We start from the raw sequence: 57,671 nt of genomic DNA on the forward strand, positions 1-57,671 counted from the left end.
GCAGCTGGCAAGAAAAAGCCATTGGCTTCTCCAGTTTGGTGGGGGGCTGAGGCAACCGGAGTGGCTTCTGGCAAAAAAGTATGCGCTGGTTTACCTCGGGGTTCTGAGAGAAAGGCTGTTTTTTGAAAAAGTCTATCTTGGCATAGGCGTCGACTACTTTTATGATTGGGCGACTAAGTATGAGGTGAGCACGGGCATCGTGAGTGGGAACGGCCTTCATCACAGAGTAGGCATCCTCGCTCAACAAGAGTGGCTATTTGGGCGAATGGGTTTGCAGGCAGGGCTTGGCTACCATGTGGTGAAGCAAACCGCCGACCCCGACTGGTACCAGAAGGCAGGCCTGAAATTCCATATCAACGGCAAGTTCTCAGTAGCCAGTCACCTGATTGTCAGGAACTTTCAGGGGTCTTACGCAGTAATTTGGGGAGGTGCCTATGCGTTTTAGTAGCAGACACATCTTGCATATATCATTGGCAATGCTCGGTGGGCTAACTGGGTCAGCCTGTCAGGATGGGTTTGTTGACCGGTGCTTTGAAAAATACGGCCGGGAGGTGGTAGAGGAAATAGAATTGAAGAAGTTCACCAGCCTGGAAATCATGGATGACATTGAAGTAGAGCTGGTGAGCGGGGCCTTTCAACAGGTAGTGCTTACTACCTATGAAGAGTTGCTACCCAATGTGACGTTTACAGAAATTGACCAGGGCTATCGGGTGGAAAATACCACCGCCTGCCTTTGGAACAGCCACTACAAGAGTCCAAAGCTGACAATCTCTTCGCCTGACCTGAACTTCATTGTTCACCGAAGCACCAGCCCGATGTATAGCAAAGACTCCATCCGCCTCGACCGGCTCTGGCTGGCCATTCATCTCAGCTATACAGAGATAGACCTCACCATAAAAACGGGTGGGTTTGTGCTGAGAAACTACGGCAAGTCCAACGTAAAAATTAGTGGCACCAGCGACTACGCCGACCTGTTTGTCAACCAGCAGGTGTCGTTGGTGGATTGCAGCCGACTTAGGGCAAAAGTGGTGGTGGTAGAGCACGAAGGCCTCAATGACATGAGAGTATTCCCTATCGATACATTAAGAGGCAACATCAGCGGCTATGGAAATCTTATCTATTTCAATGAGCCAAAAGCAATTAAGGTAAGCATCGACGGTAGCGGAAAGCTTCTCTCTTATGATTAAAGAGGTTGCTCTGTTCTTTCTACATGAAGCAACCTCTTTAATGACTACATTGGGGCACTTTTCCTGGTCATAAACTATTAGTAAACTATGGAAGCTTCAGCACATCGACCACAAACCCTCAAAGAGGAAATAGCCAATAGCCTCACCCACGGCATCGGCATCCTCTTCAGTGTGGTGGCCATCTCCTTGTTAGTCACTTTCTCGGTTTTAAATGGCTCAGCCATTCACGTGGTGAGCAGCAGCATTTTTGCAGGCTCGTTTCTCTTGCTTTATACCTTTTCAACGCTCTATCATGCCTTTCAGCACGAGCAGGTGAAAAGACTACTCCGCACATTCGACCACATCAGCATCTATATTCTCATTGCCGGCACCTACACACCCTTCTTGCTTTTGGGAGTAAGCGGAGCACTCGGATGGGTGTTTTTCGGAATCATCTGGCTGCTGGCCGTGCTGGGCATCATTTTCAAGGTGTACTACCAGTACCGTTTCCCCAAAGCCTCTCTCATATTCTATTTAGGCATGGGATGGATGGGCGTTTTCCTTATTAAGCCCCTTTTTGCCTCGCTCGACGCCACTGTTTTGTCACTGATTCTTGGCGGCGGCGTGAGTTATACGCTGGGCACCATCTTTTTTGTGCAAAAGAAAATGATGTATGCCCACGCCATCTGGCATTTGTTTGTGCTGGGAGGCACCATTACGCATTTTATTGCGATGATGTTTTTGCTGCAGGTTTAGTCACCCGTTGACTCCACCATCCTGCTCACCATCTTCTTCAACAATGGCTCTGCTTTTTGAGCAGCATCTACTATTTCCTGAAGGTTTACCTTTTTGATAAGGCCTGGCACACCCATGTCGGTGATGATGGAAAGGGCAAACACCGGAATTTCCATGTGTCGGGCCACAATCACCTCAGGCACGGTGGACATGCCCACTGCGTCGGCGCCTATGATCCTGAGATACTTATACTCTGCCGGCGTTTCCAGGTTAGGACCTTCAACCCCTGCGTACACCCCCTCTTTCAAATCGATGCCTTCCTCTTTCGCAATCTGTCTCGCCAGCTTCATCATGCCCCTGTCATAAGCCTCGCTCATATCGGGGAAGCGGTCGCCCAGGGTATCCAGGTTTTTACCTCGCAGGGGGTTTTCTGTGAACAGGTTAATATGGTCAGTCACCATCATCATGTCGCTGTTTTGGAAGTCGGGGTTCAACCCGCCAGAGGCATTCGACACAAAGAGGCGCTTAATGCCCAGCAGCTTCATCACCCTCACCGGCAGGGTCACCTGCTGCATGCTATAGCCCTCATAGAAATGGAACCGGCCCTGCATCACCACCACAGGTACCTGGCCAATATGCCCGAAAATGAGCTTGCCTTTGTGAAACTCAACCGTTGATACCGGAAAGTGGGGAATATCCTTGTAATCAATCACATCAGCTATCGTCACTTCATCCACAAGGCTGTGGAGACCAGTGCCGAGAATAATCCCCGTTTCGGGCCGGACAGCCGTTTTGCTTTGAAGAAATTGACTGATCTCCTGTATTTGAGTGATTGGGACGTGCATGTATAATGTTCTTAAAGAAAAATCTGACCAATCTACTCTTCAAGAATTGCTTTTGAAAATAAAACTTTGGTGATTTATCTGCTCTTAGCTCTATATTAGCTTCCGACCCCAACACCCCTCTTATTCTTATTCTAAGCTCATCACCTATGAAAAAGTATTTTCTGCTTTCCCTTCTTGTGACTTCTGGGCTCGCTTTACACAGCCAGTCGTTGAAAAATCCTTCATTTGAAGAAGTGCTCTCGCTGCAATCTGCAGGCAGCCCGCACATATCTCCTGACGGAAAAAACGTAGCCTTCACGGTTAATTCCACCGACTGGGAAGAAAACAGGTTTGATACGGAAATTTGGTTATCAAAAAACGGTGGCACGCCGTTTCAGCTTACCAATAACACGAAAAGCAGCAGTACGAGCCCCAAGTGGTCGCCCGATGGGCAATGGATTGCCTTTCTGTCAGACAAAACTGGCAAAACACAGATTCAGGTCATCCGGCTGGAGGGCGGCGAGTCGGTGCAACTGACTGACACAAAAGGAAGCATTTCGAATTTTGAATGGGCGCCCGATGGTAAACAAATTGCCTTCACACAAGCCGAAGACAAAGAGAAAGCTGAGAAGGCAAGAAAGGAAAAGTTTGGCGGCTTTGAAGTGGAAGATGCCGAATACAAACTAAACAGGCTGTGGCTGACGACGTTTGATCCTGAGAAATTGTTTAAGCAAGAGCTTCCAAAAGACAAAAAGGACACGACGAAAAAAGACGAGACTACCAAAATTTTACTGGACAGTGTGAACTACACGGTAACCAACTTTCTATGGTCGCCTGACGGAACGAAAATCGCTTTCAACCATCAGCCAGATCCTTTCATTACTTCGTTTATTAAGTCCGATATTTCGATACTGGATGTGGCCACAAAAAAGGTAACGCCGCTTGTTAAAAACAAAAGCTCCGATGGGCTTGAGGCCTGGTCGCCCGATGGGCAGTGGATTCTTTACAGCAGCTTCCTAAGTGACACCACTTCTAATTTCTACAAAAATGAACAGCTGTTTAGAATAAAACTGGATGGGTCCGCAAACACGCAGTTAGCAAAATCGTTCGATGAAAACCTGGGTTCCCTCGTGTGGAACCCGCAGGGGATATTTGGCATTGCCTACCAAAAAACGGTGCGCCGCATTTTCTTTGTTGACCCCGACAACGGAAAGTTCAAGCCCATCTTTACTTCTCCAGCGAGAATTTACGGCATGTCGTTCACTGGCGACGGCGAGGTAGTCGCTTTCTCGGGTGCTGAAGACAATTCCCTGACAGAGATCTACACAAGCCCCATCAAGGCTGTGGCGCAAAAGAAGCTCACCAACTTTACCGGGCAGCTTTCTGACTGGGCCACTGCCGACAGCGAAGTAGTCAGCTGGAAAAGCAAGGATGGTGCTACCATTGAAGGCATCCTCAGCAAGCCAAAGGATTACGACCCTAAAAAGAAATATCCGTTGCTGGTCATCATCCATGGCGGGCCAACGGGCATCTCCACTCCGTCACCAGTTGCCAGTTATGTTTATCCCCTCAACCAGTGGGTCAACAAAGGTGCTCTGATTTTACAGCCCAACTACCGGGGCTCCGCAGGTTACGGCGAGGCTTTCCGTTCGCTGAATGTAGAGAACCTGGGCGTGGGTGATGCCTGGGATGTGTTGTCAGGTGTGGAGTCGCTGGAGAAAAAGGGCATCGTCGACAGCAACAAGATAGGCTGCATGGGCTGGAGCCAGGGTGGCTACATCTCTGCCTTTCTCACCACCAACTCTGATAAATTCAAAGCCATTTCCGTGGGCGCCGGTATTTCCAACTGGGTGACTTATTATGTCAATACCGACATACACCCGTTCACCCGGCAGTACCTCAAAGCCACACCCTGGGCCGACATGGGCATTTACCTGAAGACATCGCCCATGACCCATATCAACAACGCCAAAACGCCTACGCTGATCCAGCATGGCGAGTTCGACAAGCGGGTGCCAATTCCCAACGCCTACGAATTGTATCAGGGTTTGCAAGACGTAGGCGTGACTACCAAACTCGTTGTTTACAAGGGCTTTGGCCATGGCATTACCAAGCCTAAGGAAAGGCTGGCAGCTGTCTGGCACAACTGGCAGTGGTTTGGTAAGTACATCTGGGGAGAAGAGATTGAGGTGCCGGAGGAGTAACCTGACGAAAAACCACGGTAGCCAATCAGCAGTAAAGTTTGTTTTACAGTCTATTGTAACATTAAATTCTTTCGACTAGATTTCCCTTAGTTTCCCGTACTGCCGCAAGCAGATTAGCCTTTATTTTTTTATAACAGCCAGCCCATTCGGCCTGGCAATTTATTTTGTTTTAGCAAGGCAATCCAATGCTGTCATTGACACAAAACGCTATGTAGGCAACACTACACAATAGCACCGACCACAACTCAACTGAACCGTTCCATTCATATGAAAAAATCATTTTATCTGCTTTTCCTTGGCCTTGCTGGCATGGGGATTACTGCCTGCAACAGTGGCCAAACGAGCGAAAAAACAAGCTATGCTATTGTTGACGAATTCATCTCACTCCGAAAAAGCAGCTTCTCTGCTCCTGATCACTCCATCTCCAAAACCGATTCAATCCTGACTGACGGGCTTACTTTCTATGACTTAAAGGAAAGCCTGCAAGACTCCGTCAGCTACTACACGGTTTTACTCGGCGCTGAGATAGTGGGAAAGTTTGTCATGCCTGATCAATTCCGCCAGGTGCAATCTCAGCTGGTGTCAACAGCCAATACCGTCAAACTAATTCCTGGTACAGTAAAAGAAATCGAAGATGTTTCCGGAGAAGGCAAAAACGATTTTCTATCCACCTATGAGTACAGCCGAAACGGTGAAAAGATGAAAGAGACGGCTTTCTGGGTAAGAACCGACTCGGTCACTTTGATTTGGGCAGCAGAACCTCAGCTGGTAACAAAATGCGTGGCCAGTTGCTCAGAAGAAGACGGTGGAGAGCGACAGTATCCAGGTGACTGTATTGGCACCGTCACAACTTATGCGGTGGAAGGCGGCGGCGATGGCACCGTGCCCCAGGTAGTCGTAACCACAACAAATATTTTAGCCGATGCCCGGTGCAATAACTGGGGAAACGTGGAGTCAACCAGGGTTTATCAGTGGTTAGGCGACACTGAGGGCGGCATCGACTTCATCTTTCTGGCTGACCGAATGACACCGGAAGAGGAATTGGAAGGCTCAGGGGAGGTAATGGAAATTGACCCGGGTGCGGAAAATCCACTTGATTTGTTAGCTGATCTCCAGGGCCTGGAAATCGCAATGCTTACCGAAAAAGATGGGCAGCTTGTAAGGTTTCTGATATGCGGCGGCGGTGTGCCCCGGCTGACCTTTGACAACGACGACAACGGCTGGGTAATGAGAACTGTCTGGTACCAGGATGCTTTTGACTATCGGATAAAAACGATTTCAGCTGTAGATAACACCTATACTATTTCAACAGACAATGAAGCTATTCCAAAGGTGGAATTCGTTTATTATCCTGACCATGAAACGATAGAGTTCGATGGCAACACTTACGCCATTCACCCCGACAATTACCCCATTGTAAAAGAAACGCCCTGCGACAATGGATAGCCTCACATCGCAAGTCGAATCTATCGCCGACAAAGTAGCGGCTAACCTGGCCTACCTGGAGGAGCAACGCCTGGAAATCATCCAGCGCTACAATTATCGAGTCTACAGAAGGGCGATGGCTGCGCTCGGTATTTTATGTGTGAGTACCATTGTCTTGCTAGTCTCTTTTCCGGCGCTGCCTAAAGTTTTCATCGCTGTCATACCTTTCACAGGTCTCTTTGCCATAAGCTACCCTATCTACATCAGCTATCGTCGCCATCATAAATTCAAAAAACTTCAACTACTGCTCAAAGCGGGTATTTACGAGGCATTTGGTAAAGCCCGTGGGTTCCATGCGAGGACTGAACCTATGTCGCCCGACTTTTTCGAAGAAACATATCTACTGAGAGACCGGCGGTACATGAAGGTGGAAACTGAGTTGCAGCTGGAGGGCACTGCCAACGAACGGCCAATAACAATCGCCGAAATCAAAGTCACCGGAGCGGGCACCACTTCCCGGTCGCAGTCAAACAGCAACAAGGGCGTTATTCAATTCCACGGGCCCGTGGGCACACTGGAGCTGAAGCAATCTTGCTTTCCCCAACCAGTAGTGATCGGGTCTAAAGAGAAGGTGGCAGGCAGCGTCTTGATAGACAGCGCTGTAGACGGCCTACTCGGTGCGACCCTCTCCAAAAAACTTGATGAGCTATTTTCGAGCGAGAAAGTGCTGAGCCAAAACGAAACACAAAAGAAGTTCCACGATCTGTTTTATGTGGTACCCAACGAGAACAAGTTGGTGGAACAGTTTCTTGACGATTCGATCATGAATGTGATGGTTGAGTCAAAATCGTTGATGACATCGCTCGACGTATCAGTTGTTGGGCCAAATATCCATGTAGCGGCCTTTCCGGCTATAGGGCTCGCCCTACAGCACAATAAGCCCATAATAAACAAAGAGGAAATCAAGCAGCATGTACTGAACTTGATGTTGGTTGAGAAAATACTGCTTTATGTGGGGGGAAAGCTGGTTTCTTCGGTGGCTTAAAGTGGTGGCGAAATAAATAGCCAAAAGGGCGGTGCCTAATCATTAGTGACTAGTCAAATTATATTCATTAAATTTGATACATGAAGCAATTCACCATCACTATTCCTGACGGAGTTACCCTCGACGAAAAGGAAACGAAAAGATTCCTTGCAGCGAAGATGTATGAATCAGGCAAATTATCGCTTGGGCAGGCAGCTGAGGTGGCTGGGCTATCGAAGGTGGCTTTTTCTGAGATACTGGCTGACTATGATGTTTCTCTGATTAATTACCCGCCTGAAGATATCCTCAAGGATGCCGCTCAGTTCTGATGTTATCATTTCGGATACCAGCTGCCTTATCCTTTTGCATAAAATTGGTGAAGTAGAGCTATTGAAAAGACTCGGATCCAAAATCTTCATCACACAAATAATAAAAGACGAGTTTGGTATGCCACTGCCAGACTGGATAGAAGTCAAAAACCCGAAAGACATCCACTATCAAGAAATTTTGGAGATGGAGCTTGATCCCGGCGAGGCTAGTGCAATTGCTTTGTCATTGGATCTTGAAAATACTGTTCTGGTCATCGATGATTTAAAAGGAAGGCAAGTTGCTCAAAGACTACAATTAAAATACGCTGGTACTTTTGGCCTCATTTTAAGGGCCAAGCAAGAAGGTATTATTGCTAGTGTTGTCCCCATTCTAGAAAAGGTTAGAAGAACAAACTTCAGGTTTAGTGAAAAGCTGCTTGACTCTATCATTAAGCAAGCGGGAGAATAAGGCCTTAAAGCAAAAATTGTATGACTCAAAACAAAGCCAACTTACTATTCACTTTTTTCCTGGGAATGATGCTTTCCTGCTCCTCCCCTTCTCCAACCACCCTCTTCGACGGCAGCACCCTCACCGGCTGGGAAGGTGATGCCAATACCTGGCGTGTAGAAAACGGGGCCATCGTAGGCGGATCCCTCACCGAAACAGTGCCTCACAACGAATTCCTCTGCACACTTCAGCCGTACGGCGACTTTAAACTCACCCTTAAATACAAACTCGAAACCGGAGGTGGCTTCACCAACGCCGGTGTGCAGTTCAGGAGCGTCCGTGCCACCGAACCCGCTTACGAAATGATCGGCTACCAGGCCGATATCGGCAATGGCTACTTTGGTTCGCTGTACGACGAGTCCAGAAGAGACAAAGTGCTGGCGGGCATCGATTCCCTGGCAGGGGTGCAGCTTTTCAAACCCAACGACTGGAACGACTACCAGATTATTGCCGAGGGGAAACGAATCCAAATCTTTCTGAATGGCGTTCAAACCGTAGATTATACAGAAGCGGACGACGCTATTCCACAAACCGGCCTTATCGGCTTGCAGGTGCACGGAGGCGGAAAGGTGAAAGTGAGCTATAAGGATATCGAATTGACGGAATTTTAGCAGGAATGGAAACAGACTCCTTTATCAGCACCATCGACCACTGGCAGGATGAGTTAGACCGGTATGATTTTGCCCAGATTCTCCGTCAGCCTCAGCCCGATAAGTGGTCGATGGGACAAGTGTATATGCACCTGATCAGCGCTACGGGCTTTTTTCTCTCGCAAGTTCAAACCTGTTTGCAAACAGACGACAACGCTCAGGAAGAAATGACACCGCAAGCAAAAGTGATGTTTGCCAACGACCAGTTTCCCGACAAAATGGTGGAAGGCCCTCCGTCGAACGCCGCTACACCGCAGCCGGCATCTAAAGAAGAGATTATCAGAGGATTCGAAAAGTTAAAAGAGAGAATTTTGGCACTTGGCCATTCAAACAGTACGAACAAAGGAAAGACGAAGCACCCGGGCCACCAGTACTTCAACGCAGATGAATGGCTGCAATATGCCCATATGCATTTCCGGCACCACGAAAGACAGAAAGGAAGGATTGAAGTGTTTTTGGAGGGGTGAAGTTGGCAGATACAGCAGATTACAAAAGTTTCAGAAAAGGCTTCGAGCCCTCTGCTCTCACTAACGCTAGAGGCGGCACCAACCAGAGCAGAACCTAGCAAACTTTTGTAATCTTTCAATCCAAACGTTCTATGCCCAGGCCTGTTTCTTCACGACCCCAGAGGAAGCTGGTAAAGACAAAAGCAGAGACACCACCGGGTACTAAATTTTTTTTGACTCCTCCCAAACCTTCTTTTAAAGTTTACGTCTGTAGATGAGGCTCAGGCGATCCAACTTCCCCAAACTTTTTAGACTGTTGAACGCCTGGCTCCTGCTATCAATTTCAGATGGCAGATTTTTTAACAATTAGTAAAGGTCAAATAACTATGAAAAAGGTGTTCACTGGATCCCTGTTGGCAGGGATGGTTCTATTTTTTTGCGCTTGCAGTTCTGACGACGCAGGCGACCCCGTTGGCAATGAAAAGATTGAGGTGACGATAGGCAGCGCCGATCCGGTTACCTTCACCGGGTCATCTATGAAACTGTCGGACAACACGTATCAGCTCTCTGGCAACGCTAACGACGATAGCGGTCTTTCCTTCACTATTTTATGGGAAGGCGAAGAGCCCAAAGGCACGTTCGCATGGAATGCCAATTTCGAAAGCAACGTGGCAGGTACCTGGCTCCTGATGGCCAATGGCGATATGACTAAGTCATACTACAGCTACAAGGCAGAAGACGGAGAAATCACGAACAACAGCACGGGAAGCCTGGTCATTGAAAAGTTTGGTGGCGTCGATGGGTTCGTTGAGGGCACATTCGAAGTCACTAATGCAAGGCTGCTCGAAGTGAGCAATGCAACGGCCAATGAAAGCAATGTAAAAATCACTGCTAAATTCAAGGTAAGCCGCTCAATTTAAGAGCGTAAGCAAACGATTTGAAGAACCACCGGGCTGGAGCGCTTCGGTGGTTTTTTTGTGTGCACCAAGCCACTATAGCAGTCGTCATTTCAGTTCGCCAGCTGGCGGAGAGAAGTCTCCACGGTGTTTGCAGTTTTCTTTTCTGAGCCACTGCTACTATCCGGGGGATGCCGTTCCACGTCGGCTCCCTCGTACCTCGCCATCGGCATGACGCTGGCCTGGATACGGTGGATGTGCTCATACCAAAAAACTGGGCAATACCAACAAGCGATACAATCGCCAGTCTCATACGCCCTCCCGGGCCGGTAGCCGTTTCCGCTATCGCTCATGCGAGGGCGATGGGGAGGATTGAGGATCATCGCAGTCAAGTGTTATTCATCCTCTTTTATATCAAATTTCAACTTTAAGTCACCAACAACCCTTTTGTTTAGGTGTAAAATCACGTCTTTTATATACTGGTTAATTTGTTCAGCGTCCTTTAGTAACAATTCATTTGCGTTCCATTCAAATCTTTTATTCATTTCTCTACTATTCCAGTTAACCTTGGTGTAATTAGTTATAAAATAATACACCTTTATTTTTCTGTCGGATGTCACAAATGCAATTGTACAATTGTAGGAGTCTATATTTGGAAGTTTTGAATTGACATCAATCAAAATCTGAGAATAAGGATAGTTGACAGTAAGAGAGTAGCCATCGATTACCTGTCTTTTCTTTGTGACGGTATACGGTTCTGTTTGACGCCCTATCATTCTCTCAATATTTGAAGGTTTTTCAATTTCCTCATATGTTTCAGTTCGGTAATTAGCTGTAGCAAAATATCTGTCCTTGTTTTTTGCTACAAATAACCCTATTTGATGGTAATTAACATGTGTAGGAATGTATTTAGGGTATGTCACTTTGAACTCAAACAAATTTTCAATTTCAGGAGACAGTTTAAAATCATTAACGCACTGCTTGATATCCTCTAGAATATCGCAGACCTCTTCGAAAGTTAAGTGGTTTTTAGCGTCAGCCTTAACCATGTCTTCTAGTGTAGAGAATTCTTTCTTTTCTTCCTCTTCCTGTTTTGATGTATCAGGAAAAGTTGAAGGGATATCTACTAAAAAATCCCTGATTTTTTGACCTTTCATACAGAACACTTCTGTAAAATCAGCTTGAGTCACGAAGAATGGCGTTTGCTCTGGAAATGATGAAAATTCATCTGATATATAATCGATTACATCTTTATATCTCACATTTTTATCTATGTGTTTCTTTAGCGCATTGAAAAAACTCAAAGTAAAAAAACTGAAATCTTTATTCTGATATGAACTCTGAGAATTCAAAGAGGAATACAGAAAATAGCAGTTACTAAATTGGTTTGTAGTTGACTTTATGTATGTATCAATTGCTTTTACGTCTTTGATATAATTTACCCCAGAATGACACGCATCTACTACTTTCGTAACAAGTTTGGGAGTCAAAGACTTTATTAAGCTATCTAGCTCCGAATTTTGTAAACTTGTTTGTGTTTTTTTATCAAAGGAAAAGTCGGGAAGTATATAGTAGAATTCATCGTTCGAAAAATCTCCATGGCCTGTAAAGTAAAAAAACACCTCTTCAATAGCTTCATCTTTTTTACTGTTGATGAATCTTGCCAATTTATCTTTAATTGTGATACTGCTTGATTTTTCTGAGATAGTTAATATCTCTTCGTATTTATCTGTCGCCCTAATCAGGCGTTCGAATTGTATAACATCGTTTAGACTACCCGGCAAATTTTGGATGCCGTTTGAATATTCTGAAACACCAATTAGAACTGCAATATTCATATAACTACTTTTTCTTAATTCTTATCATCGCTGAGATAACGCAGCTTAATGGGCACTGTCTTCAACAAAACGCTCCAATCTACCAATTTTCGACCATATATGCATCCTTCCAGAAAAACCGTAAATTGCCTTTTCCTGTGGCCAAACCTCAAACAAAGCCGGGCTCAATATGACACCTAAGGCATCCAAAACCTTCTCTCTTTTTCTGTTTCTGGTATTGACGAACTGCGGCCCTACCGAACTCAAATACCCTCCCATTACCGAGGACTTCTGCTCGCAGCTGCCGGAAGCAGCGCTTGTGAAACTCTCGGACTACCTGGCACCTTACGCTGAGCTCCTCGCCACTAAAACCGGCGTCCATTCCCTGGAGGAAGGCGACGTCTCGATGATTACCCGGGCATGGCTGACGGAAGCAGCTGAGCAAACCATCGACATTCAGTACTTCATTTTTTCTACAGACAATGTTGGGTTGATAGCCGCCGACTTCCTCTTGGGTGCCGCCGACCGGGGCGTGAAGATCAGGATCATTGTGGACGACATCATGGTAGAAGCAGAGGAAGACGACCTGCTGGCCATGGATGCCCACCCCAACCTGGAAGTGAAAATTTACAACCCCAATGCCAATATCGGCAAAAACCTACCAGGCAAGCTGTTGTCGCTTGCCACCGACTTTCAGGGTTTCAATCAGCGCATGCACAACAAAACGTTCATTGTCGACCAGCAGGTGGTGATCACCGGCGGCAGAAACATTGCCGATGAGTACTTCGATTACGATCATGAGTACAACTTCCGTGACCGTGACGTGCTGCTGGTGGGCAAGAAAGTGCAGGACGTGCAACAGTCGTTCGATCTGTTTTGGGAAAGCGAGCTAAGCGTGCCTGTGGGTGAGCTCGCCCAGGTAACCGACGAGGAGCTCAACCTGGATGTGAAATACGCCTACCTGCACCAGTACGCCTGCAACCCCGAAAACTTCTGGCCTGAGGTAAGGGAAAAGGTAAAGCAGGTGCCGAAAGAATTTCAGAAAGCACAGGCCTCGGGCTCCCTGGTGTGGACCGATAGCGTGCAGTTCATCTCCGACCTGCCGGGCAAAAATGACGGCAGTCAGGGGCTGGCGGGTAGTGGTGTGGCTACCGATTCGCTGGTCAGCCTGATCCGGCGGGCAAAGTCGTCCATACTGATTCAGTCGCCTTACCTTATTACAACCGAGGTCAGCCAGCAGCTCTTCAAAGCAGCAGTGGATCGTGGGGTAACTGTCAAAATTCTCACCAACAGCCTCTCGTCGACCGACAACCTGGAAGCATTCAGCGGCTACCAGCGGGACAGGGAAAAGCTGCTGGAGGCCGGCGTAAAAATTTACGAATTCAAACCCGATGCCGCTGTCCGCTTTGAGGTGATGACAGGTGCCCTGCAGAAGAAAATGGACTTCACTCCTGTCTTTGGCCTCCATGCCAAATCGATGGTGATCGACGAAGATATTGCCGTGATTGGCACCTTCAACCTTGACCCCCGCAGCGCCAACTTGAACACAGAGTGCATAGCAGTTATTTATGACCGCAAAGTCACCGCTGACCTGCGTCAGGCCATGGAGGTCGACATCCGGCCGGAGAATGCCTGGGAAGCCACATTAGACTTCAACCCTGATTCGGAAGCGGGCCGGGCAAAACAGTTCAAGGTGTGGCTGCGAGGTGTGATGCCCAAGTCAATTTTGTAATATTCCCTGCTCTTTGGCCGCATACTCCAATTAAAAACTATATCAAGGAATAATATCAAAGAGATATTTATTTATTTAAATTTATATATTAATCGGTATAGATACATTTTCTACTTTACTTCAACATACACACTAGTGACTTTTTACTACGCTTACGAAAAAATTTCTGTATGAAAGCACGGTTTCATTTCATCATCCTGACTGCCTTCGTGGGGATTTATCTGCAAGCAGAGGCGCAGCACAAGACCTACCTCGGCTTTGAGCTTGGCCCTAAGTATGAGAAGATTTCTGTCGATGACCTGGGTGGGATGGTTGGAGAAAAGCCGATATACTACAGTCCTGCAGGTGGATTTATCGTAGGGCAGGAAATCAGCCAGGGCCTTCTATTGGAAACCGGGCTTAATGCTTATAAATACGGGGTGGGCTTTAGATTGAAAAGCCCCAATGTCGGCCTGATTTCGGGGCAGTCCTACGCTGCTATTCAAATCCCAGTCAGGCTAAAATCCAACTTTGGCTTTTTCAGGGAAAGGCTAAAGCTTTCGCCATTTATCGGTTATTCTTTTGTCCACAATATGCGATATGAAATAGACAGAGGATCAACCAATATTGGGGGGCATAGTAGTTCATTTCATGCAGGTGATGAAAGTCGGTTAACGATGGTGGCAACCCCTGGTTTGAGGAAAAACTATAGTTTGATTGAGGCAGGTGTATCCGTTAGCTGGCAATTCAAAAACAGCTTTGTTCTCTACATCAATGGCAGCTCTACCAAAGGTTTTAAGAAAATGACGGAAATCGACGGCACCTACCAGATAGGCAATGGACCGGAGCAGTCGGCCAAGATCAGCTCAAACGGCGACTTCTATAACATGTTGTTCGGTGTGAAGTTTCCTATTAGCCCTGCGTGGCGGTATCGGAAATAACAAACAGCATATGTCTTTAAAAAAGTTAAAAAAGCCTTCACGAGTCGAAAAACTAAGAGGTATTGTAGAAGCAACACCTGACTTCGACTACAAAAAAGTGCTCGATGAAGAGAGAATGAAGAAGTACGGGACTTAAATCGAGCATTTTACTCGCTCATTAATCTGCATTCCCTAATCAAAACCTCCAAGGGGATCTGTCTTATTCGATAACAGTGGATGACTCCTTTAAAAGCTCATGATCACTGCTTTTTGCTCTACTGCCCACAGGGAAAGACTATTGGCATGCCCCGACAAAGCCAGCTTCCCAATGATATTACTTCTGTGCTTTTCGATGGTGCGTTCCGAAACATGCAATTTATCCGCAATGGCCTGGGAACTGAGTTGGCTGGCTATTAGTTTCAATATTTTCCTCTCCGAGGGTGAGAGTAACTCAAGTTTTTCGAGACTTGTATTCGCTGTGTTCAGATCCTTGTGGAGTATAGAGGGGCTATAGTAAAACTCACCTTGCATCACCTTTTCGATACATTTGAAAATTTCCAAATTGGTATCTTCCTTCAGCAGGTACCCCGCAATGTGAAGACTTTTAGCCTGCACGATAAATTCCGCCTCCTTGTGATAAGAAAGAATAATAACCTTCGTAAGTAAGCCCTTTTTTCTGCATTCTTCGGCCACGGCAAACCCGGTAAGGTAGGGCATCTCAATATCCAATACCGCTACATCGGGATGGTAATCAGTAATCAACTTCAACGCCGTGCTCCCGTCGCTGGCGGCACCGACCACATTTACCCCTCCCTTTTTCAAGGTGTCTTCAAGTCCTTGCAATAACAATGGGTGATCATCGGCCACCACCGCTCTCAGGTTCTTCAAACTCATCATCCTATGCTGGCTTATTAATCACTAAAGTAACACTGGTACCCTTTCCTTTTGTCGACTCGATAAGAATTTTACCTCCGACCATCTGAGTTCTTTCCTTCAGGGTTTTCATTCCCAAACTATGGATGGTCTCTGGCTTTTCGGTCAGATCAAAACCAACACCATAGTCCTGCACCGTTACGATTACTTTTCTCGCCTCCAGGATAACACGAACAATCGCAGATTCGGTTTGAGCATGCTTGATCATATTGTTGAGCGCCTCTTGCACTATGCGGTAAATCTGAAGTTCGTGTTCCCGGGAAAAGATATTGTCAATCGTGTCAATTTCCTCAGTAAAGAATATGTCTGTTACTTCGTCCACATCGTTCACCAGCTTTTTGATGCTGGCAGTAAGCCCCAACCTGTCGAGCACAGCAGGGTGCAACGCTTTGGAAATGGTTCTCACCTCCTCCAGGGCCTTGCTTACCATGGTAGCCGTCGTATCGTCCTGATTCAAAGTCACCTTGTTTTTGATCAGAATCAGACTTTGGCCTACAGAGTCGTGGAGATCCCTGGAGATTCTCTTTCGCTCTTCTTCGTGAGAAGAAAGCAACTGGCGGGAAAAGCGCTCCTGCATCGCATTAGCGTTCAACGCATATTTTCTGGAGCGATACAGATAAACACTGCCGAATAATAGCAACATGCCTATGGCTATTGCCCAGGCTAATCTTGTTTTGAAAAGGCTAGCAGCTGAAATAAGTTTAATCTCCCCTTCCTGTTGGGTAATCTTCAAATCCTTTTTGGTGGTTTCGTAGATGGCGTTCAGCTGCTTCACCTGTCGAGACTTTTCTTTGCTGAATACCGAATCTTTCACCGCCTCAGATTTGAGCATATACTCATACCCTTCCTTGTAATAACCTAGCGCCGAGTGGGCCTCAGCCAACCGTTTCAATACTTTTTGCTCCATGTCCCTGTTTGGATACCTGACAAGAAGCTCCATAGCTTTTTCCCCACTATCGATAGACTTTTGATAGAAGTCATAGTCCAGATAAAGCTGCTGGTACTTGGCATAGGCGTGGACGGTGGAGGCCGGTTTCCTGATCACCTCTTCTTTCAGTTTCAAAGACCTGCCCAGGTAATCAAGTGCTTTGGGGAAATCACCTTGATCGGCAAAAACCATGGCATAATTCCCCAGTATGATAGAGAGTGCGTTGAGGTTATTTGTCTTCTCTGCGAAGAAAATTCCCTGTTCATCGTACTCCCGGGCCTTGTCGAGTTTGTTCATGTTGTGACTCAATACACCCAGGTTGAGGTAATCGCTGAGAAAACGAGAAGTATCGCCAAACGAAATGTTGAGTTCGAGGGCTTTGAGCAAGTGCTTTTCGGCACTTTTATAATCTTTGGTAGTCCGATATAAATTGCCCAGGTTGCCATGGATCAAGGCAATGCCCAATGAATCGCCCAGCTGCTCTCGCAACACTAAGGATTGCAAGTAATAATCGATAGCACCTGGGTAGTTAACCAGGGAGAATTGAACCCTTGCAATGAAGTTAAGGCAATAAGCTTCCAGTTGCTTGTTGCCAATTTCTCTGGCGATTGAAATGGATTTGTGAAAATATTCAAGACTCCTCTCAGAATCCGCTTTGATATCATAATAGTGGCCAATATTATTTAAGCTAGTGATCATGCCCTCTTTGGATGCTGCTTGTTCGCTTAACATCAATGCCCTGGTGGCGTAGTTGAGGGAAGAGTCGGGTATGAAATTTTCAAACTCATCACAAATTTCATTGAGCAATCGGATTTTATCCATCACGCCAGCCGACGGTAGCTGACTTTTTAAAGCATCTATTTTACTCGTCGTTACTTCCTGTGACAGCAGACGACCATTGATCAACAACAGCAAAAACGGAAACACAATATATCCTACAATTCCTGGTGAGCTTTTTACCATCGTAATTCAGTACTAATTTCCTGCTAGCCTGTCAAGATAACAGCTCCCGACTCAGTAAACTGATCAGACTCTTAAAAATATCCAACTATTTCTAAAAAAGAGAGTTTTTGTTGTGCGAGGTAGAGGTCTCGTGCAGTAAGTCCTCTCGACTGCCTGTTCTTTCCGCCTCAAAATGGCTCCATCAGTCCTGCTAGTTCATGAAGTTTTTTTAACCATTCCATGGTTGACAGATGGAGGTAGTCAATGTCACACTGCCGAACACCGCTCCAGATTCTCAGAATATCAGACCCCTCTAAACAGTCGATTTTGGTGTAAAACCTGCAAAAATACGTGGCGCTACGTAGGCATTTACGTGGCGCCTCGTATTTCTGCTCATTTTGTTTAAGCCCAACTTTACCGAACCATAGATGGGTTTAAAACATACACATGGAGCGCATGGTAAGATGTATCGTTTCCCATTTCAACGCTGAAAGAACTTAAAGCTGAGCTGATGCACATCTCAATTAGACACTTCGAAAGACTTTTCTTGTTCCTTACCTTCTCATTTTTCGGGTGGAGCCTTTCTGCTCAGAACTTGTTCTTCAATCAATACCATTTTAGCCCTTTGGCTGCCAACCCCGGTCAGGCTGGCACATTGCAAGATGCCTGGGTCGGCATCAACTACCGCAGTGTGCCCCTTCAACTGGGCGAGAAATTTATTACTACCCAGGCTTCAGCGCTATACCCTGTAGGAATTGGCAATCACAGGCTGGTATTCTCCGGAAGTTTTTTTAGCGACCGGGTGACTGAATTCTTCAACACCACCGGAGGCTCTTTGGGGGCTGCCCTGAGCATTGCACTAAGCGAGCGAAGTGAGCTAAGCTTTGGCACACAAGCCGTCGTGTTTGGCAATAGTTTGACTGGCGATATTTCAACAGATAGTCAATTTATCAATGGCATATTTGACCCGACTGCGCCAACTGGTGAATTGATAGGTAGCAAAAGTGGTCAGGTAATTTCAGCCAGTAGCGGGCTCTATTGGCAGGTGCGGGACTATGACGGCCGTGGGAAAGGTTTTGCAGGCATCTCTCTTTTTAACTTCACGAACCCTGAAATGTCGTACTCCGACCAAATAAGTCAAAAACTGCCCACCACTTATAAAGCCACGCTGGGCTACGAAATTTTAAAACATGGCAAGTTTGCCATTTTACCTACAGCGCAGGGCATTATTGGCAATGGAAAGAAACTGCTACAGACAGGCAGCTTGTTCACTTACGACCTTGCAGGCAATGGCGCTAAGCAGATTGGGCTAGGTGGGTGGTATAGCACCAGCGAGCTAGCGGTGTTTTCGGTGCAGTACCAGCAGCCAGAGGTAAAAGCCGCCGTGAGCTTCGATGTGCCTGTAAGCAATGCCTATGGTGGTGCTGTGGGGAGTCCACTTGAAATAGCCATTTTCTATCGGATTTTTAAGAAGAATAAACGGGAAGCTGCGCCCATGGTGGTACAAACGGCAGTGCCTGTGGCAGCCGCACAACCCATGGCTGCCGATGGGGCTACAGAAATGACGGCAGAGGCGGATTCGAAAACCCAGGTTGAGGAGCAACCAGTAAAAGGAACCGAACGGCTAGTACAAAAAGAACTGGCGTCAGCTCCGCTAACCCCCGAAGAAGAAAGGATCATAGACGAGAATGTGCGGTTCAAATTGGACAGTGACATACTCGATGAGCCATCACAGGAATACCTTGCCCAGGTGGTAGCAATATTCCAACAACACGCAAATCTCCACATCCAATTGACAGGCCACACCTGCAACACTGGCAGCCGGGACGTAAACCAAAACCTGTCGATAAAGCGGGCCGAAAGCGTGAAAGCCTATTTGGTAAATAAAGGCCTTGGTGAGGACAGGATAACGGTCGACGGAAAAGGTGAAACCCAGCCTTTGACAGACAATTCTTCAGAAGCACTCAGGCAACTTAACAGAAGAGTAGAAATTAAGATAGTGGAAGAAAGCAAATGAGAGTTTATGCTGTCAGCAATAGGTATGTCAGCCATTAGACCTTGAATGAAGTTAAATCTTTGCGCATGAAAAAATCAATGAGATCTATAGAAGGGTTTTGTTCCCTTTTTACTCTTATCAATCAAAAAAGAATGAAATTAGGCATAATCGTATGGCTTTTAATAGTATTTTTTTTTACCTCTATTACAGTTTATAGTCAGCGACCACCAGTGAAAGCTGATTTTTCGGAAACCCCATCAATTGGATGTGACTTGCCTCAAACAGTATCCTTTACTGATTTATCAGAAAATCCCGATACATGGTCATGGTCTTTCGGAGATGGATCTACATCAACATTAAAAAATCCAAATCATACCTATACTTCAGCAGGTCGCTTTGATGTCCGTCTTTTTGTTCAAGATACGACCAATGGTGATTCTGATGAAATTACAAGAACGATAACTATCGGGGGTTCTATAGTTGAATTTAAAGAAGCTGATGCCGATTTTCCGTATGGATGTGCTCCATATTTAGTGAACTTTATCGATGAGTCAACAACCATAGCCTCTACTATAATCACAGATTGGTTATGGGATTTTGGAGATGGCAGTACATCTGAAGATCAGAATCCTTCACATACTTATGAAAAACTAGGATACCATTCTATCACGCTAACAACGACCAATTCCGTTGGTTGCATAAATACCATAACAAAAACAAATTTTGTTCAGGTGGTTGGATCCATGGTCGATTTTGGAACTACTAGTGCTAGACAGTTAGATGGCCCGGGTGCTGTAACTTTCCAGGATCAGAGTTTTTCTGGTTCGCCAATAACTAGCAGACTATGGAATTTTGGAGATGGAGCTACCACATCTACTAATCCAAACCCCACACATACTTATACCACATCAGGTACTTTCGATGTAAGCTTGACGATAAGTACCCTTGATGGTTGTCCTACAACACTTAAAAAAAGTCATTATATCAATACGATCCCTGGAGCCTACGATGTATCCAAAGCCATTTTCACTGGTGATCATGAACGTTTTTCAGTGCGATTTCAAGAAAGCTCACCAATCTCTTTGGCCTTTAGCGCCGATGGCACCAAAATGTTTGTGATGGGACATGCTGGAAGGGATATCAACGAATATACTCTAGCCATCGCTTGGGATGTTTCCACGGCTACTTATACCGGAGATGCTGAACGCTTTTCAGTGTCATCGCAAGAATCCTATCCTAACTCTCTTGCCTTTAGTGCGGATGGTACCAAAATGTTTGTGATGGGTAATGCAGGTAAAGATATCAATGAATATTCCCTTTCTACTGCATATGATGTTTCGACAGCTACTTATGCTGGTGATGCCGAACGCTTTTCGGTGGCAGCACAAGAAAACGTTCCCATCTCTCTGACCTTTAGTTCAGACGGTACTAAAATGTTTGTGATGGGTTATGACGAGCAACAGGATATCAACGAATATACCCTAAGCATCGCCTGGGATGTGTCCACGGCTACTTATGCTGGTGATGTCCAGCGTTTTTCGGTAGCCGCACAAGTAACTGATCCCACCTCTCTGGCCTTTAATGCAGAAGGTACCAAAATGTTTGTGCTGAGTTTTAGTGGAACTGGTATCAACGAATATAACCTAACCACCTCCTGGGACGTGTCCACGGCAACTTATGCTGGAAATGCTGAGCGCTTGTCGGTGGTATTGTCCCCGACATCATTGGCCTTTAGTGCGGACGGAACCCAATTGTTTGTATTAAGCTCGGCCGCAAGGAATGTCAACGAATACTCACTTGCAGCACCTGTCGTTACTGGGGCGGTGGCCAATCAGGCCATAAATGATAATGAGACCATTAGTCCGTTTGCGACTATCACCGTTCAAGACCCCAATGACGACAATGTATCTGCCGCTATTACCCTAGATGACAATGCCAAAGGTCTTTTAACAGGTACGGATTTAACAGGAACGGGACCTTATACCTTAGCATATACAGATGCCACAAGTCTACAAGCAAGCCTCCGTGCATTGGTGTTTGCACCCACAGAAAACAGAGTGGCTAGTGGCAATACAGAAACGACCACCTTTACCTTGGTGACCAGTGATGGTACCTTTAGCGATACAGACAGCAGGACAACAGTGGCGGCAAGCCCTGTAGCACCTACCATTGTTTGGAGTAGTCTGGCGAGTTCGCCAACCAATGCTTTTACCATTACCGCCACTTTTAGTGAACCTGTCACAGGTTTTGCCATAGGAGGTCTGACGGTAGGTAATGGTACAGCGAGTGATTTTGCAGCCACCAGTACCAGTGTTTATACCGCTACAATAACACCTACTGCCGATGGAGCCGTCACAGTTGATGCAGCAGCAGGTGTTGCTCAGGATGCTGGAGGAGTAGATAATATTGCAGCTAGCCAGTTTAGTATTGCTGCAGACGTAACAGTTCCTACAATCACCATTTCCAGCCCTGTAGCTGACCCAGCCAATGGTGCCTTTACAGCTACCTTCACTTTCTCTGAAAATGTCACTGGATTTGATGTTGCCGACATTAATGTAGGCAATGGAACTGCTGGAAGTTTTGCAGCCACTAGTGCTTTGATATATACTGCTGAAATTACCCCATTAACTGATGGAACCGTAACCATTGATGTACCAGCCAATGTAGCGCAAGATGCCGCTACTAATGGCAATACAGCAGCTGCTCAGTTTAGTGTGGAAGCAGATTTTACTGCTCCAACCATAACAGTCACAAGTCTGGTAGCAAATCCTGCCAGGGGAGCATTTGCAGCCACTTTCACTTTCTCCGAAGATGTTACTGATTTTGATGCTGCCGACATCACCGTGGGCAATGGAACGGCAGAAAGTTTTACATCCATGAGTGCTTCGGTATACACCGCTGAAATTACCCCAACAACTGATGGAACCGTTACTGTTGATGTACCAGCCAATGTAGCGCAAGATGCCGCTACTAATGGCAATACAGCAGCTGCTCAGTTTAGTGTGGAAGCAGATTTAACTGCACCAGATATTATCATCACAAGCCTTGTAGCAAATCCTACCAATGGTGCCTTTACAGCTACCTTCACTTTCTCTGAAGATGTCACTGGGTTTGATGTTGCTGACATTAATGTAGGCAATGGAATCGCTGGAAGTTTTGCAGCCACTAGTGCTTCGGTATACACCGCTGAAATCACCCCAACAAGTGATGGAACCGTTACTGTTGATGTAGCGGCCAACATAGCTCAAGATGCCGCAACCAATGGCAATACAGTGGCCACGCAGTTTAGCGTAGAAGCAGATTTTACTGCTCCAACCATAACAGTCACAAGTCTGGTCGCAAATCCTGCCAGTGGAGCATTTAAAGCCACTTTCACTTTCTCGGAAGATGTTACAGGCTTTGAGCTAATGGACATCACCGTGAGCAATGGAACGGCAGGAAATTTTGCAGTTATTAGTTCCTCTGTGTACACCGCTGAAATTACCCCAACGGCTGATGGAACCATAACTATTGATGTAGCAGCCAACGCAGCAGAAGATGCCGCTATTAATGGCAATCAGGCCGCCGCACGATTTAGCATGCTATTTGATGGTACAGACCCAACGGTAACAATAACCAGTAGCTTAAGTGTTTCAACGAAAGTGAATCCCATTCCCGTGACCATCACCTTTAACGAAGAAGTAACGGATTTTACAGTGAGTGATATAGCCGTTGGGAATGGAACTGTTTTGGATGTTTCATCCTCCGACAACACCGTTTTCACCGCTAATATTGTTCCTGTCACTGATGGAGACATAACAGTTGATATTGCCTACGCAACCGCTCAGGATTTTGCTGGAAATAGCAATACAGCAGCCACAACTTTTAGTATTGTTTATGATAGCCAGGTTGACCAGATCAACTGTGAGAACATCACCGTACAGCTGGATGCCAATGGAACGGCTACTATTGCTGTAGGACAGATCGATAATGGTTCTTCGGATAGCTTTGGCATTGCCTCCCGCTCCATAGACATCACTTCTTTTAATTGTAGTGATGTGGGCGATAACAATGTCACTCTCACCATCACCGACAACAATGGTAATGTAGGATCATGTGTGGCTAGAGTTACTGTAGAAGACAATATTACTCCTACAGTTATTACTCAAGACATTACTGTGGCTCTGGATGCTAACGGACAAGCGTCTATTACTCCAGCTGACATTGACAATGGTAGCACGGACAATTGCGGAATTGCTACCAGAACATTAGATGTAGCTTCTTTTGATACACCAACTACCGAAACAGCAACTGTAACTCTTACCGTTACAGATGTTAATGGCAATAGTGCCGCTGCCACCGCCATAGTCACATTTAGTAAGGTGGCTCAAAGCATTGTATTTGATCCAATAGCAGATAAAAAAGTAGGGCAGGATCCTGTAGTACTTGAAGCTACCGGAGGTGGATCAGGATTGCCTGTAACCTTTTCGATAGTAACGGAACCCTCATCGGGAGTAGCTTCACTAGTTAATGGCGCCATCATTATAGAGGGTACCGGTTCGGTAGTCGTTACTGCCATGCAGGCAGGCAATGACATTTTTCAGACAGCAGAAGAGGTATCCCAATCCTTTGCCATTTTGTCCAGTGAATTGTTTCTACCTACCCTATTCACGCCCAATAATGACCAAGCCAACGATCGCTTCATTTTACGTGGCGGAGGAAGCGTAGCCAACATTGAGTTTCAAATATTTGATCGGGAAGGTAATCCTGTATTTAACTCACAAAGCACCACGGAGCTTTTCCAGTCCGGATGGGATGGAACAAATGAGGGTAAAGAACAACCGCAAGGGGCTTACGTCTGGGTAATCAAAGGTACTTTCCAGGATGGCAGCCCGCTGTTAATCAATGGCAAGGTTACTGGTATTATCAGGCTAGCACGGTAAACAAATGAAAGTTTTAAGGTTAAACACCTGTACTTCTATCGCCGGAAATTCTATGAATACCTATAAAAAATACTTCAAGCGAGAAGCATTGAATCAATTTTGTTTTCCCTTACCGATGAGATATCAGTTTCACAAATTCATCCCACCCGAAAAATACAGATTGATCCATTGTCCTTGATGCTGAGATAGTCGTGACGTGAGTCCTCTTCCCTTATTTTTCCTACCTTAGCTCCCGAAACTTTTCATTTGGTTCCTTGTTGTAAGGAAAACGAATCGACCATTGACCAACCCCATCACCATTATCGTCGGCACCAACAGGGAGCCCGCCAACTCCAGGCACATTGCCCAGCAGTATCTGGAGATACTTGCCTCCAAAGGTGCATTGGCATCCATCATCGATCTTGCTGGCCTGCCCGAAGACTTTATCTTCTCTGCTCTGTATAAAAACAATGGCAAAAACGAGGCGTTCAATCGCTTCCGCCAGCAAATGAAGGACTCGAAGAAGTTTGTGTTCCTGGTGCCGGAATACAACGGCTCTTACCCTGGGGTGCTTAAAGCCTTTATTGACGGCATGGAGTACCCTGGCACCTTCAGAGGGAAAAAGGCGGCCCTGGTTGGCCTCAGCTCCGGCGGACAGGGTGGCGGACTGGCTGTGTCACACTTCACCGATGTGCTCAACTACTGTGGCACTCATGTGCTGGCGTTTAAACCTAAGATGCCGTTTATAGAAAAGCACCTGGAAGGGCAGAAGATAACGAATAATGTTTACCTGAGGGACCTGGAACTGCAGGCCGAACAGTTGATTGGGTTTTGAGGGGCTTGACATGCACTTGGATTCTTCACACAATCGGGAATAAGGCAAGCATCCTCGCAATTACCGAAGAAGGGTTCTGTATCATGAAATCTGTAGAAAAATCGCCGTGCTCAGCCCCGACAAAGTCGGGGCATGAGACAGCTCACAAAAGTTAGACAGGAATAAAACCTTTGCAATTATTAACTGTAAAACAAAAAAACTAGTCCACGTTGTCGTGCAGGAAGCGATTGTTGCCCAAAATCTGATTGTCGTCATTCAAGTTAAACTTCGAAATCTTCCTTTCAGATGAATGGGGCACGTCCTGCAATTTGACTTTCTTCCTCATGTAAGCCGGCACTTCCAGCTTCTCTTTGAAAGAATCGCTATCCAGTGTCGCCGGGCTTTTCAGGTTCGCCAGCTTGCGTTCTCTTTCTTTCGCTTGCTCCCTTAGCTCCACTTTCTTGCTCATTTGATGTGCCGAACCTTCCAGCTCTTCAAGGTAAGCATCACCCGGGTCAAGGTCGCTGCCTTCCACTACCTCGTACTCTTCTCCGAATTCGAACAGCCCTTTATCATCGTCGTCCTTCTTCTTAGGAGTTGACGGAGGAGTGTCCTTCTTCTTGAAGTCAAAAACATAAGACCTTTCTTCGGCTTCAGCTTCGTCCTCTTGTCTTATTTCATCTTTCAGCTTCTTGATGACCGGTTCGGTGATTGGCCTTTCAGGCTTTTTAGGTTGCTGCTCAAAAAGGTCAATCTGTTTGGCTCTCTCCAGATCGTGTATTTTTTTCTCTGACTTCTCCTCAAGTATTTTTGAAATAGACGCCTGGTCAAAGCCTGTGGCTATGATGGTGACCCTGATGCAGTCGCCCAGCTCAGGGTCGACACCGTGGCCAAAGATCACTTCAGCGTCGTCGCCGGCGGCTTCCTGCATGTATTCGGTAATGGCAGTTAACTCATCCATTTGCAGCTCAGCCTGCTCGCCAGAAATGATGGAAAGCAAAATCTTCTGTGCACCAAGAATATTGGTATTGTTGAGCAGCGGCGACGAAATGGCTTCCTCAGCCGCACGAATAGCTCGGTTGTCGCCACTGGTCACAGCCGACCCCATAACAGCGGCTCCACTGTTCTTCATCACCGTCTTCACATCTTCAAAATCGACGTTCACATAGCCCGGCACAGTGATAATTTCCGCAATGCCTTTGGCAGCAGTGGTCAACACATTGTCGGCTTTGGAGAAAGCTTCAGAAATGGACTGATTGCCGTAAATCTCCCTCAGCTTGTCGTTGAGAATCACCAGCACGGTGTCGCAGTTTTCCTTCAGCGCTCTGATTCCCTCTTCAGCTTGCTGCGTCTTCTTTTTGCCTTCGAAAGCAAAGGGAGCCGTCACAATGCCAACCGTGAGTATGTCCAGTTCCCGGGCCACTTTGGCGATAACGGGAGCCGCACCAGTGCCTGTGCCACCGCCCATGCCTGCGGTGATAAATATCATGCGGGTGTCCTCACTCAAGAGCTCCCGAATATCTTCTTTACTCTCCAGCGCTGCGTTCTTTCCCTTTTCGGGGTTAGCACCTGCTCCAAGACCACTGGTCAGGTTGGCACCTATTTGCAGCTTGATGGGTACAGGACTGCTATTGAGCGCCTGAGAGTCGGTATTACAAATGACGAACTCAACGTCTTTGATACCCTGGTTAAACATGTGGTTGACAGCGTTGCTGCCACCGCCCCCAACGCCGATCACCTTAATGATCGACTTATGATGCTGGGGTAGATCGAACTTGTATGCGTTTCCTGTCATAACTATAGAAGTTGAGGTGTAGTCCTTTTGTCAGATGGCCCAAAGAAGCCCTCCGAAAAAAGCGACCTATTCCATTTTATCGTCAAAATCATCAATCAACATTTTCTTTGTCTTCTCCAGCATATTGTTGAAGAAGTTCTTTGGTACAGTCAAGTCCTTGCGGCTAATTGACTTCCCTTGCACCGGCTTGTGCAACGATTTCTCATTGTACCGGTTTTCACGCTCATCGAGGGCCCGGAAGCCACTCAACACCAAACCCACTGTGGTAGCATACATGGGGCTTTTCACTGTTTCCAGCTTGCCTTTGCCGAGGTGCTCGTTAGGATAACCTATTCTGCTATCCATGCCCGACATGTATTCAAATAACTGCTGCACACATGCCAGCTGGCTACCACCACCGGTAACCACAATGCCTCCTGCCAGCTTGTGCTGGAAGCCCGAGGTAATGATTTCGGTGTGCACCATTTCTATGATCTCTTCCATGCGGGCTTCGATCACATGCGCCAGGTTCTTCACAGAAATTTCCTTGGGAGCACGGTTTCTAAGGCCGGGAATTGAGATAATCTCATTAGGGTTTGCCTCTTCAGCGATGGCTTTTCCAAACTTGGTTTTCAATAACTCAGCCTGGTGTTCCATCACCATGCAGCCCTGCTTGATATCGGTCGTCAGTATGTTACCGCCGAAAGGAATTACTGCCGTGTGGCGAATGATATTGTCGTAGAAAATGGCGATGTCTGTGGTACCGCCGCCTATGTCGACCAGGCAAACGCCGGCTTCTTTCTCTTCTTCGCTGAGCACTGCCAGGCTTGACGCCAGCGGCTCGAGGATGAGGTTCTCGATCTCAAGACCTGCTCTGCGCACGCACTTATTGATGTTGTTAATAGCGTTCGTCTGTGCCGTGATCACGTGGAAGTCAGCTTCGAGCTTCACACCCGACATACCTACGGGATCTTTGATACCTTCCTCATAGTCGACGATGTAGTCCTGGGGCATCACGTGGATGATCTCGCTCCCTGGTGGGATCACGATCTTGTACATGTCGTTGGTCAGGCGATTCACGTCTTCCACGGTGATCTCATCGTCGTTGGACTGACGGGTGATCGACCCATGGTGGATAGAGCTGCGGATGTGCTGACCAGCAATGCCCACATTCACCACCCGGATGTCAATACCCGACTGCTCCTCTGCTTCAGCCACGGCCTTTTCTATGGCGCTCACCGTCTTGTCGATGTTGGTCACAATGCCACGGATCACCCCGTCGGAAACGGCCTTACCCATGCCCATCACTTCGAGCTTTCCATATTCATTTTTACGGCCGACAATGGCACATATCTTGGTGGTGCCTATGTCGAGGCCAACAATAATTTTATCGTTTTGCATAGGAGTATTATTCACAGACGATTTGGTCTTTATATTTCACGTTCACTTTTTCGTAGGTATTCCAGCCTTTTTCGGGCAGGATTTTGGTATAGAAAATATGGAGTTTACTGAACTTGGTTTCAATGTCCTCCGCTTTTCCGAATTCGATATATTGCCTGGTCACCTGAGGGTAGAGTATCATTTCCCCTCTTTTGTCCATCGAAATCTCTGCTATTTGCGCTTTCCAGAACTTGCTTGCTTCCAGATAGCTCACCATTTCAAAGAGCCCTTTGCCCTGCTCGTCTTCCTCAATAGAAACTTTGTACTTTTTGGATGACGGTATTTTCACCAACACCACCCGGGCTGTGTAATTGTCCGAAAGAGGAATTACCTCCCCTGCATCGGTGATATAGGCACCAAAACCTCCGTTGTTGATGATTCTGGCAATAGGCTTTTTCTGCTTAATCTTCGCCTTTATATTGCCCCTCAAATCCCTGAACACCTCAGCCTCTTTCACAAAAGGGTGCTTCTCGATCTTCGTTTCAATATTCCTGAGGTTGATGTCACCAGCGAATGATCCCGTCAGCACTTCGTTGCCCGGAGCATTGATCAGCTTCCTGATGTCATTCTCGTGGATGAAATAATTTCCCTGGCTATAGTCGATGTCGATATAGACTTCGCTGAAAGGCTTGTCCATTTGCTTTTTGCTAACAAACCCAATCAGTACGAACAGCAGGATGGCACCTGCCACGAAATACACGCCTCTCTTTATTTTTATTTTACGCAGCATAGCTCTTCGTCTTTAAAATTTCCGCCAGCGGCTTTACCATTTTATCAATATCACCTGCTCCTATCGTGAGCAGTACTTCCGGATCGTGGCTCTTCGTCCACGCCAGTAATTCGTCCTTGCTAATCACCTGCTTCCTGGAATGCGAGATTTTGGAAGCAATCATTTCAGCATCTACCCCAGCTATGGGCTTCTCCCTTGCCGGATAAATCGGCAGCAGAATCACCTCGTCGGCCATGGAAAGGCTTTCGGCAAAACCATCAGCAAAATCCCTGGTGCGGGTGTACAAATGCGGCTGAAAAACGGCCGTTAGCTCTTTGGAAGGATACAATTCCCTCACCGAACGAAGGAACTGCCGGATTTCCTCAGGGTGATGCGCATAGTCGTCGATGAAGACATGGTGATCATCTTTCAGAATGCTCTCAAATCTGCGTTTCACTCCTTTGTAGCTGGCCACTCCCTGCCTGATGGCTTTTTCATCGATGCCCAATTGCAAGGCCACACCTATAGCGGCCGTCATGTTCTCCACATTGTGGAAACCAGGCACCTGAAGCCTTAGGTCAGAAATTTTGCCTTCGGGATATACCATGTCAAAGGCAAACTGACCGTCGACTACCTTCACATTTTCAGGACGGTAATCAAATGACTCACCATAATGATTTACAGACGCTCTGCGGGCAGGTAAAGTAAGTGTTTGCTGCAGCTTACCCTGGAGGAAGATGCTTCCAGAAGGGATTACCTGCCCGGCAAAAGCGCTGTATGTTTTTATCATTTCTTCGGCTGATCCGTAAATGTCCAGGTGATCCGGATCGACCGAAGTTATTACTGCTATGTTGGGATGAAGGCGCAGGAAGGACCTGTCGAACTCATCGGCTTCCGCCACCAAAAGCGACTCAGGGTCGTCAGAAAGCAGCAAGTTGCTGTTGTAGTTGGCTGTGATACCCCCAATAAATGCTTCCACCGGCTTGCCAGCCGACTTCAGCAAATGAGCGATCATGGAGGACGTGGTCGTCTTTCCATGTGTGCCTGCCACCGCAATGGTGAACTTGCTTTTGGAAATTAGTCCAAGCACTTCCGACCTCTTCTTGATGTCAAAGCCCTCTGCTTTGAAGTAAGCCCACTCAGTATGATCAGCCGGAATGGCTGGTGTCAACACCACCAGGGTCTTTGCTTTGTCGGCCTTGAAGCTGTCAGGAATCAGGGAGACATCATCCGTAAAGTGAATGTCGATGCCCTCTTTCTTCAACTCGTCGGTTAGTGCTGTGGAGGTAAGGTCGTAGCCCACTACCTTTTTACCCTGATTATTGAACCAGCGGGCCAATGCACTCATACCAATACCACCAATCCCGAGGAAGTAAACATTGTCGATATTCCCAAAAGGGCGGCTTTCGGTTGCACCCAGTAGCTCCGCCAGCTGATCCACGATGTCTTCTGTAGCAGCAGGCCTGGCCATTGTTTTGATGTTTGCTGAAAGCTTTAGCTGCTTTTCTTTGTCTTTTAAAAGGGTCAGTACCCCCTGTACCAGTTGTTTCCTGGCGTCGATATCTTTAATGGCGATGGCAGCATCTTTCTTGACAAGCGCCATAGCATTGCTTGTTTGATGATCTTCCGCCACATTGGGCGAAGGCACAAAAATGACAGGCTTGCCTACCACGCAGAGCTCTGAAATTGACAGCGCTCCGGCTCGTGAAATGACCACATCGGCAGCAGCATAAGCTTTGTCCATTTCTTTGATGAACTCGAGCAGCACAATGCCGGTCATGTCCAGCGCTGCCGTTTGCTGCTTCATTTGCTCGTAGTAGAAACGGCCACATTGCCATAGCACCTGAACGCCTGCCTTTTGGAATTCGGCCAGCCCTGCAAGCACACTTTCATTCAAAGTTTTAGCGCCAAGGCTGCCTCCAAATACGAGCACCACCGGTTTTGTAGCATCAAGTCCGTAGAAGGAAGCGGTAATCGCCTTTGTAATATTTCCAGCAGTGATGTCCTTTCTGATGGGGTTGCCAGTAATGGTCAGGTTCTCTTTAGGAAAGAACTTCTCCATGCCCTCGTAGGCCACACATATTTTCTGCACCCTTTTGGCCAACCACTTATTGGTGAGGCCTGCATAGGAATTCTGCTCCTGAATCAGCGATGGAATGCCTTTGGAAGTGGCAGCATACAACAAGGGCCCGCTGGCATAACCGCCTACGCCCACCACCACATCAGGCTTGAAGTCGTTGATGATTTTCCTGGATTTCCATACACTGGAAATGACCTTGAAAGGAAACATGAGGTTGCTGACAGAGAGGCTGCGCTGCAATCCACTGATCCAAAGACCAATGATCTTGAAGCCCGCTTCAGGCACCCGCTGCATTTCCATTTTCCCTTCAGCACCCACAAAGAGGATATCAGCATCGGGGAATCGCTCCCTGAAAGCAGTACCAATAGCGACTGCCGGGAAGATATGTCCCCCGGTGCCTCCTCCACTGATAATGATCCGATATGCTCCTGTCTTTGTCATATTACGCCATTGCGGCTACTTTTCTTTTTCCGTTTCCTTTCACATCGCTGGGGAACTCATCCAATTCTCCCCTGCTCACACTCAATATGATGCCTATGGAAATCCCCATAAACAGTTGGGATGTACCACCCATACTCACCAGCGGCAACGGCAGACCGGTAATTGGCCCAAGCCCCACGGCTACGCCCATATTGATGAAGGCCTGCATGACCAGCGCAAAGCTCAGGGCTGCACTCAGCAAGCCACCGTAGGCCCGCTCACTTTGCATAAACACGATCATGCCCCGGTAGAGCAGCGCCAGATAAAGCAGGATTACCGCCACTCCCCCTATCATGCCATACTCCTCGATGATAATGGCGTAGATAAAGTCAGAATACGGGTGAGGTAGAAAATTTCTTTGGTCACTCTGTCCTGGTCCTTTGCCCACAATGCCTCCACTGGCCACAGCGATGTAAGACTGCTGTGCCTGGAAGGGTAGTGATGATTCATCATCAGAAAGGAAGGACTGCACCCGGCTGATTACAGTTTGGCCCCTTTGGCCCAGGGTTAGCGCCACGGCTCCGGAGAGCGCACCAATCATAACCAGCATGGCCAGGTATTTCACTGGCACACGGCCAATGAACATCAGCAGCATGCAGGTGGCGAAAATCAATACCGCTGTAGAGAAGTTGGACATGGCGATCAGACCACAAATGACACCACACCACAGCAGGATGGGGATCAGCGATTCCTTAAGCTCTTCTTCACTCTGCTGCCGCTTCGACAGAATGCTGGCAATGGTGACAAACAAAGCCAGCTTGGCCAAATCAGATGGCTGGAAAGCCTGGTTGATAACTGGAATGGTTAACCACCGGGAAGCCTCGTTCATCGTGTTTCCGAACAGGTAGGTGATCATCAGCAACGGCACCGACACCCATAGAGCGAGCTTTGAAAGCTTCGAATAGTACCTGTAGTCAATCTTATGCGCACCCCAAATGGCCACAAGACTGAGTATGGTCAAAACAGAGTGCTTCATCAGGTAATACTCAGTATCTCCACCCATTTTTGCATAGGCGAGCGTGCCGGTGGCGCTGTACACTACCAGGATGCTGAGTACCGATAAAGCAAGCACGATGGCCCAAATGATGGGGTCGCCTTTAAGATTATTCTCTATCCATTCCTTTATCATACGCTTTGCCCCCTTCCTACATGATTTTTTAATTGGACAACTGCATCTTTGAACTGCTCACCACGGTCTTCGTAGTTTCTGAACAGGTCGAAGCTGGCGCAAGCCGGTGACAACAGCACCACATCGCCCGGGGCCGACAAGTCTGCACCCCAGCGGGCAGCATCATTTACCGATTGTGTCTGCCTGATAGAAGCCACTTTGCCGGTGAAGTAGTCCGTCAGTTTGGTATTGTCTTTTCCCAAACAGATGAGGGCTTTCACCTTTTCCTTTACCAGCGACTCTATGCGGTCATAGTCGTTGCCTTTGTCGAGGCCACCGGCTATCCACACGATGGGCGCTTCGATGCCTTCCAGGGCATAGTACACAGAGTCTACGTTAGTGGCTTTGGAGTCGTTGATGAACAGCACGTCGTCTATGGTCGCTACTTTTTCCAGGCGGTGAGGCGCATTTTTGAAGGTTTTGAGTGCCTTCACCACCTTTTCCATGGGGGCTTCCATAGTTAGCGTTGTCAAAACCGCCGCCATGGAATTCACCATGTTATGCTTGCCGATAAGCGACACCTGGTTAACAGGAATTTTATGCGATTTTTTCTTCGACTCGATATTGAATACCAGATGGTCTTCGTCGAGGAAAGCTCCATTTTTCACATTCTCAACCAAAGAGATAGCGAAAATAGAGGCTTCCACATTTCTTCGGGCGAGCTCTTCCTCAATAGGCCCCTTGTCGGCAAAGTAGATAAAGCACTCTTCATGGGTCATTTTCTCAATGATCCTGAATTTGCTGTTGACATATTTCTGGAAGCTGTAGTCGTATCTGTCGAGATGGTCGGGCGTGATATTGAGCAAAATGGCCACGTCCGGCTTGAACGTATTCATTCCGTCGATCTGGAAGCTGCTCACTTCCAAAACGTAGATGTCAAAATTGTCTTTGATTACCTGACGAGCAAAGCTGTGGCCCACATTGCCTGCCAGCCCCACGTTATAACCTGCCTCCTTCAACAAATGGTAGGTAAGCAGCGTGGTGGTGGTCTTTCCGTTGGTGCCTGTAATGGCTATTTTCTTCGCCTTCGTATACCTCGAAGCGAATTCTATCTCGTCAATGATTTCAACACCCTTTTCCCTGGCCTTTTTTACAATATCTACCTTGTCGGCAATGCCTGGGCTCTTGATGATCAGGTCAGCTTCCAGGATTTGTTTGACTGTGTGCTTCCCTTCCTCAAACTGGATCCCGGCAGCATTGAGATCCTTGCGATAGCGTTCTTTCAGCACGCCGCCGTCAGACACAAACACATTGAATCCTTTGTGTTGCGCCAGCAAGGCCGCCCCTACTCCGCTCTCACCAGCACCTAAGATGACGATATTTTTCACTGCTTCCATCTTAGCGTAGTTTGAGGGTTACAAGTGAGAAAATGGCCAACAAAATGCCTATCGTCCAGAAGCGAGCTACTATCTTGGCTTCGTGGATACCCTTCTTCTGATAATGATGATGCAAAGGAGACATTAGGAAAACTCTCTTTCCTTCCCCGAATTTCTTTTTGGTATACTTGAAATAGCTTACCTGAATAACCACCGATAGGTTTTCCACTACAAAAATGCCGCACATGAAAGGGATCAGCAGCTCTTTTCTCACGATAATGGCCAACACAGCAATGATGCCGCCAAGGCTCAGGCTGCCCGTGTCGCCCATGAATACCTGTGCGGGATAGGCATTGTACCACAAAAAGCCTATGCAGGCTCCTACCAGGGCGGTGCAGAAAATCACCAGCTCGCCGGAGTTGGGAATGAACATCACATTCAGGTACTGAGAAAAAGTGACGTTGCCGGAAACGTAAGCGAAAATGGCAAGGGTGAGGGCGATGATGGCAGACGTGCCAGCTGCGAGACCGTCGACACCATCGGTGATGTTGGCACCGTTGGAAACGGACGTAAAGATAAACACGACCAACAGCACATAAAGCACCCAATCAAACTGACCGAGGAATCCAAATAGTGAGTGGTAGTCAAGTTCATTGTCTTTAATAAATGGAATGGTCGTTATCAACGCCTTCACATCGCTGAACGAAGAAATAATTTGACCATTCACTGACTTATAGGTGAACTCACGGACAGTTACGTCGTCGTTAAACACCAAGACCAGGCCTACAAGCAGGCCTACGCTTACCTGGCCGATGATCTTGAATTTGCCTGCCAGTCCGTCTTTGTTTTTCTTTTTGAGCTTAAGGTAGTCGTCCAAAAAGCCAATTGATCCCATGCTGATGGCTGTAACCAGCATGAGTATGATGTAAATATTTTCCAGTTGAGCGAACAGCAATGTGGGAACAACGATGGCCATGATGATGATGATGCCTCCCATGGTTGGCGTGCCTTTCTTCTCCATTTGCCCCTGCAGGCCCAGGTCTCTGATTTCTTCGCCCAGTTGGTATTTGCGAAGCATGCCGATAAGGTACTTGCCAAAGGTGACCGTGATTAGCAGAGAAATGAGCGCAGCCATGCCAGCCCTGAAGGAAATGAAGCGAAAAACGCTTGCACCCATCAGGTTGAACTCACTCTCCAGATAATCAAACAAGTAATACAGCATACTTGGCTATTCACTAAAAGCTTTTAAAACCTCGGTTACTACTTTTTTATCATCAAAAGGGTGCTTCACACCCTGGATCTCCTGGTACGTTTCGTGCCCTTTGCCCGCCACCAGCACAATGTCTCCCGGACTTGAGATGCTAATCGCTGTTTTGATAGCCTCTTTCCGGTCCGGCACGACCAGCGTTTTTCGGTAGTTGCTTGGGCCTACACCCGTTTGCATGTCTTTAATGATCTCCATGGGATCCTCAAACCTCGGGTTGTCCGATGTAAGGATCACCTTGTCGCTCAGCTGGCAGGAAATGGAAGCCATGAGCGGCCGTTTGGTCTTGTCACGGTTGCCACCGCAGCCTACCACCGTTACCACGGTTTCGTTACCCGTGCGAAAGCTCTTGATTGTCTTTAGCACATTCTCCAGCGCATCGGGTGTATGGGCATAATCCACAATCGCCACAATCCCACTGGTGGAAGGCACCAGTTGGAACCTCCCTCTCGCCGGATCCACATCAGAGAGTTGTGTGAGCACTTCCTCCATAGGCTCATCGAGCAATACGGCAGTGCCGTAAACAGCCAGCAGGTTGTAGGCATTGAAGTCGCCTACCAGCTTGAACCATACGTCTATATTGTCGATCTGCAGCTCGAGGCCCTGAATGGAATTGCTCAAAATCTTTGCCCTGAAGTCACTCATGTGCTTCAGTGAGTAGCTCTTTTTTACGGCCTTTGTGTTTTGGAGCATGATAGCTCCCCGCTTATCGTCTTCATTTACCAGGGCAAATGCCGATGACGGAAGCCCATCAAACAGCATCTTCTTGGCTTTGATGTACTCATCAAAAGTGCCGTGGTAGTCGAGGTGGTCGTGGCTGATATTGGTAAACACCGCACCGGCAAACTGCAAACCGGCGACCCTGTGTTGCACAATGGCATGAGAGCTGGCTTCCATGAAGCAGTGTGTGCAGCCCTGGTCGGCCATTTCTTTCAACAGCCTGTTCAGCGCAATGGCGTCAGGCGTTGTATGTGTAGCCGGCAGCACTTCTTCGCCGATCTTGTTTTCTACGGTAGACAACAGCCCCGATTTGTAGCCCAACTTGCCAAACAATTGGTGAAGCAGGGTGACTGTCGTCGTTTTTCCATTAGTACCGGTTACTGCCACCAGCTTGAGCCTGGAAGACGGGTTGCCATAAAAATTGGAGGCGATAAAACCCAGCGCCCTGGCCGAGTTGTCGACCTTCACATAAGTAACTGTGTCGAGCAGCTTTGCTGGCAAGTCTTCACAAACCACCACGCTGGCTCCTTTGGTTATTGCCTGATCTATATATTGATGACCATCAGTTTGGGTTCCACGAACAGCAATAAATAAGCAGCCCTGCTTCGACTCTCTTGAGTCGAAGCAGATGCCGCCTAAGTCAGTATTCATATCACCTGCAACTGAGATTAGGTTAGTCTTGTATAATATGTCTTTTAACAGGGCCATTTAGCCTAGCTTGATTTTAATTTCACTTCCTTCCGAAACCCTTGTTCCGGCCATTCTCGACTGGCTCTCTACTCTACCATCACCTTCTATCCGCACCTTGAGACCCGCATTCTCCAAAACAAAGAGGGCGTCTCTCAAAGTCATTCCGGCTACATCAGGCACCAGGCCTTCTTTCACCTTGTTGGCCGTCCAGCCAATGCTCTTGCCCACAAGTCTCGTTTTCACCCATTCTTCGTCGTCGGCCATTTCATGGTTCGAAACGCCAAATTCATTGCAGATCATCGACAGTTCAGGCAGAAACCCAGCCCTTACCACAGGAAACACTTCCGTTTGATAGGCAACAGCGGGCTGGTACTCTTTGTGCACATCAATATCCTGCGAGTAGATTTTGTCAGCAATTTCCTTGAACACGGGCGCCGCCACATCACTACCATAAATCCGGTAGTTTTTCGGGTTGTCAATCACTACGATGCAGCTGTACTTAGGCGCATCGGCCGGAAAATAGCCAGCAAACGATGCGTAGTACTGGTTGACGTATTTCCCGTTGACATACTTCTTGGCAGTGCCTGTTTTGCCGGCGATTTTATAGTGTGTTCCATTGATGTTGGAAGCGGTGCCTCTTTCCACAACCCCCTCAAGGAGCTCTCTCAAATTCGCCAGCGTTTCTTTGGAGCAAATCCTTTTATTGATGACTCTGGGTTCAAATTCCTCCACCACCTTGTCAGCCTTGCGCACCGACCTTACTATAATAGGGGTGATCATTTTTCCATCATTGGCTACCGCATTGAACATGGTGAGTGTTTGCAGGGGCGTAAGCTTGAGCTCATAGCCATGCGAAATCCAGGGCAGTGAAATACCACTCCATGAAGAATCCGAAGGTGATTTTATGTAGGGCTTGCCTTCACCGGCCATTTGGAAGCCTAGTGGCTGGCCAACGCCCATTTCCTTTACGAAATCGATAAACTCGGATGGCTTTTTTCCAAAGTGCTCTACGACCAGCTTGGCAATACCAATATTGGAAGAAGATTCGAACACCTGCTTCACCGTGATGGTGCCGTATCCGCCAGGCTTATGGTCCTTCATTACCTGATTGTAGAACTTATACTCTCCGTTTCCTGTCTGTACTGTATCGGTCAGTTTCAGGTCGGTTTCTTCCAGCAGCGCCATCATAGAGGCCAGCTTGAAAGTAGAGCCTGGTTCTACGGCGCCCTGGCTACCTACAGCATAATTGTAGCGTTCCCAGTAGTTACCTTCGGGGTTCTTGCTGAGGTTCGACATGGCTTTGATCTCACCTGTTTTCACTTCCATCAACACTACACTGCCATAGTCGGCATTGTGATCGGTCAATGCGGCCAAAAGTGCCGACTCAGCAACATCCTGCAAATTGACATCTATGGTCGTTTCAATATCCAGCCCATCTTTGGCCTTTACTTCAGTGCCGTCGAATACGGGCCTCCAGCTGCCTGCCATCTTCTGGAAAAGTGCTTTCCCATCGACGCCACCAAGCTGGTTATTGAAGCTGTACTCCAAACCAACAGTCCCTTTTTCAGTTTCATCCACGCTACCGATGGTTCTGTAGCCCAGGGTAGAAAATGGATGGTATCTCTTTTCTACTTTCTCAAAAATGATTCCGCCCTTGTTTCTTCCTTCTCTGAAAATAGGCCACTCCTGAATTTTCTTCTTTTGCTGGTAGTTGATTTCAGCCCTGCTCAGCAAGAGGTATTGCCTCTTGTCTTTTCTGGCTTCGAGTATTCTGCGGCGGTATTCCTTCGCAGAGTTGTCTTTGAAAGTCTTTGACAGTAAATAGGCCAGTGAGTCAAGGTTCTTCTTGAGCAATTCATCGCTTGGCTGCGAAGGATCAAAGGCCACCTTGAAAAAAGGCAAAGAGGTGGCAAGCAGGCTGCCGTTGTCGGAATAGATATTGCCTCTGGTGGCTTTCACCGGCAAATAGCGAAGGCTGATTTGCTCTGCCATCTTATTCCACTTGTCGCCCTGAATGCGCTGTAAATAGAAAATACGGTATACCACCGCTCCTGCAAAAAGAACGACCAATAAAAAGGCCACCCGGACTCTCAGCAATATGGAGCTCTTTATATTCAATCTATTCGGCGTTTATACTCATCTTCTTTTACTACTATCTTATAAGGAGGTATTCTTGTCTCCTGTAATCCTACTTTCTTCACCTTTCTGGCCACTTCCGACTGCTTGCTTGCAAACATGTATTCAGATTTCAGCGTGGTGAAGTCTGCTCTCAGGTCTTCTACTTCGGCTTCCATGTTGTCAATCTTTCTGATCATCCGGTCAGAAAAATGCCTGTTACCTATGTAGATAATGCCCATGACAGTAATGAAAAGGGCATAAGGCGTAAAACGTGCCGGAAGCGTGTCGTCCAGCACACCTTCCAGTTTGAGCCAGCGGCTAAGCACCGCAAAGGGTCCTTTGCCACCGGGCTCACTTTTACTGTTTCTTACTCTATTTTCCATTTTCCTACTACTTCTTTTCTGCTATTCTCAGCTTGGCACTTCGTGCCCGGCTGTTCCTGGCGATTTCATCGTCACCAGCTACTATCGGCTTCCTGTTCACAGGCTCCAGCGGCCTGATCACATTGCCATAAAAGTCTTTCTCATCCTTCCCTTCAAAGTTGCCCTTGTTAATGAAGTTCTTGGCCAGTCTGTCTTCCAGCGAGTGGTACGACATCACCACCAGCCTTCCACCCGGCTTCAGCACTTCAGAACACTGCCCCAGCATTTCCTCCAGCACCTCCATCTCCTCGTTCACCTCCAGCCTGATGGCCTGAAACAGCTGAGCGAAAAACTTCGCTTCCTTGCCCCTGGGTGCGAACCTGGCGACCGCCTCCTTCAACTGCTCTATCGTCTCCAGGGGCTTGTTCACCCTGTAGGCCGTAATGGCCCTTGCTATCTTCATGGGCTGGTTCAGCTCTCCGTACATGCCGAAAATCTTCGCCAGATCCCTTTCTCCGTATTCATTCAGCACCTCTTTGGCCGACACCTCGCTGTTCACGTTCATGCGCATGTCGAGCGGGCCCTGAAAACGGGTACTGAAGCCTCTTTCGGGCACGTCAATCTGGTGCGACGAAATACCCAAATCGGCCAGAATACCATCCACCTCTGTTACGCCGTAGAACCTGAGGTACTTCTTCAGGTTGCGAAAATTGCTCGGCACAAATGTGAAAGAACGTTTGTCAAACCCTTCGGCATTGACTTTGGCATCAGCATCCTGATCAAATCCATATAAGTGTCCGGTGGTCAGCTTTTCCACTATCGCTCTCGAATGTCCGCCGCCGCCGAAAGTCACATCGACATAAATACCATCAGGTTGAATAGCCAACCCCTCCAGGCATTCTTTGAGCATCACCGGTATGTGGTAGTTTTCCTGGGCCATAGGCATGTGGATTATTCGTCCAGCAGCTTTTGCGCCAATTGAGAGTACTCTTCGGGATTGTTGATCAAATGCTTTTGATATACCCCAGGATCCCAAATCTCAATGCTGGATCCCACTCCTACCACCATCGCCTCCTTTTCAAGAGAAGCAAATTTCATAAAGGTCTTAGGGATTAGTATTCGGCCAGCACTGTCCATCTCTATCTGGGCGATGCTTCGGAAAAAATTCCGCTTCAAGGCCCTGTTCTCAGGAAGGAATTCATTGAGCGAAGAAATCTTCGACTGGATCTTTTTGAATTCACCCATTGGGTACAAGATCAGGTTAGGCTCAAATCCCATCCTCAGCACAAGCTCATTCGCCGGCTGACCGGGAGCAGACGCTCCGGGAGCTTCGGGAAGATTGACCTTAATGCGGGCTGGAAGAACCAGCCTGCCCTTGGCATCAATCTTACATTCGAATTCGCTAGTAAAGAATGACATAATGGATTACAGGAAAAACTACAGCAACACTTTCAACAAATGTAATAAAATTATGACACTTCCAACCACTCTCTCCCACTTTCTTACACTTTTCTGCCAAAAAGTAGAAAAATTCCCACTTTTACCCACTATCGACCACACAGTTTACCACCATGCGCATGTAATGAATGGGTGTCAAAGCGATAAAAAAGGCGAGAAACAGAAAATCAAATGCCTATTAACCAGCGAGATAAGGCTGGAATAATTGAAATGCCGGAAGAGCGAACGCAGGTTTGTGCCTACTGCTGGGTCACTAGAAACGAAGAAGAAAGTGGTGGGGGAAAGTGGGAGGCTCCGGCGACCATCGACTAAAAAATTGGCATTTGGCCGTTAACCGATGGTCAATTATTGCGGCAATTCACCGTTACTCTCCTTACCTTGTCACTCCACTATTCGCTGAGCTGATATGAAAAATTTGCTGGTCTTTCTAGTGTTCATCATGGCTTCGTCCGATGCTTTTTCTCAAAAAGTGGTGTTCGTCATTATCGACGGCGTGGAAGCGGAAGTCTTCGAAAGGGTTGCCACTCCCAACATGGACGCCATCGCCAAAACCGGCGGCTATACCCGTGCGTACGTGGGCGGAGAAAGAGGTGGCTATTCAGAGACGCCGACCATTTCAGCGCCGGGCTACAACAACCTCATTACCGGCACCTGGGGCAACAAGCACAACGTGTGGGGCAATAGTATCAAAGCGCCCAACTACAACTACTGGTCGGCTTTCAGGTTCTTGGAAGCGCTGGCGCCAGAAAAGGAAACGGCCATCTTTTCGACCTGGCTCGACAACCGCACCAAGCTGGTGGGCGAAGGGCTGGAAGCTGCGGGAATGTGATGATCGATTACCATTTCGATGGCTTCGAGGTAGATGAAAAGGCTTTTCCTCATGACAATGAGAGGCTGTTCATCCACAACATCGACGAGCATGTAGTGAATGAAGCCAGTCACTACATCAAAGAGAACGGCCCTGATTTCTCCTGGGTGTACCTGGAGTATACCGACGACATGGGCCATGCCCACGGCAACAGTGCAAAAACCGACGAAGCCATTCGCATGGCTGATGACCAGATGGGTAGCATCTGGGAAGCCATTCAGTATCGGCAAAAGGAAAAAGGCGAGGAATGGATGATCTTCATCACGACTGATCATGGACGCAGTGCAGAATCAGGTGGGAAGGACCATGGCGGGCAATCGGACAGGGAGCGCACTACGTGGATCGTAATGGGTGGCGGACAGCCCAATGTCTATTTCACCAAAGAGCAGAACGCCATTGTGGACATACTGCCGACTGCTTTGCGTTTTATGGGAATTGAGCCAACAAAAGAAAGGATGTATGAGTTGGACGGAGTGCCACTTTCAGGATCAGTGTCGGTTTACAACCCGGGTGCAATATTGGCAGACAACAAAATCAAAGTCACGTGGAAAGCCGCCGACAAAGCCGAGGAAGTGAAAATATTGCTAGCCACAACCAACAACTTTGAAACTGGCGGAACGGACACTTACACCGAAATAGGGTTAGTGAAGGCAGGTAAAGAAGCTTTTGAAATAGACCTGAAGAAGTACCCTTCTGACTTTTATAAAGTGGTGATAGAGGGGAAGTACAATGGTGTGGGGAGGTGGGTGAAGAGGTAGGCGATGCCCTTTTCACCACAATGTTTCATACGGTGCCCCAGACCGAACAAAGCAAGGGGTTATTCGAATATTATACGTATAATATCCGTTTACAAACGGATAACTTAGCTTTACGAAGGCTATTCAGCTATTTTGATAAATGATTTAAAAAATAGTTATAATTGGAGTATGGCTGGTAACTAGACTGAATTATTAGCGATTATCCCATGAAACGATTATGTACTTTAACTCTTCCAAACTTCCTGAACCAAAAAATGAATATGTAGCTTGGATTGATATTATGGGAACGAAGAACATAATGTCTGATTCTCTGAACATTTCTGCCAACTTCATTTTCAAGTTTCATTCAGCGATTCAGGCATCGAAGGATGCCGATGCCAAATACTATCCCTTAATGGACGGAGTTTTCATAACAACTGACAAACTCAGTGTTCTAAAAAGAGTAATAGCCGAAACTTTCACAAAATTGGCTGAACTTTTTAGTGCGGAACAGAACAACAGACACCGTTTCTTAATTAAAGGATCAATTTCGTTTGGCCCGATCATTCACGGTGAAAATGTACCAGCAGATGCCTGTTCCGACTTAGAGAAAGACCTAAACTATAAGAAAGCTATTCTTATGGGAACTCCGATGATTCAAGCTTATTCAATTGAGAAACTAGCGCCACCATTTGGAGTTTACATTCATGAATCGGCTCGAACATTTGCGGAAAAAGGAAAAGCAAGATTTTCAGGAAAATTTTATCAGTGGAGCAATACCACCTTCAATAGATCCGCCTTTCTAAAAGAGATTGAGAATTATTTCCAATGGACAAAAAAATACTCAAACGCCGTCGGGTTGGAGAAAGCCAAATCTGATTATTACTTGGAACTGGCCCAAGAATACTTCAACAAGTTTGAATAAATAAAGATGATTAACTAATAGCGAAAATAGAAATCTATGATTTGCAAATTCGGATCTTCTCTGTCATTGACCCTACTCGTTTCAGCTCTAACTCTAAAGGCACAAAACGATGTTTCTACTTCGGAATCATTGGAATGGATAAATTCAAAGATTTCTAACTACTCTATTGATGCAGTAATAACAGGAACAGTGGATATAACTGATAATGATGAGTTATTGGTCATTGATGTGCGGGGAAATTCTACTTCCAATTTGTACTACACCTTGCAAAAGATTAAGCTGTCAGAAATTTACAGCATAAACCTTCGGAATGAATCAGATTATGTGGCAATTGATCTAATACCCAAAGTGGGACAAAGTGTAGAAATCCGTGATTTTATTACAGAACAAAACAATCTTCCAATTGCAGAAATCAGAAATAATTTGGCAGAATCCTTATTTACCAACCAAGCATCTGGAAAACTCACAAAGCTTCAAATATCATTAAGGAGTAGTTCTAGAGATCAAGACATAGGATCAAGAATTATAAAAGCTTTTAAGCAAATTCTTTCCATCAAAAATATCTCTTTGCCTGATGAGAAATTCTAAATACAGCAAATCGCCAATCGAGTAGACTGCCGATGAGCGGTTAAGCTCTCTCATCGGCGGGCTAATTGTTAGTAGAAGCGAAACTGCATAAAACTGCCACACTCATTTTACTGCGGCGTTATGCTTCATGTATGACAGCATAGAAAACCTACCCACCCCAAACTTACCTGACTTGGAATAAGTTACCTGATTAGCTAACTTTACTGAATGGATGACGTTAGAAAGGTTATAATCTTTGGCGAACATTTTTGGGAGTTCTACAACGGACAAACCCCTAAGATCAAAGAAAGGATTAACTGGACAATCAAGCTGATAAAAAGCGTTGAACGTGTCCCAACGAAATATCTAAAGAACATTACTGGAACTACGTTATATGAGATGCGAATGATCTCGGGAACGAACATCTACCGAATATTTTGCTTTTTCGACAAAGGTAAATTAGTGGTAGTCTTAAACGGGTTTCAGAAGAAGACTCAGAAAACTCCAAAGAATGAAATTATGCTAGCTAAAAAGCTACAAAAACAATATTACGATGAGCAGAACTAAAATTGTAGACTTTGATGATCACCTTGACTCGGAGTATGGCAAACGAGGTGCGAAAACAAGGGAAGCTTTCGAAGAGGGTTTTGAGGCTTTTCGCTTAGGAATTATGCTTCAGGAACTTCGTAAGAATCAGGGGATGACCCAGGAACAACTGGCTCAGAAGTGCGGAACAACTAAAACGTATATTTCAAGAATTGAGAACAACGCCAGTGATATCCGGCTTTCAACTCTTATGCGAATAATAAGAGACGGGCTTGGCGGTCACTTAAAACTCAATGTCGAAATATAAACACGGAGGTTCAATACACCTATGGTGCAGTAAATGAATTACAGGGCTGCACATATTCCGTGACGTTCCAGTCTATAATAGTCAGGGAATCATGAGTGCATCACAACCCGTTTCTAAAACTTCGCCCGAACAACCGCATCGGTTGATTAGAAGAGAATTTCCTGAAACTCCTGAACTTACGGTAATTAAACTCAGGGAGGGAATCAGCGATACTGAACAGGGTGGACGAAGAATTTAGGCAGCCGTTCTCAGGCTGACTGGATATGAGGAGTTTCCAGCCTACGCCAATTTACTGGTCACTTCGCAGCTTTGGCCGTAAGAAAACTATTGACATCAAGCCAGTGTATAAAGGCGTCAAACCAGCGGTTACTGGTTCGGTTGGGATTGCCAAGACCGAAACCATGGCCGCCGTTCTGGTAAAGGTGAAACTCCACAGGTATGCCCGCTTTGTACCAGGAGTCAATCACGCCAAACTGACCACGGAAAAGAAAATCATCGGTGGCGATCACATTGAACATCGGCGGAGCGTTTTTCGGCACCTCCACGGAACCCATACCGCCGTAGATCGGGCCGATGAAGGCCAGTTTCATCGTCTTGGAGTTAAGCGTGGAATGCATGGTAAGGCCGGCACCCGCCGAGAAGCCGATCATGCCTATCCTGTTAGTATCGACCCCCATTCCCTGGCTCGTTTCACGATCATGGCATAGGCGGCTTCGGCATCCTCAAGCTGATTGGAAAGGTCTTGCTGTGGTGGGCGGGCAGGCGCCGCTTCACCTGAAGCGTCGGAAGATGCAGCGGGGGCCGGGCGGGGGCGGTTCATCCAGGCTGTAAAGTCTTCCAGTGATTCTGGAGTCGGATGAAGCCTGTACTTGAGCACAAAAGCAGCAATTCCCTGCTTGGCCAGCGCCTCTGCCACTTCCCAGCCTTCGTTACCCATAGATAGCCACCTGAAGCCTCCACCTGGTGCCACTATCACAGCCGCACCGTTAGCTTTGCCCGGTTCGGGCAGAAAAGGTGTGAGGGTAGCTGTGGAGATGTTCCGTGCCATAGGGTCGCCCCACTGGCGGAACCAGGTTTCCTTGGCTGGCTGATCGTCAACACCTCCTGTGCCGAGCAGGATAGCTTTCGGCTCGGCTGGAGCGTCGAGTGGGTAGATGGTGCCGTCCTGCGCCATGGCTGATGCAGCAATGAAGAGGAAGACAACTGAAATGGCTTTTTTCGCCAGTATTGTACTTTTGGTAAGCATCATGGGGTAGTTAGTTAGTAGGTATGAAATATATTATTTACCAGGCGGACAGATCCACCGGCTTGAATATCAGTTGAGAAAACAGGTACAGGCCATTTTTCCAGACCTTAAAATCATGAACACCTGGCTCGATATAGTAGATGTGCGGAACATCATGCTGCACCAGGTAATCGTGCGTTCTTTCGCTGAACCTAATAAGATCGTCTTTGTCGCCGCAGGAAATCCAAAGCAGCTTCAGTTTGGCTTTCGCAGCCTCCGGATCAGGCACCAGCACTTCTGGCGCTTTGGTGTTTGGCGCCGACGAAAATCCACCCACCCAGGCAAATTTATCAAGGTTACCTAGTCCAAAGTTCAGCGACTGGCCTCCGCCCATCGACAGTCCGGCGATGGCCCTGTTTTCCCGGTCAGTTAGCACAGGATAATTTTTCTCCACAAACGGAATGAGGTCGTTGAGCAGGTCTTTCTCGAAGGTGGCAAACGCCTCCACCCTTGCCGGTTCAAACACATTGCCACCGGCACGGTCGTCTTTCATGGCCCGGCCGTTGGGCATCACCACAATCATAGGCTCCACTTTCTTGTCTTTGTAGAGGTTGTCCAGAATCACCTGCGGGCTTCCGCCATTCAACCACTCCTTTTCGTCACCGCCAATGCCATGCAGTAGATACAAAACAGGATACTTTTTCTTCTTTGAGTATCCTGGCGGTGTATAAATCAACACCCGCCGGTCGTTACCCACCGTTTTGGAGGGGTACATCACAGAATCAATTTTCCCATGCGGTATGGCTGCCTGTACGGCATCAAAGCCAACCGGAATCTGTTTGATAGTTTCCTGTGCAACGGCACAACGGCAAAGGACTAATACTGCGAAGAGAATCACTGGTTTTTTCATGAAGTAGGTTTAACTGCTCACTTTTATATGTAGAATATCTTCAACTCATTTTTCAGCAACCATGTTATACAATTGGCCTTTCCGAGTAGGCAGATCGTACAAAACGGTAGCTCGCAGCTGCGGTGGCAACACCTCAACCTTAGAAGAGATGATCGGCGTTAAAATCTCATCTGTTTGATAAAACAGATTTTCATTTTTTCCTGATGCCTGCGCCAGCAAATTTCCATCCGACAACTTTAAAGCATTTGGTACACGCAGGCGAAGGTTGCCGCCAAGGTTCGACTGAACGACCAGCTTTACCAGCTTTCCCTCCTTCCACTGCATGTCCACAATTTCAAAGCCTCCTCTTGCCCGTAATCCGCTGACACTGCCGCTTGGCCAAACGTCTGGAAGGGCAGGCAAAAGGTGCACTGATCCGTCGGCACTTTGCATCAGCATCTCCGCAATACCAGACGTGCATCCAAAATTGCCGTCGATTTGGAAGGGTGGATGCGCATCAAAAAGGTTGTTGTAAGAACCTCCCCCACCGTTGTTGGTGCCCACTGGTGTGAGCTGATTTTGGATTAGTTTATACGCATGATTGCCATCCAGCAATCTCGCCCACCAGTTCACCTTCCAGCCCATGCTCCAGCCCGTAGAAATGTCACCCCGATGAACCAGTGTGGTGGTAGCGGCATTGTACAATTCAGGAGTTCGGTAGGGGGAAATCTGATTGGAAGGATACAGCCCATACAAATGTGAAATATGGCGATGCTTGTCGTTAGGGTCGTCGATGTCTTCCAGCCACTCCTGTAGCTGCCCATGCTGCCCCACATGCATGGGTGCCAGCCTGCTCCGCACCTGCCTGAGTGTGTCAACAAACGCTGCATCTTTTCCTAAAATATCAGCGGCCTGCATCGTCGAGTTGAATACATCGAACATGATTTGGTTGGTCATCGTTGTGCCAACGTCCAAAGACGACCCCTGATGTGCCAGCGGAGCATTCTCCGGCGACATGTCGGGATTTACCACCAGCCAGTGATACTCAGGATGTTCAACTAAAAAGTCGACATAAAAGGTGGCAGCACCCTTCATAGCGGGGTAAGCAGTAGCCAGATAGTCTTTATCTCCATTGTAGAGATAGTGTTCCCAAAGGTGCTGGCTTGTCCAGCCGCCGCCAGACACCCACATTCCCCAAAAGGCAGCATCGACCGCTCCGGTAGTTCTCCAGATATCGGTATTGTGATGGGCCATCCAGCCTCGGGCGCCATACATCACCTTTGCTGTTTCCTTGCCTGTTTCCGACAGCTCCTTAACCATTTGCAGGAAAGGTTCATGCAGCTCTGCCAGATTGGTCTTTTCAGCGGGCCAGTAGTTCATTTCGGCATTAATGTTAATCGTGTATTTGCTGTCCCATGGTGGCTTCATTTTGTTGTTCCATATGCCTTGAAGGTTGGCCGGCTGACCGCCCGGCTGCGAAGACGATATCAGCAAGTAGCGTCCGTATTGAAAGTAGAGGGTTGCAAATTGGGGATCGCTTACCGTATTGAAGTTTTTCAAGCGTTCATCAGTGGGCAACTCAGCAGCTTCTGTAGTACCCAGATCAAGTTTCACCCTGTTAAAATAAGCTTGGTAAGCTTTCACATGACCTTTCAGTATTGAATCGAACGACTTTGGATAAGCTTCCGTCATGTAAGAGCTGGCTCGTTGATTTTCATCACCACTGATGTCTTTGTAGCTGTTGAAGTTAGAAGCTATCGAAATGTAAATGGTGGCGGCGTCTGCCTCGGTCACTATTAGCGACGTATCATCTTGTGATAAGCTGCCTCCGTCGGCTTTGATACTGGTTATGCCTTTGAACTTGACTTTGCCTTCTACTCCTTCATGGTCAATGGTGGTGCCGGCAATTACCAGCTCCTTGTCTGGTGTTGTTTGAATGGTCGCCTTCGGCTGGAGGGTGGAATAGGAAGCTTTGAATGAAATACTCCTGGGCTTGTCGGCTGTCAGCCGAATTACTATCACCCGGTCGGGAAAAGAGGCCAGCACTTCCCGGGTGTAGGTAACAGCACCCACTCTATAAGACGTTTTCGCAACGGCTCTTTCCAGGTCTAGCTCACGATAATAATTAGTGAAGTTTTCGTGCCCCTCGAAGGTCAGATGCAGGTTACCCACCGGCTCAAACATTTGCCCATGCGATTTTTTGCTAATAATAGTTTTGTTGGCCAGCTGCTCTGCCTCCTTTTGCTTGCCTTCAAAAATGAGACGACGTATTTCGGGAAGAGCATCAAGTGCCAACGGATTGTCATTTCTGTTCGGGCCTCCGCTCCATACCGTGTGTTCGTTGAGTTGGATCGTCTCCTTCTCCACATTACCATACACCATGGCTCCAAGTCGGCCGTTTCCTACAGGGAGGGCATTTTCCCAGGTATCACCAGAGGGGCTTTTGTACCAAAGTTTAAGCCCCGCATCCTGAGCGAAGCCGGAGGAAAAAACCAAAGCGAGGACAATAGTCAATACTTTTTTCATAGGGAGCCAGTTGAATTTCTGCGCAAAAAAAAACCACGTGCGTGAGTCGCTTATGATTATTAGTGTCAAATTAACACTTTTTTTCTTTTGGCGAAGAAGATGGCGTGGGAACCTCTTATTTTTGAAAGTATTTTCTGCTGATTGTCAGGAACGCTGCCCGAGGGATGGAGGTCGGATAACAACCTGAAAAGGTAGGTGAGGAAGCAATATTGATAATAAAAGCGTAACATCCACTTCAGGGACGATGCACTAACTTTGACAGGTGCCCAGGGATAATTTGTTTCGATACCTAACCAACTTCCTCTATGAAACGTCAACTTCCTCATTTTAAAATAATACGCTACGGCCTTGTGTTGGCCATTTGTCTATCGGCGGGCACAGGCTTTACCGAATTGGCCGCCCAACCCTCCATAGCAAAAGGGACAGTCTATGTGGACGCTAATGAGAATGGCGTTTTCGATACTGGTGAAACAGGCATTGAGGGAGTGAAAGTTTCGAACGGAGTAGACGTGGTGAAAACCAACGCCGAAGGCCAGTACGAAATTGAGCTGCCAGCGGAGAGCATCCTGTTCATTTCCAAGCCTGCCAACTATCGGGTGCCGCTCAATGAAGTGCAACTGCCCCAATTTTATTACCGCCATTATCCAAAAGGCACACCCGCTGTAGCTGACTGGAAATGGTCGGTCATTGAGCCTACCGGCAACCTGCCTGAAGTGATCAATTTCCCCCTTCTGGAAGGCTCTGTACCTGACCATTTCAAAGCCATGGGCTTTGCGGATCCGCAAACCACCACCGACGAGGAACTCGACATGATGCGTAAAGACATCATCGATGCGCTTTTCGGCAACCCGTATGGGGCTGAATTTGGAATGGTCGCCGGAGACGTAGTGAATGACAACCTTGAGCTCTACGAACGCCACAATAGGCTGATGTCACAAATAGGTGTCCCCATGTGGAACGTGCCTGGCAACCACGACATCAACCGTGAGTCGCCAAACTATGAATACTCTACTCAGACCTACCGAAGTGTGTTTGGCCCAGACTACTATTCATTCGAATATGGCCAGGTGCATTTTCTGGCACTGAACAATATCGGTTTCAAGGGGCGAGGCAAAGGATACGAAGGACATATTGATGCCGACCAGATGGAATGGATCAAAAACGACCTGCAAGACGTAGCCACCGACAAGCTGATCATGGTAATCACCCACATTCCACTGCTGACCTACTCCGACAACCGAACCTTTCAAAAAGCCACCAACACCGATAATTTCAAAGAGCTATTGGGCCTCCTGGGCCGCTTTCAGTATGTGTACACCATTGCCGGCCATGATACCAGCAATAGCTGGAAAGTGGAGATCAATCACACCCATGGCTGGAAGGGTTATCCTTTCATCGCCCACACACTGGCAGAGGTAAGGGGCAGCGGCTGGGATTCAGGCCCAAGAGATGAGCGGGGTGTGCGACAGGCCACCATGGAGGACGGTAATCCCAACGGTTACTATATCTTCTATTTTGAAGGCAACAAGGTGAAACCCCAGTTTATTCCGGCAGGCGGCGACCCAACCGACAGGCTGAGAATTATGCTGGACCCTCAGCTTTCCCACTCCGACAGTTTATCACAAACTCATCCTCTCGGGTTTGACCGTGGAACGCAACCAGACAATATGTTACTGGTGGTCAACTTCTTTGATGGCGGTGAGCGTGACAAAGTCACCGTGTCGCTGGATGACCAGCCCCCCCTGCCGATGACTTACGCCGAGCGCACGGACCCTTTTTCCGAACATCAATACCAAAAATACAAAGACACAGACGACGCCTTCCCTGCCCCTGCCATCTCCTCCCATATCTGGCAGTATCCACTCCCTAAGCTGGCTCCGGGCATTCACGTGGCTGTTGTAAAGGCTGTGGATGAGTTTGGTTTTGAAGATGAGGAGGCTTTCACTTTTGAGATTACGAATGACAAATAATGGATATCTACGATGTTCTTGTCGGTTTATGAGGCAGAAACCAGGGTGGCACTAGCTAACTTTCTGAGTAGAAATAGCTTATATTTGAGACAAATGACCAGACAAGGTATCAATACTGCCATTGTAGATTATCTCAGCCCCTATAAGCCGGAGTGGATTGGTCTTTTTGGGTCCTATGCAAGAAACGAGGATACCGATAGCAGCGATATTGACATACTGGTTCGATTTAAGAAAACGCCAAGTCTTCTGGATCTTGCCCGCATTCACAGGGAACTATCTCAATTGTTAAGCAAGAAGGTTGACGTCCTCACAGAAGCCGCCCTCAAGAACGAGAAGCTAAAAAAATCGATCTATAAAGACCTACAGCTAATCTTCAAATGAAAGATGAAAGTGTCTATATCGACCACATTCTTCAAAGCATCCAAAGAATCCTTATTTACATTGACGGAAAAGATCAGCATTCATTTGACGAAGACTTCTTAACTCAAGATGCCGTCGTCCGCCAACTAGAAATAATTGGTGAAGCCACAAAGAGGATATCGAAAGAATACAGATCAAAATTCCCAAACATTCCATGGTCAGACATGGCTGGAATGAGAGACGTGCTAATCCACGATTACATAGATGTCGACCTGAATGTGGTGTGGAAAACCGCTTCTGAGGATATCCCGACCCTCAACAAACTACTGAAAGGTTTGAAAGAGTAGCGCTGGTGGCAAAACTTTTTCTCGCTAATACCTACTTTCCACCCCCTAACTACAACCGTTTTCTCTTCCCAAGGGCTCACTGGAAAATAAATCTATCGAAAAAATTGCGCAACTACTTAATTGCATATATACTTGCAATCATATAGTTGCATATTGACACTCATGGAAACGAGAAGAGACGTATTTCAGGCCGTAGCAGACCCAACACGCAGGGCTATCTTACTGTTGATAGCTGCCCAAGCAATGACGCCCAATGCCATCGCAGAAGAGTTCAGTTCCAGCAGACAGGCAGTATCGAAGCACATTCAAATTCTTACCGAGTGTGAGCTGGTGAAACAAGAAAAGACGGGCAGGGAGATTTATTACCATATCAACGCAACCAAAATCACCGAAATCACCGACTGGGTGGAACAGTTCAAAAACAACCTGGAGATTCAATTCAGTCAGCTGGATAATGTTTTATCGATACTTAAAAACCAAAAAAAATGAACACCAACTTACCGCTCGATTTTACTGTAGACAAGGAAGCCAAAAAGGTCTACATCAAAAGAGAATTTGATGCCGAATTGTCGCTGGTTTGGGATGCGTTTACGAAAGCAGAAATCCTCGACCAGTGGGTAGCTCCTAAACCGTTCACCGCCAGAACCAAAGTGATGGATTTCAAAGTAGGTGGGCGATGATTCTATGCCATGGTCAGCCCTGAAGGACACGAAAAATGGGCCATTCAGAAGTTCACTGCCATCAACCCGAAAACCCATTTCGCCACTTACAATACCTTCGCCGACAAAGACGAAAACGCTGAAATGCCGGGTTCCGAATGGGACTATAAGTTTAGCGGGCTTGGGGAGCGAACGGTGGTAAGCATCACTATCTATAACGAGTCCCGTGAGCGCATGGAACGGATGGTTGAAATGGGCTTTGCAGAAGGATTCAAGATGTCGATAGACAATCTGGATAAGGTATTGGCTGGTTTACAGCAAAAAGGATAGAAGATGAAAACCCTGGCGACTAAAGTTGAAATAGCTGCTCCAATCAGGGGCCATTGAAACGGAAATTGAAAGAAAATACCTATCATTAACTGCGAAAATCAAAACACCATGACAAATTCATCTTCAAAACGGGATCGAATCATTTTTTGGATAGCGACGGGGCTTTTCAGCGCCTTCATGTTGTCGTCAGCCATCCCCAACATCATGTCCACGCCGGAGTGGGTTGATATTTTTAAAATGCTTGGATATCCACCCTACATGCTGCCCTTCCTAGGCGTAGCAAAGCTTTTGGGGGTGATCGCCATACTCATCCCTGGTTTTCCACGAATAAAGGAATGGGCCTATGCTGGCCTTTTCTTCGATTTAGTGGGGGCGGTGTATAGCGGACTCTCTGTAAGTGGCTTTGATCCGCAAATGCTTGTGATGCTGGTGCCTTTCGGGTTGGGAACCTTATCGTACGTTTACCATCACAAACTAACTGCTAAGTAAGCAGCAGGCTTTGAAGTGGCGGATCTGTCATTTGCGATCTAACCGTTCCCAATACAACCAGAGTGAATTTTGGGACAGAAAGTTTCCGTGACATTGTTTGTTAAGCAAGCAACTCAACAGGCTTCCGCTACTAATTGAAATCGCTAATGAAAAATCGAGTATTGCATCACCCCTCCCCCAGCCCCGGAGCAGCCTTCACCTCCACAGCCATCGCCCCATCTCCCATTTTAAAGGCCACCTGACTCAAGCCGCTTTGGGTTAGTCCATTTCGCAAAGTGTCCAGCACCATGGCCTTACCCTGGGGTGTGGCAAACACCTGATCCATGGTATTGACCCGGCCGTAAGGTATGTCGGCGATAAGGAAGGCGGAGCATAGCTGATCAATGCCAAACAACGAAAAAGCGCTCTCAAGCATGGGCTTTAGCAACTCCCTGTTTTTCACCCTGGCGGCGTTGGTGGCGAATTCCGGCTTTATCGCCAGGCCTGCTAGATCAAGGATGCTGCAAAGCGACTTAAATTGCTTATCAGATCCAACAGCGATCATGAGCCACTGACCATCAGCCGTTTTAAAGATATTGCCATAAGGCACAATATTGGGATGCTCCGAGCCCATGCGCTGCGGCACCTGCCCAGCTACGAGCCAATTAGTAGCCTGGTTGACCAGGGAGGAAATAGCGGCCTCTATTAAAGACACGGTGACATAACTCCCTTCGCCAGTTCGCATCCTTTTGATCAGAGCCAGCAGCAAGCCTTCCTTTAAATGATGGCCGGCCAGTACGTCAGTCAGCGCCACGGGCATTTTTTGCGGCTTGCCGTCCTTTTCCCCGTTCAGGAAGACAAACCCGCTCTCCGCCTGCACAATGGCGTCGTAGCCTACCCTATTCTCTTCAGCACCAAAGCCGGTAATGTGACCATAAATAAGATCAGGCTTAAACGCCTTCAAATCAACATAGCTAACCCCCAGCTTTTCCGCATCGCCCGGTTTGTAGCTTGCAATAACAATGTCGGCTGTTTTCACCAGGTCATAAAGCCTTTCAAGGTCTTCTCTCTTCTTCAAGTTGAGCAGCACCGACTTCTTCCCTGCATTCACCGACATGAAGTACGCCGACATATCCGAATCGGAAGCCTCAGAGGCCAGCTTCCAGCTGCGGGTGACGTCGCCGCCAGTTTCCGGATTTTCTATTTTAATCACCTCGGCGCCCAATTCTGCAAAAAACTGCCCTACACTAGGGCCTGCCAACACTGAGGCCAGCTCAATAACTTTGAGGTCGGAAAAGATTGCTGTACTTTGCACGTTATGAGTAGAAATAAGACAATGGCAAAGATAGACAGGTTTTTGAGCATACTTATGATAGCGCTTTTTTCTTGCCTGGCGGCATATGCCCAGCCACAGGAAGGCATTTGGAGGGGTACGCTCGACATGCAGGGTATGCAGCTGCCTTTCAACTTTGAAATGAAGCTGGAGGATAATATTTGGAGGGTGTATTTGCTAAATGCTGAGGAGCGGCTGCTCATCAGAGACAGCAAAGTGAAGCAAGATTCCATTTACCTTCCGATGAACCTTTTCGATTCCTATATTGTCGCTGCTTTTCAGGGTGACCACCTGGAAGGGGTCTTTGTAAAAAACTACTCAGAAGACTACAAAGAAACCTTCAAAGCTGACTATGGTCTTGAGTACCGCTTTTTTCCAGACAGCGATGAGCCGGTCACCGACTTTTCGGGCAGGTGGGCCATCAATTTTACCTCGGAGGACGACAGCATTACTTCCATTGGGCTTTTTAAGCAGGAAGCCAACCGCATCTGGGGCACCATCCTTACTGCCACCGGGGATTTCCGCTATTTGCAGGGTAATGTAAAAGGAAAAAACCTCTACCTCAGCACTTTCGACGGTGCACACGACTTCATCTTTCAGGCCAGCCTGCTGGGCCCTGGCAAGCTGGTCGGACTTTGGCTATATGGCAAAAATTACAAAGAGGGCTGGTCTGCCACAAAGGACGCCTCCGCCGAAATCCCAGATTTTACCAACGTCGCCTACAGTAAAAACGACCAGCCATTTGAGTTTTCTTTGAAAGGACTGGACGGAAGAACAATTACTCATAATGACCCCGCACTGAAAGGCAAACCCATCCTTTTGCAAATCTTTGGCACCTGGTGCTCCAACAGCATGGACTTGTCCAACTTTATCGATGATTGGCTCCAGGCCCATCCTGATGCCGGGTTTGAATGGGTAGGTCTGAGCTTTGAAACCAGAGACGACCTGCCTTATGCCAGAGAACGCCTGGAAAACTGGCGAACATTTATGGCGTCGGATGCAAAATTAGCTTTCGGCGGCAAAGCGGACAAAGCTTCTGCTTCCATGATGTTTCCTACCCTCAGCCGGGTAAATGCCTATCCTACGCTCATCATTTTGGACAAAGATCACAAGCCTGTGAGAACCTATGGATTCTTTAATGGCCCTGCCACGGGGGAGTACTACGAAGTATTCAAAGAAGACTTTGAAGCGGTGGTCAAAAGTGTGCTTGACAATCGCTGACAAAAGTCACACAAGGAAGACGCAGGTGATCATGATTTAGGGGTTTTTAGTGCAATACCTTGGTACACTAAAGACACAGACATGATGCCCGAACTAAATGACAAAATATTGGTTCAACTTCAGCAATTGGAAACTGAACTGGTTCATGAAGCAAGAGTTTACAGCGACCTGATTGAGCAAGTTTACCCCTCCAATAAAGCCTCAGCGCTGAACCTTATTCACTACCTGACCCTTCGGAAAGCGGATCTCCGGCCTTTGCAAGACAAACTTCATTATTTGGGGCTTTCTTCACTTTCCAATTCCGAAAGCCACACTATGCACCAGCTTCGCTCGGTTATTCAGTGGCTGAATAAGCAACCTTACCACGGGCACCCCGATGATATCGATCCGGTAACCGCCCGGGCCATTGCGCAGAGGCAATCCATGCATTTGTTTGGTCAGCACCCCAGCAACGAAATTCCTTTTGTCATGGTGACGCTGGATGCCCGAATGGCTGGCGACATTGGGTTGGTTTCTCAGTTTTTGGAACAGGGAATGGATGTGGCAAGAATCAATTGCGCCCATGATGATGAAGCAACATGGGATTTGCTGGTTTCTACTTTAAAACAGGCTATGGCTGAGACGGGAAAAGGCTGTCGGATTTACATGGACCTTGCCGGGCCCAAATTGCGCACAGGCATTCCTGGTAAAGAAAAAGATAAAAAGCGATTGAAGGTAGCAGAAGGGCAAACGCTAAAACTTGTGGAGCCCGAGTACGAAGCAGGCCCAAAAGCGAGAGTCGTGAGCTGTAGCGTAAGGGGTATTATCGCACAATTGAAACCCGGGCAGAAAGTGCTTTTTGATGATGGACTTATCAGCACAACAGTGGTGAAAGTAAAGGGCAACCAGGCTCACCTTGAAATTGACAGGGTTTCAGGCACCAAACCCCATTTGAAAGCGGGCAAGGGCATTAACTTTCCGAATGCGCAGCTCGAGATTGTGAGCCTGACAAAAGAAGACAAAAAGGCATTGCCTTACATTTGCCGGGAAGCCGACATGGTGGGTTACTCCTTTGTGCGAACAGTAGACGATTTGAAAGTGCTTCAAAGCAGCCTAACAGACCTCAGCGAAAGTCCTCCTCACATCATCATCAAAATAGAAACCCCCGAAGCGTTTGTCAACCTACCCGAACTGCTGTTGCAGGGAATGACCCAAAACACCATGGGCGTAATGATTGCAAGGGGCGACCTGGCAGTAGAAGTGGGGTTTGAGCGGATGAGTGAGTTGCAGGAAGAAATCCTGTGGATTTGTGAGGCGGCTCACGTGCCGGTCATTTGGGCCACGCAGGTGCTCGAAACACTCAACAAAACCGGAGTAGCTACCCGCTCGGAGGCCACTGACGCAGCCAGGTCGGCTATGGCCGAATGCGTGATGATCAACAAGGGATTGCACACCGTAGAGGTGATCCGGTTCCTGAAAGACATATTGAGCAGAAGCGGCGGGCACCGCACCAAACGAAGACACTTATTCAGGCCATTATCAGTGGCGCAGCATTTCTTTAAAGAAAGGGAGCTTCTCCAAGAACTAACCGCTTCAGAAAATGCTTAATAAGGCGACTTCTGGTTGACGGAAGAGTTACCCGAAAAAATATAAACTAACGTGAGTTCGATATAAAAAAGCGAGGATT

General features: G+C 47.3%; 50 protein-coding genes and 3 pseudogenes (1 of these 53 only partly in view). 32 read left to right on the forward strand and 21 right to left on the reverse strand.

Annotated elements, in window-relative coordinates; translation table 11 throughout:
* From AAC052_RS19875 to AAC052_RS19885, 3 genes are all read left to right on the forward strand, one after another.
* A protein-coding gene (locus AAC052_RS19875; RefSeq protein WP_339815188.1) for an acyloxyacyl hydrolase crosses the window boundary here: on the forward strand, positions 1-445 show its final stretch. 641 nt of this gene lie to the left of the window's left edge; only the last 445 of its 1,086 coding nucleotides appear in the window; its start codon lies beyond the left edge, outside the window; it ends in the stop codon at positions 443-445.
* A gap of 13 nt (positions 446-458) precedes the next feature.
* Positions 459-1,187, forward strand: coding sequence for a DUF2807 domain-containing protein (locus AAC052_RS19880; RefSeq protein WP_339815189.1), 729 nt, complete (start codon positions 459-461; stop codon positions 1,185-1,187).
* Positions 1,188-1,274: 87 nt separating this feature from the next.
* The gene (locus tag AAC052_RS19885; RefSeq protein WP_317487689.1) at positions 1,275-1,922 is read left to right on the forward strand and encodes a hemolysin III family protein; all 648 of its coding nucleotides are present in this window, start codon (positions 1,275-1,277) and stop codon (positions 1,920-1,922) included.
* Here AAC052_RS19885 and AAC052_RS19890 read toward each other — a convergent pair.
* Complete coding sequence (locus AAC052_RS19890; protein ID WP_339815190.1) at positions 1,919-2,746, reverse strand: purine-nucleoside phosphorylase; 828 nt, start codon at positions 2,744-2,746, stop codon at positions 1,919-1,921. The two genes, AAC052_RS19885 and AAC052_RS19890, sit on opposite strands and share 4 nt — an antisense overlap.
* A gap of 146 nt (positions 2,747-2,892) precedes the next feature.
* Between AAC052_RS19890 and AAC052_RS19895 the strand changes: the two genes are divergently transcribed.
* The 8 genes from AAC052_RS19895 (at position 2,893) to AAC052_RS19930 (ending at position 10,210) form a co-directional block, all read left to right on the forward strand.
* On the forward strand, positions 2,893-4,929 hold the full coding sequence (locus AAC052_RS19895; protein WP_317487691.1) for a S9 family peptidase: 2,037 nt from the start codon (positions 2,893-2,895) through the stop codon (positions 4,927-4,929).
* A 267-nt stretch (positions 4,930-5,196) separates the two neighbouring features.
* Positions 5,197-6,375: a hypothetical protein gene (locus AAC052_RS19900; RefSeq protein ID WP_339815191.1), complete on the forward strand. Its 1,179-nt coding sequence runs from the start codon at positions 5,197-5,199 to the stop codon at positions 6,373-6,375.
* Positions 6,368-7,399 (forward strand): hypothetical protein, encoded by a 1,032-nt coding sequence (locus tag AAC052_RS19905; RefSeq protein WP_339815192.1) that lies wholly within the window; start codon positions 6,368-6,370, stop codon positions 7,397-7,399. Before AAC052_RS19900 ends, AAC052_RS19905 begins: the two co-directional genes overlap by 8 nt.
* Before the next feature lie 80 nt (positions 7,400-7,479).
* On the forward strand, positions 7,480-7,707 hold the full coding sequence (locus AAC052_RS19910) for a UPF0175 family protein (protein WP_339815193.1): 228 nt from the start codon (positions 7,480-7,482) through the stop codon (positions 7,705-7,707).
* A complete protein-coding gene (locus AAC052_RS19915; RefSeq protein WP_339815194.1) occupies positions 7,691-8,155 on the forward strand; it encodes a DUF3368 domain-containing protein in 465 nt (154 codons plus the stop codon). The genes AAC052_RS19910 and AAC052_RS19915 overlap by 17 nt, the downstream gene beginning before the upstream one ends.
* A gap of 20 nt (positions 8,156-8,175) precedes the next feature.
* Entirely contained in the window at positions 8,176-8,805 is a 630-nt protein-coding gene (locus tag AAC052_RS19920; protein ID WP_339815195.1) for a DUF1080 domain-containing protein, read from the forward strand.
* A gap of 5 nt (positions 8,806-8,810) precedes the next feature.
* Positions 8,811-9,311: a DinB family protein gene (locus AAC052_RS19925; protein ID WP_339815196.1), complete on the forward strand. Its 501-nt coding sequence runs from the start codon at positions 8,811-8,813 to the stop codon at positions 9,309-9,311.
* Between the two features lie 365 nt (positions 9,312-9,676).
* Entirely contained in the window at positions 9,677-10,210 is a 534-nt protein-coding gene (locus tag AAC052_RS19930; protein WP_339815197.1) for a hypothetical protein, read from the forward strand.
* 89 nt (positions 10,211-10,299) lie between these two features.
* Here the strand turns inward: AAC052_RS19930 and AAC052_RS19935 are convergent, their stop codons facing one another.
* Together AAC052_RS19935 and AAC052_RS19940 are read right to left on the reverse strand one after the other, a co-directional pair.
* Positions 10,300-10,569 (reverse strand): hypothetical protein, encoded by a 270-nt coding sequence (locus AAC052_RS19935; RefSeq protein ID WP_339815198.1) that lies wholly within the window; start codon positions 10,567-10,569, stop codon positions 10,300-10,302.
* Positions 10,570-10,581: 12 nt separating this feature from the next.
* Positions 10,582-12,024 carry a caspase family protein gene (locus AAC052_RS19940; protein WP_339815199.1) on the reverse strand — a complete coding sequence of 481 codons (1,443 nt, stop codon included), beginning with the start codon at positions 12,022-12,024 and terminating at the stop codon, positions 10,582-10,584.
* Between the two features lie 169 nt (positions 12,025-12,193).
* Here AAC052_RS19940 and AAC052_RS19945 point away from each other — a divergent pair, with 169 nt between their 5' ends.
* From AAC052_RS19945 to AAC052_RS19955, 3 genes are all read left to right on the forward strand, one after another.
* Positions 12,194-13,735 carry a phospholipase D family protein gene (locus AAC052_RS19945; RefSeq protein WP_339815201.1) on the forward strand — a complete coding sequence of 514 codons (1,542 nt, stop codon included), beginning with the start codon at positions 12,194-12,196 and terminating at the stop codon, positions 13,733-13,735.
* A gap of 170 nt (positions 13,736-13,905) precedes the next feature.
* A complete protein-coding gene (locus AAC052_RS19950; RefSeq protein WP_339815202.1) occupies positions 13,906-14,655 on the forward strand; it encodes a hypothetical protein in 750 nt (249 codons plus the stop codon).
* A 10-nt stretch (positions 14,656-14,665) separates the two neighbouring features.
* A complete protein-coding gene (locus AAC052_RS19955) occupies positions 14,666-14,791 on the forward strand; it encodes a hypothetical protein (protein ID WP_317487699.1) in 126 nt (41 codons plus the stop codon).
* Positions 14,792-14,880: 89 nt separating this feature from the next.
* On the opposite strand, the gene AAC052_RS19960 is transcribed toward AAC052_RS19955, so the two are convergent.
* Positions 14,881-15,531 (reverse strand): response regulator transcription factor, encoded by a 651-nt coding sequence (locus AAC052_RS19960; RefSeq protein ID WP_317487700.1) that lies wholly within the window; start codon positions 15,529-15,531, stop codon positions 14,881-14,883.
* A gap of 1 nt (position 15,532) precedes the next feature.
* A complete protein-coding gene (locus AAC052_RS19965; RefSeq protein WP_339815204.1) occupies positions 15,533-17,458 on the reverse strand; it encodes a sensor histidine kinase in 1,926 nt (641 codons plus the stop codon).
* A gap of 490 nt (positions 17,459-17,948) precedes the next feature.
* On the opposite strand from AAC052_RS19965, the gene AAC052_RS19970 reads away from it, so the two are divergent.
* The 3 genes from AAC052_RS19970 (at position 17,949) to AAC052_RS19980 (ending at position 25,169) form a co-directional block, all read left to right on the forward strand.
* Complete coding sequence (locus AAC052_RS19970) at positions 17,949-19,454, forward strand: PorP/SprF family type IX secretion system membrane protein (RefSeq protein ID WP_317487702.1); 1,506 nt, start codon at positions 17,949-17,951, stop codon at positions 19,452-19,454.
* A gap of 65 nt (positions 19,455-19,519) precedes the next feature.
* Positions 19,520-24,355 carry an Ig-like domain-containing protein gene (locus tag AAC052_RS19975; protein ID WP_339815206.1) on the forward strand — a complete coding sequence of 1,612 codons (4,836 nt, stop codon included), beginning with the start codon at positions 19,520-19,522 and terminating at the stop codon, positions 24,353-24,355.
* Between the two features lie 280 nt (positions 24,356-24,635).
* Positions 24,636-25,169, forward strand: coding sequence for an NAD(P)H-dependent oxidoreductase (locus AAC052_RS19980; RefSeq protein ID WP_339815207.1), 534 nt, complete (start codon positions 24,636-24,638; stop codon positions 25,167-25,169).
* Between the two features lie 199 nt (positions 25,170-25,368).
* Here the strand turns inward: AAC052_RS19980 and ftsZ are convergent, their stop codons facing one another.
* The 12 genes from ftsZ to mraZ all read right to left on the reverse strand — a co-directional run bounded on the left by ftsZ (position 25,369) and on the right by mraZ (position 40,688).
* Entirely contained in the window at positions 25,369-26,943 is a 1,575-nt protein-coding gene (gene ftsZ, locus AAC052_RS19985; protein ID WP_339815208.1) for a cell division protein FtsZ, read from the reverse strand.
* Between the two features lie 66 nt (positions 26,944-27,009).
* The gene (ftsA, locus tag AAC052_RS19990) at positions 27,010-28,323 is read right to left on the reverse strand and encodes a cell division protein FtsA (RefSeq protein ID WP_317487706.1); all 1,314 of its coding nucleotides are present in this window, start codon (positions 28,321-28,323) and stop codon (positions 27,010-27,012) included.
* Between the two features lie 7 nt (positions 28,324-28,330).
* A complete protein-coding gene (locus AAC052_RS19995; protein ID WP_317487707.1) occupies positions 28,331-29,092 on the reverse strand; it encodes a cell division protein FtsQ/DivIB in 762 nt (253 codons plus the stop codon).
* A complete protein-coding gene (gene murC / locus AAC052_RS20000; protein WP_339815209.1) occupies positions 29,082-31,592 on the reverse strand; it encodes a UDP-N-acetylmuramate--L-alanine ligase in 2,511 nt (836 codons plus the stop codon). Before murC ends, AAC052_RS19995 begins: the two co-directional genes overlap by 11 nt.
* Before the next feature lies 1 nt (position 31,593).
* Positions 31,594-32,760 carry an FtsW/RodA/SpoVE family cell cycle protein gene (locus AAC052_RS20005; RefSeq protein ID WP_317487709.1) on the reverse strand — a complete coding sequence of 389 codons (1,167 nt, stop codon included), beginning with the start codon at positions 32,758-32,760 and terminating at the stop codon, positions 31,594-31,596.
* Entirely contained in the window at positions 32,757-34,136 is a 1,380-nt protein-coding gene (murD, locus tag AAC052_RS20010) for a UDP-N-acetylmuramoyl-L-alanine--D-glutamate ligase (RefSeq protein ID WP_339815210.1), read from the reverse strand. The genes AAC052_RS20005 and murD overlap by 4 nt, the downstream gene beginning before the upstream one ends.
* A 1-nt stretch (position 34,137) precedes the next feature.
* Complete coding sequence (mraY, locus tag AAC052_RS20015) at positions 34,138-35,337, reverse strand: phospho-N-acetylmuramoyl-pentapeptide-transferase (protein ID WP_339815211.1); 1,200 nt, start codon at positions 35,335-35,337, stop codon at positions 34,138-34,140.
* A gap of 6 nt (positions 35,338-35,343) precedes the next feature.
* Positions 35,344-36,807 carry a UDP-N-acetylmuramoyl-L-alanyl-D-glutamate--2,6-diaminopimelate ligase gene (locus AAC052_RS20020; RefSeq protein ID WP_339815213.1) on the reverse strand — a complete coding sequence of 488 codons (1,464 nt, stop codon included), beginning with the start codon at positions 36,805-36,807 and terminating at the stop codon, positions 35,344-35,346.
* Positions 36,808-38,907: a penicillin-binding protein gene (locus AAC052_RS20025; protein ID WP_317487713.1), complete on the reverse strand. Its 2,100-nt coding sequence runs from the start codon at positions 38,905-38,907 to the stop codon at positions 36,808-36,810.
* Positions 38,904-39,290, reverse strand: a complete 387-nt coding sequence (locus AAC052_RS20030) for an FtsL-like putative cell division protein (RefSeq protein WP_317487714.1) — start codon at positions 39,288-39,290, stop codon at positions 38,904-38,906. The genes AAC052_RS20025 and AAC052_RS20030 overlap by 4 nt, the downstream gene beginning before the upstream one ends.
* A 7-nt stretch (positions 39,291-39,297) precedes the next feature.
* Positions 39,298-40,209: a 16S rRNA (cytosine(1402)-N(4))-methyltransferase RsmH gene (rsmH, locus tag AAC052_RS20035; RefSeq protein ID WP_339815214.1), complete on the reverse strand. Its 912-nt coding sequence runs from the start codon at positions 40,207-40,209 to the stop codon at positions 39,298-39,300.
* An 11-nt stretch (positions 40,210-40,220) separates the two neighbouring features.
* Positions 40,221-40,688 carry a division/cell wall cluster transcriptional repressor MraZ gene (gene mraZ, locus AAC052_RS20040; RefSeq protein ID WP_152000733.1) on the reverse strand — a complete coding sequence of 156 codons (468 nt, stop codon included), beginning with the start codon at positions 40,686-40,688 and terminating at the stop codon, positions 40,221-40,223.
* Positions 40,689-40,898: 210 nt separating this feature from the next.
* On the opposite strand from mraZ, the gene AAC052_RS20045 reads away from it, so the two are divergent.
* From AAC052_RS20045 to AAC052_RS20075, 7 genes are all read left to right on the forward strand, one after another.
* Positions 40,899-41,039 carry a hypothetical protein gene (locus AAC052_RS20045; protein ID WP_339815215.1) on the forward strand — a complete coding sequence of 47 codons (141 nt, stop codon included), beginning with the start codon at positions 40,899-40,901 and terminating at the stop codon, positions 41,037-41,039.
* Between the two features lie 94 nt (positions 41,040-41,133).
* Positions 41,134-41,556 (forward strand): alkaline phosphatase family protein, encoded by a 423-nt coding sequence (locus AAC052_RS20050; protein ID WP_339815217.1) that lies wholly within the window; start codon positions 41,134-41,136, stop codon positions 41,554-41,556.
* Positions 41,556-42,353, forward strand: a complete 798-nt coding sequence (locus AAC052_RS20055) for an alkaline phosphatase family protein (protein WP_339815218.1) — start codon at positions 41,556-41,558, stop codon at positions 42,351-42,353. Before AAC052_RS20050 ends, AAC052_RS20055 begins: the two co-directional genes overlap by 1 nt.
* Positions 42,354-42,570: 217 nt before the next feature.
* Positions 42,571-43,257: a hypothetical protein gene (locus AAC052_RS20060; RefSeq protein WP_339815219.1), complete on the forward strand. Its 687-nt coding sequence runs from the start codon at positions 42,571-42,573 to the stop codon at positions 43,255-43,257.
* Positions 43,258-43,293: 36 nt separating this feature from the next.
* Positions 43,294-43,845, forward strand: a complete 552-nt coding sequence (locus AAC052_RS20065; RefSeq protein ID WP_339815220.1) for a hypothetical protein — start codon at positions 43,294-43,296, stop codon at positions 43,843-43,845.
* A gap of 207 nt (positions 43,846-44,052) precedes the next feature.
* Positions 44,053-44,391, forward strand: coding sequence for a type II toxin-antitoxin system RelE/ParE family toxin (locus AAC052_RS20070; RefSeq protein WP_339815221.1), 339 nt, complete (start codon positions 44,053-44,055; stop codon positions 44,389-44,391).
* Complete coding sequence (locus AAC052_RS20075) at positions 44,378-44,677, forward strand: helix-turn-helix transcriptional regulator (RefSeq protein WP_339815222.1); 300 nt, start codon at positions 44,378-44,380, stop codon at positions 44,675-44,677. The genes AAC052_RS20070 and AAC052_RS20075 overlap by 14 nt, the downstream gene beginning before the upstream one ends.
* A gap of 296 nt (positions 44,678-44,973) precedes the next feature.
* On the opposite strand, the pseudogene AAC052_RS20080 reads toward AAC052_RS20075, so the two are convergent.
* From AAC052_RS20080 to AAC052_RS20090, 3 genes and pseudogenes are all read right to left on the reverse strand, one after another.
* Positions 44,974-45,851, reverse strand: a pseudogene (locus AAC052_RS20080) (alpha/beta hydrolase fold domain-containing protein).
* Between the two features lie 115 nt (positions 45,852-45,966).
* Positions 45,967-46,812, reverse strand: a pseudogene (locus tag AAC052_RS20085) (alpha/beta hydrolase-fold protein); the annotation flags it as partial.
* Positions 46,813-46,857: 45 nt separating this feature from the next.
* A complete protein-coding gene (locus AAC052_RS20090) occupies positions 46,858-49,317 on the reverse strand; it encodes a glycoside hydrolase family 95 protein (RefSeq protein ID WP_339815223.1) in 2,460 nt (819 codons plus the stop codon).
* A gap of 305 nt (positions 49,318-49,622) precedes the next feature.
* Between AAC052_RS20090 and AAC052_RS20095 the strand changes: the two genes are divergently transcribed.
* The 6 genes and pseudogenes from AAC052_RS20095 (at position 49,623) to AAC052_RS20120 (ending at position 53,472) form a co-directional block, all read left to right on the forward strand.
* On the forward strand, positions 49,623-51,287 hold the full coding sequence (locus tag AAC052_RS20095; protein ID WP_339815224.1) for a calcineurin-like phosphoesterase family protein: 1,665 nt from the start codon (positions 49,623-49,625) through the stop codon (positions 51,285-51,287).
* 93 nt (positions 51,288-51,380) lie between these two features.
* Complete coding sequence (locus tag AAC052_RS20100; RefSeq protein WP_317487729.1) at positions 51,381-51,668, forward strand: nucleotidyltransferase family protein; 288 nt, start codon at positions 51,381-51,383, stop codon at positions 51,666-51,668.
* Complete coding sequence (locus AAC052_RS20105; RefSeq protein ID WP_339815225.1) at positions 51,665-51,994, forward strand: DUF86 domain-containing protein; 330 nt, start codon at positions 51,665-51,667, stop codon at positions 51,992-51,994. The genes AAC052_RS20100 and AAC052_RS20105 overlap by 4 nt, the downstream gene beginning before the upstream one ends.
* Before the next feature lie 162 nt (positions 51,995-52,156).
* Entirely contained in the window at positions 52,157-52,483 is a 327-nt protein-coding gene (locus tag AAC052_RS20110; RefSeq protein WP_317487730.1) for a metalloregulator ArsR/SmtB family transcription factor, read from the forward strand.
* A pseudogene (locus AAC052_RS20115) lies at positions 52,480-52,983 on the forward strand (SRPBCC domain-containing protein). The gene AAC052_RS20110 and the pseudogene AAC052_RS20115 overlap by 4 nt, the downstream one beginning before the upstream one ends.
* Positions 52,984-53,091: 108 nt before the next feature.
* Positions 53,092-53,472 carry a DoxX family protein gene (locus tag AAC052_RS20120; protein WP_339815226.1) on the forward strand — a complete coding sequence of 127 codons (381 nt, stop codon included), beginning with the start codon at positions 53,092-53,094 and terminating at the stop codon, positions 53,470-53,472.
* Between the two features lie 166 nt (positions 53,473-53,638).
* Here AAC052_RS20120 and AAC052_RS20125 read toward each other — a convergent pair whose 3' ends face one another.
* Entirely contained in the window at positions 53,639-54,766 is a 1,128-nt protein-coding gene (locus tag AAC052_RS20125; RefSeq protein ID WP_339815227.1) for a CaiB/BaiF CoA-transferase family protein, read from the reverse strand.
* Between the two features lie 21 nt (positions 54,767-54,787).
* Between AAC052_RS20125 and AAC052_RS20130 the strand changes: the two genes are divergently transcribed.
* Complete coding sequence (locus AAC052_RS20130) at positions 54,788-56,005, forward strand: TlpA disulfide reductase family protein (RefSeq protein ID WP_339815228.1); 1,218 nt, start codon at positions 54,788-54,790, stop codon at positions 56,003-56,005.
* An 81-nt stretch (positions 56,006-56,086) separates the two neighbouring features.
* Positions 56,087-57,592: a pyruvate kinase gene (locus AAC052_RS20135; RefSeq protein ID WP_339815230.1), complete on the forward strand. Its 1,506-nt coding sequence runs from the start codon at positions 56,087-56,089 to the stop codon at positions 57,590-57,592.
* Positions 57,593-57,671 lie beyond the last annotated feature (79 nt).

It is taken from the genome of uncultured Imperialibacter sp. (genome assembly GCF_963974565.1).
In the GTDB taxonomy this organism is placed as follows: Bacteria; Bacteroidota; Bacteroidia; order Cytophagales; family Cyclobacteriaceae; genus Imperialibacter; species Imperialibacter roseus.

Coding starts and splice junctions, on each gene's coding strand:
- AAC052_RS19885 (WP_317487689.1), top strand. CDS start 1,275: ATGGAAGCTTCAGCACATCGACCACAAACCCTCAAAGAGGAAATAGCC.
- AAC052_RS19890 (WP_339815190.1), bottom strand. CDS start 2,746: ATGCACGTCCCAATCACTCAAATACAGGAGATCAGTCAATTTCTTCAA.
- AAC052_RS19895 (WP_317487691.1), top strand. CDS start 2,893: ATGAAAAAGTATTTTCTGCTTTCCCTTCTTGTGACTTCTGGGCTCGCT.
- AAC052_RS19900 (WP_339815191.1), top strand. CDS start 5,197: ATGAAAAAATCATTTTATCTGCTTTTCCTTGGCCTTGCTGGCATGGGG.
- AAC052_RS19905 (WP_339815192.1), top strand. CDS start 6,368: ATGGATAGCCTCACATCGCAAGTCGAATCTATCGCCGACAAAGTAGCG.
- AAC052_RS19910 (WP_339815193.1), top strand. CDS start 7,480: ATGAAGCAATTCACCATCACTATTCCTGACGGAGTTACCCTCGACGAA.
- AAC052_RS19915 (WP_339815194.1), top strand. CDS start 7,691: ATGCCGCTCAGTTCTGATGTTATCATTTCGGATACCAGCTGCCTTATC.
- AAC052_RS19920 (WP_339815195.1), top strand. CDS start 8,176: ATGACTCAAAACAAAGCCAACTTACTATTCACTTTTTTCCTGGGAATG.
- AAC052_RS19925 (WP_339815196.1), top strand. CDS start 8,811: ATGGAAACAGACTCCTTTATCAGCACCATCGACCACTGGCAGGATGAG.
- AAC052_RS19930 (WP_339815197.1), top strand. CDS start 9,677: ATGAAAAAGGTGTTCACTGGATCCCTGTTGGCAGGGATGGTTCTATTT.
- AAC052_RS19935 (WP_339815198.1), bottom strand. CDS start 10,569: ATGATCCTCAATCCTCCCCATCGCCCTCGCATGAGCGATAGCGGAAAC.
- AAC052_RS19940 (WP_339815199.1), bottom strand. CDS start 12,024: ATGAATATTGCAGTTCTAATTGGTGTTTCAGAATATTCAAACGGCATC.
- AAC052_RS19945 (WP_339815201.1), top strand. CDS start 12,194: ATGACACCTAAGGCATCCAAAACCTTCTCTCTTTTTCTGTTTCTGGTA.
- AAC052_RS19950 (WP_339815202.1), top strand. CDS start 13,906: ATGAAAGCACGGTTTCATTTCATCATCCTGACTGCCTTCGTGGGGATT.
- AAC052_RS19955 (WP_317487699.1), top strand. CDS start 14,666: ATGTCTTTAAAAAAGTTAAAAAAGCCTTCACGAGTCGAAAAACTAAGA.
- AAC052_RS19960 (WP_317487700.1), bottom strand. CDS start 15,531: ATGATGAGTTTGAAGAACCTGAGAGCGGTGGTGGCCGATGATCACCCA.
- AAC052_RS19965 (WP_339815204.1), bottom strand. CDS start 17,458: ATGGTAAAAAGCTCACCAGGAATTGTAGGATATATTGTGTTTCCGTTT.
- AAC052_RS19970 (WP_317487702.1), top strand. CDS start 17,949: ATGCACATCTCAATTAGACACTTCGAAAGACTTTTCTTGTTCCTTACC.
- AAC052_RS19975 (WP_339815206.1), top strand. CDS start 19,520: ATGAAAAAATCAATGAGATCTATAGAAGGGTTTTGTTCCCTTTTTACT.
- ftsZ (WP_339815208.1), bottom strand. CDS start 26,943: ATGACAGGAAACGCATACAAGTTCGATCTACCCCAGCATCATAAGTCG.
- ftsA (WP_317487706.1), bottom strand. CDS start 28,323: ATGCAAAACGATAAAATTATTGTTGGCCTCGACATAGGCACCACCAAG.
- AAC052_RS19995 (WP_317487707.1), bottom strand. CDS start 29,092: ATGCTGCGTAAAATAAAAATAAAGAGAGGCGTGTATTTCGTGGCAGGT.
- murC (WP_339815209.1), bottom strand. CDS start 31,592: ATGACAAAGACAGGAGCATATCGGATCATTATCAGTGGAGGAGGCACC.
- AAC052_RS20005 (WP_317487709.1), bottom strand. CDS start 32,760: ATGATAAAGGAATGGATAGAGAATAATCTTAAAGGCGACCCCATCATT.
- murD (WP_339815210.1), bottom strand. CDS start 34,136: ATGGAAGCAGTGAAAAATATCGTCATCTTAGGTGCTGGTGAGAGCGGA.
- mraY (WP_339815211.1), bottom strand. CDS start 35,337: ATGCTGTATTACTTGTTTGATTATCTGGAGAGTGAGTTCAACCTGATG.
- AAC052_RS20020 (WP_339815213.1), bottom strand. CDS start 36,807: ATGGCCCTGTTAAAAGACATATTATACAAGACTAACCTAATCTCAGTT.
- AAC052_RS20030 (WP_317487714.1), bottom strand. CDS start 39,290: ATGGAAAATAGAGTAAGAAACAGTAAAAGTGAGCCCGGTGGCAAAGGA.
- rsmH (WP_339815214.1), bottom strand. CDS start 40,209: ATGGCCCAGGAAAACTACCACATACCGGTGATGCTCAAAGAATGCCTG.
- mraZ (WP_152000733.1), bottom strand. CDS start 40,688: ATGTCATTCTTTACTAGCGAATTCGAATGTAAGATTGATGCCAAGGGC.
- AAC052_RS20045 (WP_339815215.1), top strand. CDS start 40,899: ATGCCTATTAACCAGCGAGATAAGGCTGGAATAATTGAAATGCCGGAA.
- AAC052_RS20050 (WP_339815217.1), top strand. CDS start 41,134: ATGAAAAATTTGCTGGTCTTTCTAGTGTTCATCATGGCTTCGTCCGAT.
- AAC052_RS20055 (WP_339815218.1), top strand. CDS start 41,556: ATGATCGATTACCATTTCGATGGCTTCGAGGTAGATGAAAAGGCTTTT.
- AAC052_RS20060 (WP_339815219.1), top strand. CDS start 42,571: ATGTACTTTAACTCTTCCAAACTTCCTGAACCAAAAAATGAATATGTA.
- AAC052_RS20065 (WP_339815220.1), top strand. CDS start 43,294: ATGATTTGCAAATTCGGATCTTCTCTGTCATTGACCCTACTCGTTTCA.
- AAC052_RS20070 (WP_339815221.1), top strand. CDS start 44,053: ATGGATGACGTTAGAAAGGTTATAATCTTTGGCGAACATTTTTGGGAG.
- AAC052_RS20075 (WP_339815222.1), top strand. CDS start 44,378: ATGAGCAGAACTAAAATTGTAGACTTTGATGATCACCTTGACTCGGAG.
- AAC052_RS20090 (WP_339815223.1), bottom strand. CDS start 49,317: ATGAAAAAAGTATTGACTATTGTCCTCGCTTTGGTTTTTTCCTCCGGC.
- AAC052_RS20095 (WP_339815224.1), top strand. CDS start 49,623: ATGAAACGTCAACTTCCTCATTTTAAAATAATACGCTACGGCCTTGTG.
- AAC052_RS20100 (WP_317487729.1), top strand. CDS start 51,381: ATGACCAGACAAGGTATCAATACTGCCATTGTAGATTATCTCAGCCCC.
- AAC052_RS20105 (WP_339815225.1), top strand. CDS start 51,665: ATGAAAGATGAAAGTGTCTATATCGACCACATTCTTCAAAGCATCCAA.
- AAC052_RS20110 (WP_317487730.1), top strand. CDS start 52,157: ATGGAAACGAGAAGAGACGTATTTCAGGCCGTAGCAGACCCAACACGC.
- AAC052_RS20120 (WP_339815226.1), top strand. CDS start 53,092: ATGACAAATTCATCTTCAAAACGGGATCGAATCATTTTTTGGATAGCG.
- AAC052_RS20130 (WP_339815228.1), top strand. CDS start 54,788: ATGGCAAAGATAGACAGGTTTTTGAGCATACTTATGATAGCGCTTTTT.
- AAC052_RS20135 (WP_339815230.1), top strand. CDS start 56,087: ATGATGCCCGAACTAAATGACAAAATATTGGTTCAACTTCAGCAATTG.